This window comes from Rhodococcoides sp. S146-33 (genome assembly GCF_059489205.1).
The window spans coordinates 755,302-808,297 of the sequence record NZ_JCAJWY010000001.1 but is presented as its reverse complement, the minus strand read 5'-3'; the positions used below and the strand labels follow the sequence as shown (position 1 = coordinate 808,297).

The following is a 52,996-nucleotide window of genomic DNA, read 5'->3' as shown; positions in this document are numbered from 1 at the left end:
ATCGCGAGATCACCTGGTTGAGCTGGTTGGAGAAGCCCCTGGCCCGAATCGGTCGCCTCGATCAGCTCTCCGTCGTCGTCGCAGGCCTGCTGCTTGTCCTGAGCGCTGAATTCCTCGCCGAGGACGACAAGATCTCCACGGTCATGGTCTCCGGCGTGCTCGGCATGATCACGTACATCGCGGTGAACGGTCTCGGCGAGCTGTTCCACGTCGAAGAAGAAGGCGAAGAGTCGTCGGGCGGACCCAGCGAACTGGCGAAGGCCACAGGCAAGGCCGGTTTCTTCCTGTTCCTCTACCTCGAGGTGCTCGACGCGTCCTTCTCGTTCGACGGCGTCATCGGTGCCTTCGCGATCACCGCGGACCCCATCATCATCGCGCTCGGACTCGGCTTCATCGGTGCAATGTTCGTCCGCTCGATCACAGTGTTCCTGGTACGCAAGGGAACGTTGTCGGATTACGTCTACCTCGAGCACGGCGCGCACTGGGCGATCGGTGCCCTGGCGATCATTCTGTTGGTCTCGATCGGTGTTCACATCAACGAGCTGATCACCGGCTTCGTCGGCATCCTGTTCATCGGAGCGGCTCTGCTGAGCAGCATCCGACGCAACAAGCGCCTCGAAAAGGAAGGCGTGGACACCGCGGTCAGCGTCTGATCTGCGGGTCCGCGGTTCGACTACAGCGGATCACAGCTCCGCGATGTCCACCAGTCCGTCCTGGAGGGCCCGTGCCACCAGGCCGGCCTTGGTCGGGGCGGGCCTCCCTACCGAGGTGTACTTGGCCCGAATGCGGGTGAGGTGGGTGTTGACGGTGCCGAGCGACAGGAACAGCGCTTTCGCAACCTCGGTCTTCGAGTCGTGTCGAATCCAGCAGAGCAGCACCTCGATCTCGCGACCGGTGAGGTCGGGCCGCGGCGGGAACGGGCTCGCAGGCACTGGGCCGGGGTGTACCTGGAGAGCGGGCGGAACCAGGCTGATCGGCCCACGCGAAAGGCGTGCCGCCGGGATGGACGAATCGCTCGCAGAGGGCAAAGGTTCGAGCAGTGCAGACATCAAATCTCCCGGACGCCGTAGTGGGTTGAGACCAACTAAACCAACGAGAACGATTCTCACAGGTAAAGCGCAGGTTTTCTGCCCTGATTTCCAGGGGCATTGAACCGTCAACTGTTGCGTCAGCGTGTCACGTCGGTACGACAGATTCGCGCTCGTCGGCATCGAGCTCGATCCGGACGTTCTCGCTCGGTTCGCTGACCAGGACTAACGCGATCGTTCCGCGCCCGGGAGGCAAGGTTCGAGCGGTCACCACTACGCCCTGTGCGCCTCTAAGGCCGGCGAAAACCGCTGTGCTGACCTGCCCCGAGATTGTGGGATGAACCACAGCCGGGATCAGTCCCGTGGCGGTAGTTCGGGCATCGGCAACCAACCGTCCTCCACCGCACGCTTGTACAGATCGGTTTTGGTCGGCGCCGGTCGACCGGCCTCGGCGTATTTGTTCCGAATGCGCACGAGGTAATCGTTGACGGTCTGCTCGGACAGTCCGGCGAGACTGGCCACTCGTGCGGCCTTCTCGCCCGACGCGTAGAGGGCGAGCACCTCACGTTGACGCGGACTGAGGCCCACGTCGGGCAGTTGTGGATCGCCGTCGATCGCCGCAGCCCAGTCCGTGGTGACGACCTGGCCGCCACCTGCCGCGCGCCGGATGGCGGACACAATCGTGGACGCCGGTGCAGATTTCCGAACTACCCCCAGCACGCCTGCTCGGGCCGCGGAGCGCACCAGAAACGCGTTCTCTGCGCCTGTGTAGACCAGGACGCGCGCACCGGCGGCGTGCAATTGCTCCACGTTCGATCGTGGGGACGAGCCGTCACCCAGTCGCAGGTCGAGCACCACCAGATCGAGTGTCTGCCGTTGTTCGAGCAGTTCGCCCACGGTGGCCGCGATGGACACCAATTCGAGGTCGGGTTCGGCCGCGAGCATCGCCTGGAGTCCGAGAGCCACCGATTCGTGGTCCTCGACCAGACCGACGCGTCGTACGTCGGCCCCCTGCTCGCTCGCGTCCCCCTGAGAATTCGACACCTGTGTCACGTCCCCGCCCCGCCCTCGGTACTACTGCCCCGGTGATGTCGTCAGCGATATCGTTGCTGGTCGGGGCGATAATACAGACGATCGGTCGGTTTCGCCCGGGAAGGGGACGCGCAACCGAGCCCGGATGAACAGCACGAAGAACACCATCAGCAACAGCGCGCGTCCCCACACCCCGACGAGAACGAAGAACTCCTCGTTGTTGGCGTCGGCACCCGAGGCGAGCGCCGCGAAATACTTGAAGACGCCGATTCCCATCGACAGATCGACGAGCAAATATGCGCCGACGAGTCCCCACGGAACCCGAAGGAGCACCAGGAACGGCAGTAGCCACAGCGTGTACTGCGGCGAGTGCACCTTGTGCAGCAGCATGAATCCGCACAGCATCGATCCGCTGACCGCCACCCAGGGGTAGGTACCGGCCACCTTTGCGCGACGCCACCCCAGCCACAGGGCGAGAGCGAATGCGACGAACACCAGCAGCGGCGACGCGACGTCCACCACGTCCTGGAACGACGCCTCGGCCTCGTTGTACGCATCGGGAGTCATCTGGTCGCTGATGTAGAAGTGGCGTAATCCCCAGTACCACACGGAGTTGGTGGTCAGGTCCGCCTGGCGCAGCGACTGGAACGTGAACGAGGCGCGCCACCCCTCGTAACCCAGCACTGCGAACGGCAGGTTCACCGCAACCACGGTGCCGATCGCGGCACCGGCAACCATCAGGCCGCCGCGGAGGTCCCAGCGTCCCCGAGCGGTGTCCGCGTCCTCACGACCGTCGACTCCCCTGGTGACCACGTACGCGATCAACGGAAGCACGAATGCACCCGGATAGAGCTTGAGGCAGAAGCCGATCGCCAACATCACTGATGCAAGAACTGCTCGCCGTCGCAGTGGCATCGGCAACGTCATGACGAAGATCGCGCCGACGGCGGCGGCGACCACGGGCAATTCCCAGTTGTGGAAGGCGTACATCACCAACGGCGGGCCGATCGACCACAGCAGTGCCGACCAGCCGGCCATCCGGCCGAGCATCCACGCGGTGACCAGACCGAAGGGCGCGAGAATCAACGCCGAGGTCAGCAGAAACTGCGCGTCGGTATGGGCGGGAATGGCACCCAGCCACATCAGCAGGCCGCTGAGGACGGGGTACTCCACCGTTCCTCCGGTGAGGATTCCGTCGCTGGTGATGGCTCCGTGGATGTACGGGAAGATGTGGTTGTCGATATCGCGACCGAGCCAGAGAAACTGGATGTCGGAGTAGCAGACCGAGGAATCCTTGATCGCGTCGAACATCGTGCTTCGACCCGAGGCATCGAACGGCGCGACCGCGCAGCGGGCCTTGTTGAGATATCCGAGAATCAGTCCGAGTGCGGCCGTCGCGACGACCACGACGACCGTCATCGGATTGGCGCGGACCCCGGATCGCATGATGCAAGACTATGACGCTTGCACACCGGCCTGTACGCCCAGCAGGAATTAGCAGGTCAGCGCCCTGTCGTGTATCTTCGAGGGGTTGCTGACGCAACGACCCTCCTGCCACGGATAGTCCGTGGCCGTTTTCACTAGTCCACAGGAGGTGATGAGGTCTTATGCGTCATTACGAATTGATGGTCATTCTCGACCCCAATCTGGACGAGCGCACTGTCGCTCCGTCGCTCGATACGTTCCTCAACGTCGTTCGCAAGGATGGCGGCACCGTCGACAAGGTCGATGTGTGGGGCAAGCGTCGTCTGGCTTACGAGATCCTCAAGCATGCCGAGGGCATCTACGCCGTTGTGAACCTCAACGCCGAGCCTGCCACCGTCAGCGAGCTGGATCGTCAGCTCGGACTCAACGAGTCCGTGTTGCGCACGAAGGTCCTGCGACAGGGCAAGTAATTGTCGTTGCCCGCCTCTAGGCTGGCATCTACAACGCTTACTACTGAAAGAGGAACCATGGCAGGCGAGACCGTCATCACCGTCATCGGAAACTTGACGGCTGATCCAGAACTTCGATTCACCCCCGCCGGTGCGGCGGTTGCCAACTTCACGGTTGCATCGACCCCGCGCACATTCGATCGTCAGACGAACGAATGGAAAGACGGCGACGCGCTCTTCATGCGCTGCAACATCTGGCGCGAGGCAGCGGAGAACGTTGCCGAGAGCTTGACCCGAGGCTCACGAGTCATCGTGAGCGGACGGTTGCGGCAGCGTTCGTACGAAACGCGTGAGGGTGAGAAGCGGACAGTCGTCGAGCTCGAGGTCGACGAGATCGGACCTTCACTCCGCTACGCCACCGCAAAGGTCAACAAGGCCAACCGCGGTGGAGGTGGCGGCGGAGGCGGCTTCAATTCCGGCTCCGGCTCCGGTTCCTCCGGCGGATCGAGCGGCGGCCGCTCGAACTCCTCGTCCAACTCCGGTTCCGGTGGAGACGATCCCTGGGGCAGTGCCCCGGCGGCGTCGGGCTCCTTCGGCGGACGTGGCGGAGACGAAGAGCCACCGTTCTAGATCCTTCGATCGAGAACAACCAGATGTAACGGAGAAAGACCCATGCCCAAACCGCCATTGCGCGACAAGGTGCTCAAGAAGAAAGCGTGTTCCTTCTGCAAGGAAAAGAACGCGTCGATCGATTACAAGGACACGACGTTGCTGCGTAAGTACGTCAGCGATCGCGGAAAGATCCGCGCTCGCCGTGTCACCGGCAACTGCGTCCAGCATCAGCGTGACGTGGCCGTTGCCGTGAAGAACTCGCGTGAGGTAGCACTGCTGCCTTACGCCGCGACGGCTCGATAGAAAGGGGCGATTGGTATGAAACTGATCCTCACCGCTGATGTGGACAACCTCGGTGCGCCTGGCGACACCGTAGAGGTCAAGGACGGCTACGGCCGTAACTTCCTGCTGCCCCGCGGATTGGCCATCCAGGCCACCCGTGGAGCTCAGAAGCAGGTCGACGGCATTCGCCGAGCTCAGGAAGCTCGGGCCGTGCGCGGCCTCGAGCACGCCAACGAGCTCAAGCAGGCCATCGAGGGCCTCGAGTCCGTCACGCTGTCTGTCAAGACCGCGGGCGACTCGGGCAAGCTGTTCGGCTCGGTCACCGCGTCGGACGTCGCTTCTGCACTCAAGGCTGCCGGCGGACCGGTTGTCGACAAGCGCAGCATCGATCTGCCGAAGGCTCACGTCAAGACCACGGGCAAGCACGACATCGTCGTGAACCTGCACCCCGACGTGACCGCCAAGTTCAAGCTGGAGGTCGTCGGAAGCTGATTTCAGCTTTCGGCCCGTTTCGGTCGAGCAAAGCCCCACGAACTCCGGTTCGTGGGGCTTTTTCGTGTCTTCTCACAAAGATCAACTGTCCCAATGGGTTCCAATTTGTGAAGGATCTCTCTCGATGACATCTTTAGCGAAGGTTTGCGTAACCTTTACGTGGGGGCGACGTTCGACGCCGGAACATGATCGACCGACCTGACGCCTAGACGCCCGGAGGAACTGCCGTGACCACGACAGCAGAGCACGACTCGGAACCCAGCCCGAAGACCCGATCCGAGCCACAGTCTCGGATCGGGTCGATAATGAAGTACGATCTCCCGGCCTCTTTGGTCGTTTTCCTTGTGGCAGTGCCACTTTCGATCGGGATCGCCGTCGCCTCGGGTGCCCCGATCATGGCCGGCCTCATCGCCGCTGTGGTCGGCGGCATTCTCGCCGGCATCCTCGGCGGATCACCACTGCAGGTCAGTGGCCCCGCCGCGGGTCTGACGGTGGTGGTTGCCGAGTTGGTCAACCAGTTCGGATGGGGCATCACGTGTGCCATCACAGTTCTGGCCGGTGCCGTGCAGATCCTGTTGGGAATGAGCCGAATTGCGCGTAGCGCGCTGGCAATTTCGCCAGTGGTAGTGCATGCCATGCTTGCCGGAATCGGCATAACCATTGCGCTGCAACAGATTCACGTACTCCTGGGAGGCGAGTCCGAGAGCTCGGCCGTGCAGAACATCCTCGCAATTCCCACGTCCGTCGCGAACGGCCAATGGCCGTCGATCATCGTCGGCGGAATCGTGGTCGTGCTCATGTTTGCCTGGCCCCGGTTGGCCCAGCTGTCCGGCATGGTGGCGAAGGTGGCCAAGGTTCCCGCCGCACTCGTCGCAGTGGTGAGTGCGACCGGGGTGTCGATCTTGTTCTCCCTCGATGTCGAGCGAATCGAATTGCCGGGCAACCTGATCGACGCGTTGAGCTTCCCCGTCATGCCCGACGGGCAGTGGAGCGCCTTCGTGACCGGTGTCATCACCATCGCGTTGATTGCGAGTGTCGAGAGCCTGCTCTCCGCGGTGGCCGTCGACAAGATGCACAGTGGTGAACGCACCAACTTCGACCGAGAATTGATGGCACAGGGTGCGGGCAACATGGCTTCCGGTGCCATCGGTGGTCTGCCGATCACCGGCGTCATCGTGCGTAGTGCCACCAACGTCAAGGTCGGTGCCAAGTCTCGTGCGTCGGCGATTCTGCACGGCGTGTGGATTTTGATCTTCTCGGTGCTGTTCATCTCGATCGTCGAGCTGGTGCCGTTCGCTGCCCTTGCCGGATTGCTGGTGATGATCGGTGTGCAGCTGATCAAGTTGGCGGACATCAAGATTGCGAACAAGACCGGTGACATCGCGGTCTACGCGGTCACCGTCGTCGGTGTGGTGGCACTCAATCTGCTCGAGGGCGTCCTCATCGGATTGGCGCTGTCGATCATTCTCGTGCTGCGCCGTGTGGTGTGGGCGAAGGTCCGCGCAGAGGAAACGGTCGACGGCACCTGGCGCGTCACCACCGAGGGGTCGTTGAGCTTTCTGGCGCTTCCCCGATTGACGCATGTTCTGTCCACCGTCCCCGCCGGAACCGCCGTCACCGTGCATCTGGGAGTGGACTTCCTCGACCACGCGGTGCACGACGCCCTGAACGAGTGGATACGTCAGCACGAACTCGGTGGCGGCACAGTGAAAGTCGAGGAAGTGGGCACGGCGTCGATGGCCGCAGCGGCCGAGGGTCCGCCCAAGCGCGGGTCTGCGACGGTGCGCAGCTCGTTGGCTCCGTGGCGCGCGTGGCAGCTCAAGAGTGATGATGCGCAGGAGGATTCGCCGGTAGCGCTACGGGCGGTGATGAGCGGAGTGGCCGAATATCACCGCACCCATGCCCCCAATATTCGTCCGCACCTCGAGGGTTTGACCGACACCCAGGATCCGGACACGCTTTTTCTCTGCTGTGTCGATTCGCGTGTCATGCCCAATACGATCACCAGCAGCGGGCCGGGCGATCTGTTCACGGTCCGCAACATGGGCAATCTCGTTCCCGCCAAGGGGCAGGATTGCTCGGTGGAGGCTGCGCTGGCGTTCGGTGTCGATCAGTTGGGCACTTCGTCGGTTGTGGTGTGCGGACACTCGGGCTGCGGTGCCATGAAAGCGGTACTGAGTGGGCCGGAGAATGCCGCCGACGAGTCCGTGGCGGAGTGGCTGGGGCACGCGGTGGCGAGTGTGGACGCGTACCGCAGCGGGCACGTGGTGGGCCGTCAGGCCGCAGAGCTCGGCTTCGGTGAAGCGGATCAACTCGCCATGGTGAACGTGGCCGTACAGCTGCAGACGCTCACTCGTCACCGCGTGGTGGGTCGAGCCAATGCCGAGGGGCGCTTGCACATCACCGGATTGTTCTTCGACATTCCAACGGCTCGGGTGCTCCAGATCGGCACCAAGGAGGTCACCGTGCTGGATCCGGCCGACTGCCCGCAGAAGCGCGATGCATGACGTCTGACCGGCAGTAACGAGGGGTCCGATTCCCAGCCTGGAATCGGACCCCTTCTGGTGAAACGGGAGAGTGGTCTGTTTCTGTGAGCAATCCCAGTCCATGTGACCTGGTTCACCCTCGGGTTCACCCGCTATTTACTCAACACGCCCGAGCTGTCAATTCGGCCGACACGCCGATCCAGAATCAATGCACAGGAAGAAAACTTTATGTACACCCTTCGACCAGGCTGAACAGCCGAAACTGTGAAAGTTATACCCAGGTTATCCCCAGGTGGTCAACACCGTTGTTCAAGCTCATCCACATTTCGTCCACAGCTTCATGCACAGGCCGTGTTGTGACTCCTGCCGATAGCGCTTAACGTCCGTGCAGCGTCTCTCTCGATGCCCCGCAAAGGCGACGAGATGGTGTGAATCCGGTGTCGATCAGTACCTGTCGGTGCCCGGGGGTAGAACTTGCTCGAGCGCACGCTCGGGTGGTATTCGGGGTGCTGAAGACTATTGGGGAGAGGACGGCCGGTTCGCGTGGCAGTTGTGGACGATCGAGGACAGTCCGACTACTCCGGTTCCTCTTCCAGCGAGGGACCCGGTGAGGATTTCGGTCGCCAGCCCCCGCAGGACATGGCCGCCGAGCAGTCCGTCCTGGGCGGAATGTTGCTGAGCAAGGACGCCATTGCCGACGTGCTCGAAGTGCTTCGGCCGGGTGACTTCTATCGACCGGCCCACCAGAACGTGTACGACGCGATTCTCGACCTCTACAGCCGCGGCGAGCCCGCCGACCCGGTGACCGTCTCGGCCGAATTGGATCGACGCGGCGAGCTGAAGCGCATCGGCGGTCCGCCGTACCTGATCACGCTGACTCAGACGACGCCTACGGCGGCCAACGCCGGCTACTACGCCGAGATCGTCGCCGAGAAGTCGATTCTGCGCCGCCTCGTGCAGGCCGGTACCCGCATCGTGCAGTTCGGCTACGCCGGAGCCGATGGTCAGGACGTCGCCGAGGTCGTCGACCGAGCGCAGGCCGAGGTCTACGAGGTCACCGAGCGACGGACGTCCGAGGACTTCCTGCCCTTGGAAGAGCTGCTGCAGCCCACGATGGACGAGATCGACTCCATCGCCAGCCGTGGCGGTATCTCCCTCGGTGTGCCGACCGGATTCGCCGAACTCGACGAAATCACCAACGGTCTTCACCCTGGTCAGATGATCATCGTGGCGGCGAGACCTGGCGTAGGTAAGGCGCTTGCTCTCGACACGCGACTTCCGACGCCCGACGGCTGGACCACGATGGGCGAGGTGGCCGTGGGTGACCACCTCATCGATGCGCACGGGATGCCGACGCGCGTTGTGGCTGCCACGGACGTCATGCTCGATCGACCCTGCTACGAAGTCGAATTCTCCGACGGCACAGTCATCGTCGCCGACGCAGAGCATCAGTGGTTGACCGAGAGTGCCGGTCTCTCTGGCGTGTTCACGACCGAGCAGATCTGTGCCACCGGCGGTCATTCCGTCCGGAACGCAGTGGCCATTCAGCAACCCGCTGTCTCCTTTCCGGTGCCCCCCTACGTGGCGGGCGTTGCCCTCGGCGGCGGGCTGCCGGGAACGGACGCGGAAATTGCGGCGCGAGTGGAAGCGGAGTTCGACGCTGTTCCCGATCGCTACCTCCGCGCGTCGGAGAGCCAGCGACGTGAGCTCCTCGCCGGCATTCTGGACACCGCGGGTTCGGTTGCAGACGACGGATCCATTGAGGTCGCACCATTGAGCGGTCTGAGTGAATTGGTCGTCTCACTCGGCTATGTCTGGTCTGGTTCGTCGTTCGCGACGGACGATGTCGTGTTCGGTCTGCACCGGAAGCAGATACTGCACAAGGAACGTTGCGCTGCCGGGTCTACCGTGAGGTCGGGATCCCGATTCATCGTCGACGTTCGTCGCGTCGATTCGGTTCCGGTCCGCTGTGTGGAGGTGGACAACTCGGAGCACCTGTATCTCGCCAGCGAGTCTATGATTCCTACCCACAATTCAACGCTGTCAATGGATTTCATGCGTTCGTGCTCCATCAAGCACGGTATGCCCAGTGTCATTTTCTCCCTGGAAATGAGTCGCACCGAGATCGTCATGCGACTGTTGTCCGCCGAGGCGAAGATCAAGCTCGGTGACATGCGTTCGGGAAAGATGACCGACGACGACTGGACCAAGCTGGCCCGTCGCATGAGCGAGATCAGCGAAGCACCGCTCTTCGTCGACGATTCGCCGAACCTGACGATGATGGAGATCCGTGCGAAGGCTCGACGCCTGAAGCAGCGCAACGGACTCAAACTCATTGTGGTGGACTACCTTCAGCTGATGTCGTCGGGCAAGAAAGTCGAATCCCGTCAGCAGGAGGTCTCGGACTTCTCCCGTCAGCTCAAGCTGTTGGCCAAGGAACTCGAGTGCCCGGTGGTAGCGGTATGTCAGCTCAACCGTGGTCCCGAGCAGCGAACCGACAAGAAGCCGATGGTCTCCGACCTCCGTGAGTCGGGATCACTGGAGCAGGACGCCGACATGGTGATTCTGTTGCACCGCCCCGACGCGATCGAGCGCGACGACCCCCGCGGCGGTGAGGCCGACCTGATCCTCGGCAAGCACCGAAACGGTCCGACCGCGACAATCACTGTGGCACACCAGCTTCACCTGTCGAGATTCGTGGACATGGCGCGGGGCTAGTCGGATCGGTCGGGCGACCGCAGATCTTTGGTCAGTGCGGTCCACACGTCGATCGGGCCGGGGTGAGGACGGCGTAGCCAGGCGGCGGCCGCGTCGTCGATGTACAGGAAGAAGAGCGTGAACGTGTCCGACCCGTCGGGATTCCTTGTCCCGCCGCTACCGGCCAGCAGTTCGTTTCCTGCCGGCATGTCATGTTCGACTGTGTCGAGTACGTCCGCGCGAGTCCAGTTGGTGTGGAGTGGTCCAGGAATTCTCAGTGTGGGCGCGCCGGGAAACGGGGTTGCCTCGACGATCCTGATGTCGCGCAGATGAATTCCGTCCGCCCGGAAGGTTCCGCGAATGGCAACCAGGTTGCCGGCCGAGGAGGCATCGAGATCGGAGCCGATCAACGGTAGCCGCGCCATACTCGAGGATTCCGGCGCCCGACCGGGTGTATCGGGTTCGATGAACAGCGAACCATCGGAGTCCGCCACCAGTGTGCCGCGTCCGATGACGAGGTCGCCGACGGCGACGACGAGGTGCTCGAGATCCATGAACCCGAGTCTGCGCTCGTCCGGCGTCGACCGTCAACGGGCTTTATCCCAACTGTCCGGCGGAACAACGGGGAACACCGGCAGCGATCAGCCCTCGCTCGCGTGCGAACAGGGGTTGAACAAACCTATCGTTCGGTTTATGGTTACGCCACCAATCCGACGAGAGGCCGAACATGAAATCGAACCGCGTGCGCACCCTGGTCGTATCCAGCTTCGTTGCTGTGGCAATGCTGGGCGCAGCCCCCTCCGCATCCGCTGCTCCCAGCGACCCGGTGCCACCGACGTTCGGATCGTCGGGTCTGACTGTCGAGCAGGTCGACGACATCATCCGAATCTTCCTACCGGGTCACTGCACGATCATGGGCAGTGTCGGCTGCGCCTCCCCCGCAGCCCTTCTCGGCTGATCTGGGCTTCCATTGTCTGAGAATCACTTTTGCTCTGTGCGCCTGCGCGGACAGCATCTCCGAGGTCGCTAACCAACACCAACGGCGCTGGTCCAACGTTGGGTCGCGTATTCTCGCTGAGAATCGAACCGAGCACCCGACGCATCATTCAACGGAAGTGATCCATGCCCGAGGACCAGAACGCAGACGTTCCACCGAACCATCTCTCCATCGATCCGCGCAGCACCTTCTACAACGAAGAGGTCCTTCGCCGCGACGTGGGTATTCGCTTCAACGGCGTCGAGAAGACGAGTATTCGTGAATACAACGTGACGGAAGGCTGGGTACGAGTCGAAGTCCCGACCGCGAAGGACCGCTACGGAAATCCTATGCTCGTCAAGCTCAAGGGCACGGTCGAACCGTACTTCCGCGACGCAAAATAGCGCACTGCTGGCGTTCGAGGTCAAAAACTTACGGATATACGTAGACGCATGCCAGGCGAGTACGTCCACGCAATGGTGGATGTATGACGAACACCTACTTGCGCGACGCGGTCGACGGCGTTCGAACCGATTCTGTAATAAACGAACTCGATACGCTGCTCGCAGTCGAAGGGCACCCGATTCGGTCCCGCGCGACCGTAGTGGGTAGTGATCCACTCGTCCCGTCGCCACATCGACTCGCCGACGCGACCGCGGCCGCGATTGCGTCGTTCGGACTGCAGATCGCAGGGGTTGCGGAGGATGCCGGGCGCGAGCCGCAGACCGTAACGGTGAAGGTGGAAGACGCGATCGATCAACTCCGCGCCGCCTACCTCACCACTGTTGCGGGCGTTCCTGCGGCGCATCTGACCGAAGACCCTCGTGCGCTGGGCAACAACGACTTTTATCAGTGTCGTGACGGTCGATGGATCTTCCTGATCACCACCTACGCCGGTCTCCGTGACGCCGTGTGTCGGGTGCTGAACTGCCCTCCGTTTCCCGAGCGCATCGCCGAGGCAGCGGCTCATTGGGACGCCTACGCGCTGGAGGACGCGGTGAGTGCCAGTGGGGGCGTCGCTGCCGTCGTCCGCAGCACCGAGGAGTGGCGTGCGACGGACGTGGCCCGGTATCTGCTCGGACGAGGGGTGATCGAACTCGAGCAGATCGGTCCGGGGCCGCGCGAGGCACTGCCCGGCGGTTCGGATTGGCCACCGCTGAGTGCACTTCGGGTGGCAGATCTCACCCACGTGATCGCCGGGCCGGTCTCGACGCGTTTGCTGGCAGCGTTCGGTGCCGACGTGATGCATGTGTCCAGGCCAGACTTGCCCGATCCTATTGCCATGGTGGCAACGACGGGAGGAGGGAAGCGGAACGCATTCGCCGATCTGAGGAATGCAGAACAGAGTGCAGCGTTCCGGAGGCTCTGCGCTGGAGCCGATGTCGTGGTCGATTCCTATCGCGGCATGGATCGGCGTGGGTTCGGTGCCTACGACCTGGCTGCACTCCGTCCAGGTGTGGTGGTGTGCGAGTATCACTGCTGGGGCGCGGACGGCCCCTGGGGCGAACGCGGTGGATTCGATCAACTAGCCTGCTCTGCAACGGGTTTCGCGGACTCCGAGAACTTCGACGGTCGCCCGTCACTTCCGCCTACCCACCTACTCAACGACTACCTTGCCGCGTACCTGAGTGCGGCGGGAACAGTGGCGGCGCTGCGTCGTCGTGCGATCACGGGCGGTTCCTGGCGGGTACGCATCAATCTCGCTCGGGTGTGCATGTGGGTACAGGATCTCGGCCTGTTCGATCAAGACGATGTGGCCGCACTCCCCCGTCCGAGCCGGCCGAACATCGACCTGGTGACTGTCGACTCTCCGTTCGGGCCGATCACGGAACCGGTGCTTCCCTTGGCGTTCAGCGACGTACCCACGCCGGTGTGGGGAGCGCCGCGTCCGTTGGGGAGCTCACCGCTGCAGTGGTGATCAGATTCGATACCGGATCAAACGGGAACTGTTGCCCACCACCGCGACCGAGGACGCGTTGTGCAATATCGCGGCGAGCACCGGAGACAGTGCACCGCCCGCGCTGACCACGAGGCCGAGAGCGTTGACGGCGATCGACATTCCGTAGTTCTGCCGGATGACGGATACCGAATGTCGACCTAGATCACGGACGTCGAGCAACCGGGCCAGATCGTCGCTGGCCAGTGCAACGTCGGCGGTTTCGACAGCAACATCGGTGCCCGCCAACCCCATTGCGATTCCGATATCCGCAACCGCGAGGGCGGGGGCATCGTTGGTGCCGTCGCCGACCATCGCGACAACGTAGCCCTCTTCTTGCAGTGCGCGTACCGCTTCGAGCTTGTCGTCGGGCATCACCTCGGCCCGCCACTCGGCGATACCCAGTTCTGCAGCGACCGCCGCTGCCGTCTCGGGATGGTCACCGGTGAGCATGACGATGCGTTCGACTCCGTCGGCGCGGAGCGCATCGAGTACTTCGAGGGCATTGGGCCGAACCTCGTCGCGGAGGCTGATCAACCCCACCAGCACGCCGTCGACCGCTAGCAGTAGTGGTGTCTCGGCCTCACGCTGCAATCGCGAAACCCAGTCGGCCGCATGCTCGGAGACCAAGACATTCTCCCCACGCAGTAGGGAGGGGCTACCCAGCAGAAGGGTGCGTCCGTCTGCGACGGTACGCATGCCGAGTCCGACGAGCACTTCGCATTCCTCGTGCGGAGGAATGACGATATGACGTTCCTCGGTACTACGAATCACGGCTTCGGCCAGTGGATGCCGTGAGTGGATCTCAGAACTGGCCGCGTACGCGAGTACCTGCTCCGGCTCCCAGTCATCCTGGAAGGACACGACATTGGTGACGACGGGGCGACCGACGGTGAGGGTGCCGGTCTTATCGAACACGAAGGCGTCGACCCGGCCGGCCTGTTCCAGATGCGACCCACCCTTGATCAGAATCCCTCGGCGAGCACCGTTGCCGATGGCGGCGCTGATTGCCGTGGGCGTCGACAGTCCTACCGCGCACGGGCAGGCGACCAACAGCATGGTCATTGCGCGTCGAACGTCCCGGGTGACGACGAGTGTCAGGGCCGACAGGATGAACGATGCGGGTACGAAGCGTCGTGAGAAGTTTTCTCCCACAGTCTGAATCGGGGCTCGGTCTTCCTGCGCCTCCTCGACGCGGGAGATGATCCGACCGATCGTGGTGTCTCGGCCCACTGCGGACGCGCGGATCACTATGCGGCCACGAACAACGACGGATCCGGCGTGGATCCGGTCGCCGACGGCGATCGTCACCGGCAACGTCTCCCCGGTGATCGCCGACTGATCGACCACCGCATCACCGTCGACCACTGTGCCGTCCACTGGAACGCCGACGTGATCGTGCACCACAACCTCGTCGCCGACCTCGAGCCGATCGACGTCGACGGAGATCTCGGAACCGTCGGGCAGGCGGATCCATGCGGTGTCCTGAGTGCCGGTCAGCAGATCGGATATTGCGCGGCGAGTGCGCCTGAGCGTCAGGTCCTGCAGGTACTCACCGATGTTGAGCAGCCACAGCACCGTCAGTGCGACGACATTCTCGCGGAGGACGAGACTTGCCACGGTTGCTGCGCTGACGAGAGCATCGGTGCCTGCGGACCCGTTTCCGGCCAGCGAGCGCAGTGCTCCCTTCAGGAACGGGTAGCCGGTGAAGATGGTCGCTCCAGTGGCTACGACACGGCTGGTGGGGCCGAGGAGCGGTGGCCGTCTGAAGGCGTAGCGGCGAAAGCCGAGCAGGACAAGCGCAGCGCCACCGATGGCCATCCGCAGCACATCGCCGCTGGTGACGTCGGTGGAACGAGGGCTACGGACGGGCACGAGTCCCCAGTTCGTGGTGCGGCCTGCGGTGATCGCGTCGAACAGCTCGGCTCTGTCGATTCTCGACCGTGAGTACCAGACGACGACCGATGCCGTTCGCGGGTACGCGTGGACGGCTCGCACGCCGCGAATCTTGTCGACGTGGTCTTCGACGGCAACTGCGCGGCCCGGGCTCGATCGCAGCCAGTCGACTCGAAGCCGCATGCGGCCTGCAGCGTCGGAGAGTATTTCGATGCCGTCCGCCGGGACGGGAGCCGTATCGAGAGAGTGTTCGACAAGCGTCGTCATGAGTTGGCTTACCGCCGGGGTCAGTGTGAGTGCCCGTGGCCGACTTCGGTGGCCGACGGCGGCGGTACTTCCTCGCCGAGACGGTCGCGGGCCTCAGCGACTACATCGGAGACGGCCAATCGTGCGGACTCGGCGTGGATTTCGGCCTTCCGTGCGGCGCGCAGACCGAGCTCGGTCGCAGACACAGCAGCCTTGCGGACGGGAGCCTTGTCGTACAGCTTCTTGGCTCCGTTGTACGCGGCGACGCCGACTGCGCCTGTCACGACCGTCGATACTGCCTTCGCGACGATGATCGGAAACGCCATGTTCTAGCTCCTCGATTTCGAACCGACACCCACTTATTGGGAATCATATTCGTTTTGCTCGGCAGTGGCGACTCCGGGGTTCGCAGACACCTCGTCGAGCAGATAACGCAGCGTGAGCACGTCAGGCGACCCCGCCCGATTCGAGCTCGAGTTCGTAATAGAGAGCCTTCGGTCCCTCGCCGCGACCCTCGTGGCAGTCGAAGCCTCGCTTCTCGTACACATGGCGAGCTGCCTCGTCGTCTTCGGAGGTGTTGAGGTCGATGTAGGTAGCACCTCGGGTCCGGACATGGTCGATGACGTCGTCGAGAAAGGTTGTGCCATAGCCCTTACCGCGGTGGGCAGGCTGAATATAGAACTCGGCGAGATAGGCCTCGATGTCGGCGCTCCACGTTCCGATCCGAAATCGCAGAACCGCCACGCCGATGGCGGGAGTCCCGAATGTCAGCACGCTGGTGTCGCCGGATGTGACCAGACCGTTCAAATGGCGTGCAAGCCATTCGGGCTCCGGTGCTGGGTCGTCGTACTCGCGATTGAAATCGACCAACAGGTTCGCGGCCTCGAGGAACCCGCCGGAATCCTTCACGTCACGTGTGCCGGGCATAGGGACTCCTCGAGCAGTCAGTTCTCCGGTTGTACAAGTCTCTTGGCATCGAGCAAGCCGAGACCGGGATGCATCTCTCGTAGCGCTGTGATGGCGTAGACAGTCCGGCCGGATTCTGCGACAACCGCGTCGACGTCCTCGGCGGGTACAGCCTCGGGTCCGATCGTGTCGACGCTGGCTCCTTCGGGGCGCAGATGGCTGTACACCAGCAAAGGGATGGCTACACCCGCAACTGCCAGCTGGACCCAGTCCCAGGTCGAGGGTTCTGAGATCACGTCGGAAATCAGAATGAACGCAATCCAGGCCATCCATGCGACGTACAGGTACCGGACCCACGGACGTCGACTCATGTGTTCCATGCTGTCATCGCCGATGGATCAGGGCAATGGCTCAGCGACGCAATTCGAGATCGAGCTGTACCAGTAGTTTGCCGAACGTGGTGCGCCCTGCGACCGGTGTTGGGAACCGTCGAAGGACCGACCGGAATGTTGCATCGGCTCGTGAGTCGATCCATTCGATCTGCTCTGCAACAGCTTTGGGGTCGGTGAGCACGAGATGGACGGCAGATCCGAGTATGTGTTTGACCTGATGAGGGTTGTACAGCGGATGGAGAAAGGCGGCACCCGCGGCGTGCATGGCAGCAAGGGCGGCGTCGGTCGCCGTAGACTCCGCGATTTCGCGGGCGGCCTTGTGTGCCTCCCAGGCGAGCCGGCGTAACTCCGCCGTTCGATGGCCGGTCTTGACGAACGACCCGGCAGCGTCGATCGCCGAACGCGGCCGGAGATCGTTCGGGTGTGAGGCCTCGAAAATCGGCAGGGCATGACGAGCACACGCAGTTGCGAAGGCGGCCACGTGCCGAATGTCGTCGAGACTCAACTCCACTTCGGGGGGTTCATCCACCTCAGGCATCGCGGATCCAGTTGCGAGTCAACATGAATCCGAATCGTCCGAGAACGAATCCGGTCAATGCGCCCAGGGCTCCGGTCGCGACAGGGACCAGATATGGCCACGCAGAGCGAAGGATCAAGGGGTCGTAGTTGAGATCCCTTCCCAAATCGGTGGAATAGCCACGGCTCATCGTCACGCCCTCGAGGGGCTCGTATGAACCCTGATAGACGACGTCGTCCAGGTCCGTGGTCCAGTCGCCGATCAAGTACCAGCCCAGTGGAGCCAACCCGACGATGAATCCGAACAGAAGCGGGAGGATGACGAGATTGCGCACCGTCTCAGGCTATTGCGCACGTCAACCGTCGTACACCTCGGTGGTGATGCAGAAGGGGTGGCCGGCGGGGTCGAGGAGAACCCTCCACCGCGGGTCCGGTTGCTCCGCTGCTTCTGTTGCCCCACATTCGACTGCATAGGCGATGGATTCTGCGAGGCTCACTCCCGCATCGAGATCGAAGTGCACGATCGACGCCGATGGCCAAACGGGAGGGGTGTAGTTCGCAATCTTCTGCGCAACGAAATTCAGGCCCGTCTGCGTGCGAATTCCACAGCTCGATTGGTTCTCCCACAACAGCGTGCCGCCCAGAAGTGCGAGATAGAAGCGAGCGAGCTCACCCGGCTCGCTGCAGTCGATGGATATTCCTGCTATGTCTAGATGCGGGCGCGACATGTCATGAGAATACGGTGACCCCCAGCGCAAGGACCAGGATTGTGGACTTTGTCGTACGGGGTGACTTGGATTGCGCTCGGCTACAGCACCGCCACGTCAGAGGCGCACTGCCGAAGGGCTACGGCGCTCTTGACCTCGAGTGCACTCGAGGTTGCAAGGTGGAGTCATGCAGATGACTTTCGACGAGTTACCCCAACTCATGACGCTGATGACCGGCGACGAAAAACACGGCAGCAGTGCCACTTCCACACTCGATGTGCTGTGGGTGCTGTACTCCGACATTCTCCGTGTCGACGCGGCGAATCCCCACGATCCAGAGCGGGACCGGTTCTACCTCTCCAAGGGACACGGTCCGATGGTGTACTACGCAGTGCTCGCAGCACGGGGATTCTTGACGCCGGACGAGCTTGCATCGTTCGGCAGCTACGACTCATTGCTGGGCAATCATCCTGACCGGACGCTGATTCCCGGGGTCGACATCGGATCGGGATCGCTCGGTCATGGTCTGGCGCTGGCAGCCGGAACCGCTGTGGCGCTGCAGATTCAGCGAAGCCAGGCTCAGGTGTTCGTACTGATCGGTGACGCCGAGCTCGACGAGGGCAGCAACATGGAAGCCATTCAATTCGCCGGCCGATCCAAGTTGGGCAACCTGACAACAGTAGTGATCGACAACGATTCTGCAGGCTTGGGTTGGCCCGGCGGCATTGCCTCGCGTTTCGCCGTCGAAGGGTGGTCGACCGCCGATGTCGACGGGAGAGACCACAGTGCGCTCCGGCGGGCGTTTCGTATCGATCACGGCGACCGGCCGCACGTAGTGGTCGCCCACGTGGAGAAGAAGGAGAACTGAATGACGTCGACGATGAAGAGGACCGCGGATCAACGCGAGTCCTTCTACCGACTGCTGCCGGAGTTGTTGGTGCAGGACGAGCGAGTTGTGTTGGTGTTGGCCGAGATCGGCGTCGCCTATCTCGAGCCGCACCTTACCTCTGACATCCGATCGCGCGTGGTGAACGTGGGCATTCGAGAGCAGGCAATGATTGGTGTCGCGGGCGGAATGGCGCTCGCGGGTCTCCGCCCGATCGTGCATACCTTTTCGCCGTTCCTCATCGAAAGGCCCTTCGAGCAGGTGAAACTCGATCTGGGACATCAGGATGTCGGCGCGGTCCTGGTCAGCTCGGGCGGCTCCTACGGATGGCCACAGGGCGGTGAGACGCACTTCGGTCAACGCGATGTCGCACTATTGGACACCCTGGACGGGTGGACGGTGCACGTGCCCGGGCACGTCGACGAGGTCGAATGGATGTTGCGTAAGTCGGTTGCATCCGATAATCGCGTCTACATCAGGCTCGACGGCATCTCGAACGATCGTTCTCACGCTGACCCCGACGGTTCGATGACCGTTCTGCAACAGGGTAATTCGGGCACAGTGATCTCGGTCGGTCCGATGACGGACCGGGTCCTGGCCGCGGCCCGTGGACGTGACGTGACCGTGCTGCACGCGTCGACGATCAGGCCCTTCGACGGTACGACTCTCCGAGAAACGCTGACTGCGCCGGACGTCATGATCGTCGAGCCATATCTCGCGGGAACCTCTGTGTCCCAAATCGATCGGGCTCTCACGGATGTGCGGCATCGAGCGTTGGGGATCGGGGTGGAGCCCGGAGAGCGTAGGAAGTACGGAACGGTGGCCCAACACGACCGAGCCAACGGCCTCGACATCGAGGGGCTCTCCCGATCGATGGACGAGTTCTTCGACTGATCAGTGTTGGCGACGCTCGTACCTGGCCTTTGCGAGGCTGTAAGCAGACTCGAGGAGTTCTTCGATCAGGGTTTCGGTCTGCGAAGACGGGTTGACCACCGACAACCAGCCGGCAGTGCCGTACTGAGGGTGGGCGGCAAGGATGTCGTCGGTGTCGGCCTGGGGTGCGTGGGCTGCGTCGCGTGGGGGCACTCCCAAGAGTCGCTCGAATTCCTGCTTTCCCGCAACGACATTGACGCGGAACGCGCCGGCACGGTCCAGCCGCGACAACTCGTCACCGGGATAGTTCTTCGTCACGATGGTTGCGAACGGCTGGGTGGACGTCGGAACGGTCCCGTCCGGCGAGTAGTAGAAGAACACATCGCCCCAGGCGAGTTCCGGAGTTCCATCACCCTCTCGGGGCTGCTGCGCCAACGTGCCGTCGAAGCTGCCGACCAGATTCACGATGTCGTCGAGTGTCATGCATCGATGTTCACATGTTCGGTCGCTCTTGCCCAGAGTTACATCGTAGAAGTAGCAGTCGCGCGATGGATGATCTGTTCGATTCGATCGGCATCGTCGGAATCTCGCGGTGCGTACAGAAAGACATACGTCTCGGGTAGTCCGAAGACAGGGCGTCCGGCCAGCGGGTGCAGTTCGCCCCAGCCCGCGGATATGACGGTCTGTGCATCGTCCGGTTGCAGTACTACGTGCAACGAACCCTCGGTCTCGTGGACATGCACAATTTCGCCTTTGGTTCGGAAGATCCAGGGCGAAGCAGCACGTAGATCGGATAGATGGAGTGCCTCACCTCTACGCTCGAATCGACTGCGCTCCAGGTGAAATGGTCCATCCGACGACGCGTGGGCGGTGACGGCAGCACTCAGCCGCTCGATCAGGGCATCGCTACCCCGATCGGTGAGCTGGCGATGGGGAATCGGGTACGGCGCGATCGACGGCCGTGGTCCGGGGCGATGCTCGAGCTGCCAGTGCAGACCGTTACCGGATGTGCCGTCGACACGAAGTGGGTCGCGTCGCGCAAACGGCCGCAGGGCGGTGGTGATCAGCCAGCCTCCGACATTGGCCGGAAGTCCTCCCGGCCCCAGTTCCATCCACGCGATGTAGTCGTTCTTGACGTTGAGCACAGTCCCCCCGGATCACGTAAGTGCGCACCAACGTAACCCGGGGGGTAACGACGACTCAGGCCGGGCAGCCGACGGTGTAGGTCCACACGGTGCCGACCGGTCCGGTGACGCGGACCAGGACGGCTGTTGCGGTGCCGGCCGGAACTGCTACCACCACCGAGCCGACGCCGTTGCTGCCGCCGACATAGCCGGTGTTGTGGATCAATGCACCCTGGTAGAAGACCTCGATCTGATCGGGAACATCCACGGTGTCGTAACTGAGGACGAATGTGGTCGGTCCGGTTCGGCCCAACTCGTGGAGGGTCTCTGTCACGCCCTCCTCACCCGACAGCGTGGAGGCGTTGCACTGCTGAGTTGCGATACCTCCGTTTGCCGAACCCGTGTCGATGCCGAGGACTCCGCCGGCGATCGCGCTTCCGCTGCCGAGAATGCGGATACCGTTGTCGATGATGTTCCCACCGTCCAGAATCGCGCTGCCGCTGTCGAGAATCGCGCTCCCGCTGTCGACGATGGGACCGATTTCAGGCTGAGCCAAGGCCGACGCGGGTGAGGCCAATGCGAACGCTACGGCGGTCAGGACTACCGCCGCCGAACGACGCGTCAGGTTCTTACGAATTCCACTCTTGCTCGACACAATTCCTCCACCGAAAGTACGTGACGGGCTGTCCGTCTCAGCGATGGTGACATGGCAAATTCGGGTCGAGTATCCCTCAATCGAATGATCCTTCGGGGCCGAAAGCTCTGTGCCCCAAAGATTGTTGTCGTTCGTTCGACTCAACCGCGGCCCTTGCCTCACCGACCGGACGTACATCTGTGGATGTACAGCGAGATACCCGCGCAGACCGATGTGCAGACGAACACCGACTCGTAGCGTTGGACAGGTCAACGAAACATCGAACGCGAAGGGACCGTCATGCAGGTCGCAACTTTTCTTTCTCAGCAACCGTCGACCACCGAGCAGGTGCTCGGTGTGGGATTGGGAACCTTGGGCCTGGTGATCGCTCTGGTGCTGACGTTCGGTGCGGTGTTCTTGTTCATCGCTGCGCTGATCAGCATCATCCGTTCCCCGAACTACACCGTCGCCGGTCGGGCAGTGTGGATTTTCGTCGTACTGGCGTTCCCCTTCCTCGGTCCTCTGGTCTGGTTCGTGTGGGGTCGCAAGTCGACTTTCGCCGTGGATGTTTCCCACAGCCTCAGATGATGGAGCCGATCGTGCGCGCAGCGTCGGGGAACTCGCCGGGGTTGGGGCCGGCATAGTTGAGGCGCAGGTACTTGCCGGTGGGTTCGGCCGGAAAGTAATCGTTTCCGGCACCGACGATGACACCGGCAGATCTACATTGCTGCACAATCTGTTCCAGATCCACGTCGTCGCGCAGACGCATCCACAGATTGAGACCACCGCGCGGTACGGCATCGAGATGGCCACGAGGTGCGAACTCGATCAGGCTGTTCGCCAACAAGTCCCGGCGAGAGGCCAACTGTGTACGCAGATGCCGGAGATGGGTACGCCAGGCGGGTTGCGTCACCACGTCCAGTGCCACACCTTGCAGGATCCCACTGACGTACATCGACTCGGCACCGGTGTCGGCGAGGATTCGCTCGTGCGCGGGACCGCGAGCGATCAGGCCTGCCAATCGAACCGACGGGGACACCGTCTTGGTGAGTGACCGTAGGTAGACCACATGCCCGGCGTCGTCCCGTGCCGCCAATGGATTCGGCTCGGCGGTGATACCGAAATCGTGGGCGGAGTCGTCCTCTATCAAGAATGCGCCGTGCCGTTGAACAGTGTCGAGGATCTGCTCGCCGAGTGCCGGTGACCAGTGGGCTCCGGTCGGACTGGCAAACGTGGGTTGGGCATAGAACGCCCGGGAGCCGGTGCGCGCGAACGCTTGCGACAGCGCATCGGGGTCGGGGCCGTGCACTCCGCTGGGGACCGGTACGACGTGGACACCCGCCTGGGTGGCAGCGAGAATCGCGCCCCAATAGGTCGGCGATTCCATCAGTAGCGGACGGCCTGCACCGACGAGTGCGCGGAATGCAGTACTGAGGCCGGTCTGGCTGCCGGGAATGATGACCACATCACTGGCCGACGGCGGAGTGACGCCCACCGGTGTCGATGCCCCCAACTCCGCCGCGAACCACGCCCGCAATTCGGGCAGTCCGGCGGTCGGGGGCCGAGCTATCACCGCGTCGGTACGGGATGCGCGAGTGAAGGCAGCGTGAACGAGCCTCTCCGGCAACAATTCCCGGGCGGGATAGCCCGAATGCAGTGCGATCACATCGCTCGACGTGGACTGGAGCGCAGCCGGAAGTTGCAGTCGGTTTCCTGGTGCTCCCAGCGCCGCTGTCTGCCACCCGTAATCGTTGGGCCGCGCCGTGCGGACGGTCCTGACGAATGTGCCGACACCAGGGCGGCTTTCGATGACGCCTTGCGCAGTGAGGGTGCGCAGCGCCTTTTGCACGGTGACCGGGCTGGCCGAATGCTGGGCCACCAGGGAGCGGGTGGACGGCAGCTTCGCCTCTGGAGGCGCGGCAGCGATCCACTGCTTCAGTGCGTCCACTATCCGTGAACTGCTATCGTCGGACATGACACAGCATAGTAGCGCTACTCGTTCTGGTGCGAGCCCGCTATCGCGTGCCGGTTTGTTGTGGGGCTTGGCGGGCGTCACTGCATTCTCGTTCACCGTTCCGCTCACTCGCATCGCCGTGACGGGAGGCCTGTCACCACTCTTCGTCGGCACCGGAAGGGCTGTGGTCGCAGCCGCATTGGCGGCGGTCGCGCTGTCGGTAACGAGACAACGACTCCCCCAGGGTGGGCAGTGGGGTCGGCTGGCCGTCATCGCGGCCGGTGTCGTGATCGGCTTCCCGGTACTCACCTCCTACGCACTCACCACGGCATCTGCCGGTCACAGCGCCGTCGTCATCGCACTGCTCCCGGCGGCCACCGCCGTTGTCGCAGTGGTGCGAGAACGGCAACGAGTGAGGCCGATGTTCTGGCTCGTCGCAGGCATGGGCGCTGTCGTCGCGATCGGATTCGCGGCCGTTCAGGGCGGACGGCTGACCGGGCTCGGATGGTCGGATCTGTTGCTGCTCGGAGCCGTTGTCGCCGCGGCTGTCGGCTACGCCGAAGGAGGCTTGCTGGCCCGCGAACTCGGGGCCTGGCAAACGGTCTCGTGGGCTCTGGTGGTGAGCCTCCCGGTGACCGGTGCGTTGGCGGCCTTCTCCTGGTGGGAGCAACCGTCGGCAGCAGGTGCACGCGAGTGGGCATCGTTCGCCTACCTGGCGGTGGTGAGCATGTACCTCGGATTCTTTGCCTGGTATCGGGGCCTGGCCATCGGCCCCATGTCGAGCGTGAGCCAGATCCAGCTGATCCAACCGGTGCTCACCATCTGTTGGGCCGCGATCATCCTGCGCGAGGGGTTGACGTGGCCGGTGGTCGGGGGTGGAGCAGCGGTCATCGCATGTGCAACAGTGGCGGTCCGGACCCGGATGTCGCCGTCCGTTCGACAGGAGGAACTTTCGGCATGACCAAATCGATTGATCAGGCGCGCAAACTCGAGAATGTTCGCTACGACATTCGCGGACGCATTCTGGACAAGACCGAGGAACTCGAGGAGCAGGGACACACCATCCTGCGCCTCAACGTCGGCAATCCTGCCCCCTTCGGGTTCGAGGCACCGGACGAGATCATGATGGCCATGATCCGCAATCTGCCTACTGCACAGGGATATTCCGATTCGCGTGGTTTGTTCTCCGCGCGCACCGCGGTGGTGCAGTACTACCAGACCAAGGGCCTGACCGATCTCGACGTCGGCGACGTCTACCTGGGCAACGGGGTCTCCGAGCTGATCACCATGACGATGCAGGCGTTGTGCAACCCGGAGGACGAGATCCTGATTCCGTCACCCGATTATCCGCTGTGGACGGGATCGGTAGCGCTCGCCGGCGGCACACCCGTCCACTACCTGGCCGACGAGAGCCAGGATTGGGCCCCGGACTTCGAGGATCTCGAAGCCAAGATCACCCCTCGCACTCGCGCGATCGTGGTGATCAATCCCAACAACCCGACAGGGGCGGTGTATCCACGCGAGGCACTGCAGCGATTCGTCGATCTGGCACGTGAGCACGATCTGATACTGCTTGCCGACGAGATCTACGAGAAGATCGTCTACGACGGTGCCGAGATGACGAACCTGGCCACTCTCACGGGTAAAGACGTTCTGTGTCTGACCTATTCGGGTCTGTCGAAGGCGTACCGGGTGTGTGGATTTCGGGCCGGATGGTTGGCAATCACCGGGCCGCGTCGACGTGCGGCGAGTTTCATCGAGGGCATCACCCTGCTGTCCAACATGCGGATGTGCGCGAACGTGCCGGCGCAACACGCAATACAGACCGCGCTCGGCGGCAGGCAGTCGATCGAGGATCTGCTTCTTCCGGCGGGGAGGCTGACCGCGCAGCGTGACCTCGCGCATCGCATGCTCAACTCGATCGACGGAATCAGTTGTGTGCAGGCAGCGGGTGCGCTGTACATGTTCCCGAAGCTCGACACCGACCGCTTCGGGATCGTCGACGACGAGAAGTTCGTACTCGACCTCCTCGAGGCGGAGAAGATTCTCGTCAGTCACGGCCGTGCCTTCAATTGGGATGTGCCCGATCACTTCCGGCTCGTCACACTGCCCAACGTCGACGATCTCGCGACGGCGCTCGAACGTCTCGGCAACTTCATGAGCTCGTATTCGCAATGACGTTCAGCTCGGGTCTGGCTCGAAGAGCTCCTCGATAGTGCAGTCGAAGGCGGCGGCGAGGCGAAAGGCGACGGGCAGACTCGGGTCGAACCGCTCTTTCTCGATGGAGATGATCGTCAGGCGCGTGACGTCGATCCGCTCGGCCAGTTCGTTCTGAGACCAGCCGTTCTCGGTACGACGCCGTCGGACACTGTTCTTCACTACGACAAGGCTCGATAGCGAGCGAACGCATACCGCGCGGTGAACGAGGCGAACGCAGCCAGCAGCAGGCCCGTCAGCAGCAGAGTGGCCGGGGGGTCGACGTGGGTGATGGCGACTACCGCCAGAGTCAGGCCGAGGACGGTCACAAGATCGGTGGCGGTGCCACTCGATGCCTTTGTGGTCCAGTGTGATTCGATGCTCTCGCCCGACGCGTACGCCGAGTCGGCGGTGGATGGGGCGATGAACAGAACCCAACCCAGCATCGTCCCGAACGGAAGCGCGGTGAATCCGAAGACCACCGCCGAGATTCCCGGTGCGACGGGCGAGACCAGCCAGGCGAGCAATGCTGTCGCCAATGCCGTGGCAAGGCCGACAGCGGCGACCGATATCCATCTGAGTGTCATGCGCTTTCTCCGATCGTAGGTATAGCTCGCTATACGTATAGGAAACCATACATCGGGCCTCACATGTCAGTGAGCGAGACGGTGAGAAAACTGTCACCGACGTGCAGCATCGGTGTAGTCGGTCGAAACGTGTCAGGTGATGAGGTGGTGATACCGAAGGAAAGGACCACTGTCATGCCGGATCTCTTCAGCTCGTTCACGCTCAAGGGCGTGACGCTTCGAAACCGAATCGGCATGTCGCCGATGACGATGTATCGCTCCGTCGACGGGAAGATGAACGAATTTCACCTGATGTACCTCGGTGCACGCGCGGCGGGTGGCTTCGGGATGGTCTTTCCGGAGCAGGTAGCGATCACGCCGGACGGACGCACTACCCCGGGTTGCGCTGGGATCTACGACGACGATCAGATCGAGGGTCACGCTCGCGTGACGTCGATGATCAAGGAGATGGGTTCGGTTCCGGCCATTCAGCTGGGTCACACCGGACGCAAGGGCAGCGAAGTCCCACCCTGGCAGGGCGGACACCAACTTCCGGCAGACCATCCCGACGGCTGGGAGTGTGTTGCGCCGTCGGCGATTCCGTACGGCGGTGACCACTCGTTCCCCGTCCACGAACTCACCGTGCCGGAGATCAAGGCGATCCATCAGAGCTACGCCGACGCAGCTGTCCGTGCTGCGGAAGCCGGTTACGAATGGCTGGAAATGCACTACGCCCACGGTTATCTCGGGGCAAGCTTCTTCTCCCCACTGGCGAATCAGCGCACCGATCAGTACGGCGGAAGCCTGGAGAACCGGGCACGGTTCCACCTGGAGGCGCTCGACGCGGTGCGTGAGGTGTGGCCGGAGAAGTACCCCCTCACCATGCGCTTGGGCTCGGATGACCACCACCCCGACGGGGTTCAGTTCGACGAATCCATGATCGCCATCGGATGGATGAAGGAACACGGCCTGGATATGGCCGACGTCAGCCTGGGCTTCAATACCGACGACATGGTGGACCCGCCTTTCGGGGACATGGGGTTCATGGTCGAGCGGGCCGCGCGGGTCAAGCGCGAGCTGGATATCCCGGTGACGTGCAGCTGGAATCTGGGAGTTCCGGAGAATGCGGACGCCGTGATCCGCGACGGCAAGATCGACGTGGTGTTGCTCGGTCGTCCGGCACTTGCCAATCCGCACTGGCCGGTGTGGGCTGCACGCGAGCTCGGCCATGGTGACCCGTTCTCGCTGGTGCCCGAGGACTGGAGCTGGTGGCTGAAGAATTTCCGCGGACACGACCCGAGCATCGGATTGCCGCCGGCGAAAGTTCTCGACGAGGAGCAGGAGAGGAAGATCGCGTAGTCGAGGGAAGGACCGGACGGCGATCACAGACCACCTGCGGACGGTAGGGTTCCAAGGGCTCGCATCATGAGGAGCCCAGTGGTGTTCTCGTATCGACGCGGAGGTTTGTGATGGCCGGCGGACTCGTAGCCCTACTCGACGACGTGGCAGCGCTGGCTCGCCTGGCCGCGGCCTCCATCGACGACGTCGGTGCCGCGACCGGTAAGGCAACGGCCAAGGCAGCAGGCGTTGTCATCGACGATGCAGCGGTGACGCCACAGTACGTTCGCGGCCTCGCGGCCGAACGGGAGCTCCCCATCATCAAGCGCATCGCGGTCGGCTCGTTGCGCAACAAGCTCCTGATCATTCTTCCGATCGCCCTGTTGTTGAGTCAGTTCCTGCCGTGGCTGTTGACGCCGATTCTGATGCTCGGCGGGTGTTACCTCAGCTACGAGGCCGCGCACAAGATCTGGGGTGCGCTGTTCGGTCATGGCGACCATCACGAGGCTGCCGAGGACGAGCCGCGTGACGAGGACTCGGTGGTCTCCGGTGCCGTGCGCACCGATCTCATTCTGTCGGCCGAAATCATGGTGATCGCACTGGACACCATTGCCTCGGAGGGCTTCTGGAGTCGGTTGATCATCCTGGCGGTCGTTGCCGTGGTCATCACGATCGTTGTCTACGGCGTCGTTGCGCTGATCGTGAAAATGGACGACATCGGTCTGAAATTGGCCGACGGTTCCACGGGATTCGTCGAAAAGTTCGGCCGAGGACTGGTCAAGGGCATGCCCAAGGTCATGTCGGTGCTGTCGGTCGTCGGCACGGCCGCAATGCTGTGGGTCGGTGGACACATCCTGCTCGTCGGTATCGACGAGCTCGGATTCCATCCGATCTACGAACTTGTGCACCACGGCGAAGAAGCGGTGCGCGGCGTGGCAGGTATCGGCGGAGTACTGGCGTGGATCGTCAATACTCTGGCGTCGGCGATCATCGGTGCGATCGTCGGCTGCATCATCGTGGTTGCGCAGCTGGGGATCTCGAAGGTACTTGCCAAGCGGTCCGCTGCGAAGTAGTGGCGGTATAGGCGACGACCTCGTCGGAGAGTCGGGTGTGTTCGTTGTCGCGTATCTCGGCTCGGACCTGGTCGCCTGCGGGGGTGCACGTTTCGTGTCCGACGACATTGCCGAGCTCACGCGGGTCTTCGTCGACGTCCGTTCCCGCGGGAACGGGGTGGGAGCGTCGATGGTCGAGTTCGTCGAAGAATGCATCCGCGAATCGCATCGCACGACAGTCAGATTGGATACCCGAGCGGACCTGATCGAGGCGCGGGGCCTGTACTTCAAGCTCGGCTATCAGGAGGTCCCGGCGTTCAACGCAGACCCCTACGCCGAAGTGTGGCTCGAAAAGCAGCTCTTCTGAACGGCTTTCGTCACCGACGAGCCAGCTCGAGAACCCGTCGTTCGGACATGGAAACATCGGCGAGCGATGCCGTCAACTCGTCCCACGCCCGCTGAACGCGGAGTTCGTCGCGGCGGAGTCGCTTCTGCGCAGCAGCAAGTCTGCGGCGTTCGACGAGAAGCATGTGGCGTTCGCGATCCAGCTGGGCCAGGACGAGATACGTGTGCGCATCGAACGGATACATTCCAACTCCTATGGTGTGGTGGGGAATCCGTGCATCAGGACCATGACGTGTTCGCGTTCCTGCGGGGTCGCGTTCTCGCCGTGTCGACGCCATTTGTCCACGACCGCGCGTAACTCCGTGTCCAGCTCGGCGGTTTCGCTTGCAGTCAGACGTAAGACATTGTCGGTACTGAACGCCGCCGATACCCACTCCGGTCCCCACGATTCGGACGTCCGGTCGAAGTCACGCAGCCGAGACCACTGGTGAGCCAGCCAGGAATCCTTGGACGCTTTTGCAACCGACAGTGACTCGGGGGAGTCGGAGAAGTCGTTCTCGGACCAGCTGAAGCCCTCCTCGTTGGCCTCCGACCACCACCGCTGACGCTTGTCCGATCCGTTCTCGACCTCCTTGACGAACCCGTGCTCGGCGAGCTTTCGAAGGTGGTAGCTCACCGAGGCCGGCGACTCGTCCACCAGATCGCCGAGCTGGGTCGCCGTCATCGACTTGTTGGCACGCAACGCATAGAGCAGGCGCAGCCGGATGGGATGCGTCAGTGCCTTCAGCTCGGACATGTCCGTCAGCTTCCGTGGCGTCCGCGGCGGTGGTGGTGGGCTCATGCACCAACCATAACCCGAAAGAAATATTCCGCAATAGTTCTTTCGGAACTAGCTGCTGTGCACGGTGACGGCGTAGCCGTCCGGGTCTTGCAGGACGAAGGTCTTGCCGAAGGGTCCGTCGAAGGGGTCGGTCAAGATGGTGACTTCGGCCGCGACCAGCGTTTCGTGTAGCGCCACGGCGTTGTTGCATTCGAGCCACAGTGCAACTCCGAGTCCTGGCTGCCCACTGTCGAGATCGGTTCCCGGAGCGGGGTTTCGGACGGCGAAAGGGATGGGCGAGGTGGTGAACACCACTGCTCCGGGTGGAGACTGGGGTGCGCGGACGAGGCCGAGCTGGGATTCGTAGAAGTCTGCGCTGACGGCGAGATCACGTACCTGGAGGGAGAGGAAGCTCGGTCCGGAAACGGTTGCAACGGTCATGTTGTGTCCTTTCGATGGTTCGTCAAGTCCTTGACGACAACGAATGTATGTCAAGATATTGACATGAGTCAAGTGGATGTCGACACCTCGATCGGGTACGCCCTCAAGCGGGCAACCTCCGCCTTGCGTTCGGCGATGGACGATTGCCTACGCGATCTCGACATCACCGTCTCCCAGTACTCGAGCCTCGAACTGCTCGCGCAGAAGCCGGGTCTGTCCAACGCCGAACTCGCGCGTGCGGTGTTCGTCAGCAGGCAGGCAACCCATCAACTGTTGGCCGGTCTCACGCGCGACGGCTTGGTGGAAATCGAGGGGGCAGGTCGAGACCAGCGCCTGCACGTGACAACTCGGGGCATGGAGCGCTTAGGGCAAGCGTCGGCCGCTGTGGCCTCCGTCGAACAGGTCATGATTGCCTCGCTGTCCACACAGGAGCGAGAAGTGTTGCACCGCAACCTTGTCGCGTGTGCCGAGGCTCTCGACGGGAATCAGCAGTCGTAACCTCACGCGACCGAGTCGAGGAACTCCAGCATCGCCGTGTTGAACTCCTTCGGCCGGTCCATGTTCGCGGCGTGACCGCACTTCTCCAGAACGACCGATCGACCGAGTGGATTGAGTTCCACCGACTCGGAAGCGTGTGCAGCAGGCCAGAACTGACTGTCGCGCCCGGCGACCATCAGGAACGGCCTGTCGTTGCCAGCAATGGTTGCGCGCCAATCCTGTGCTGCATGATCGGCGAGCAGAGCCTTCATCGGAGCCGCGTCGGGTGACGCCATCTTCGGCATCGACCGCATCGCGAATGCCAGTTTCAGCAGCGAAGGCACTGACTTCCACTGAGGCCTGCCGTGGCCCGTGCTAGGTATTCCGCTGTCGAAGAATGTCGTTCGATTTGCATCGGTAAGTCCGTAGAAGCCGTTCGACCAGTCCGCGCTGTTCACCATCTTCGGTGTCTGATCCACCGAGACAATGGCGCGCACGCGGTCGGTGCCGAACTGTGAGACGTACGACCAGACGGTGCTCGCTCCCATCGAACCGCCGATCAAGACGGCTTCGTCGACGCCCAACGCTGTCAAGAAGTTGGCGACATCGCGCCCGTGCCGCTCCATGGATGCGCCGTGGGTCGGTGCTTCCGATGCTCCATGGCCACGTCTATCGAGAGCCAGCACGCGATACCCGGCCGCTACCAACGCCTTCTGCTGTAGCGCCCAGGTGGTGGCAGGAGCACAGAAGCCGGCGATGAGAACTACTGCCGGACCGGTGCCCTCGTCGATGTAGCTCAGAGTGACGGAGTCGTCGGTGACCACTGTCGGCATGGCGCATCTTTCTGTCAGGCGAACTCGGCGTGCATTTCCCAGATCAGGATCTCGCTCGCAGTCGATGCTGTCACACGGTGTCCGCCTGTACCCGTGAGTCGGACTGCGTCACCTTGGGCGAGGTCGCCGACGTCCTCGAATACCGCGGAACCGTCGGCCATGAAGACATGACCGAACGGCGCGTCGGGAACGGTGATCGATTGTCCCGGCGCGAGGCGCGCAACATGAAGTGCCGCAAACCGATTGCCGATGTGCACGCCGCTCCTACCCGCGATGCCCGATGCCACACAGACGAGCTCACCGGATACCAACTCGTCTCGAACGTCCAGCTCTTCGTAGGAGGGACTCGTTCCGTCGGTGTCCGGTGGAATCCACATCTGTACAACGCGTAGCTTTTCCCGGCTGGTCAGACTCGACGCATTGCGTTCGGTGTGGCGAATGCCGGTGCCGGCACTCATTCGCTGAATCAATCCGGGACGAATCTGCCCGGTACTGCCTTCGGAGTCAGCATGTTCGAGAGTGCCTTCGAGTACCCACGTCAGAATCTCCATGTTCTCGTGCTGATGGGAATCGAACCCTTCGCCCGGAAACACTGTGTCCTCGTTGTGCACCATGAGCAGTCCGTGCGCATTGGCCGCCAGGTCGTAGTTGCCGGTGGCGGGAAACGACTGCTTGGAATCGAGCCATTCGTTCCACCAGTGATGGCGTTGTTCACCGGGTATGTGGGTGACCGTCACGACGCGTGGTTCCGCATTGCCGTGAAAGTGCGCGTGAGAGCGGCGAGGTCATTGGGATCCACCAGATCGAACATGTTCTCCCGCACCGACGCAACGTGTCCGGGGCTCGCCGAGGCGAGCGTCTGCATACCGGCCTCGGTGAGCTCGGCGGACATCCCACGCTTGTCGTCGTCGCATTTGACGCGAATGACCCAACCGTTGTCGACGAGTCGGCTGATAGCCCTGGTGACGCCGCTGCGAGTGGTGGTGACGGCATCCGCAAGTTCGCTCATACGTCGGCGACGGTCGGGCGCTTCCGAGAGCACGACCAGCAGCTCGAAGTCGGTGAAGGAGATTCCGGAGTCGCGTGTGAGTTGATTGTCGAGGTCGCGAAGCAGTAGCCGCGTTGCATCGAGGTACGCGCGCCACGCCTGCTGTTCGCCGGCATCGAGCCACCGTGGTGTTGCCATACCTCAATGCTAGTTGACATCGCAACTAACGGGTGTACTGTTCTCGGTAGTTGACGAAGCAACTACTTGACCGAAGGGTAGAGCGATGACCGAGACGGATCTACACACCACAGAGCGCGACCGCATTCGGAAGCAGTACATGATGCCGGCAGACGAGCGGCCTGCATCGTCGGCCCGAGGACTCCATCACACCGCTCTCGTCAGCAGTGACGTCGAGGCAACCGTGCGGTTCTATCAGGATCTGCTCGAGTTTCCGCTCACCGAGCTCATCGAGAACCGGGACTACCCAGGGTCGTCGCACTTCTTCTTCGACATCGGCAACAGCAACCTGTTGGCCTTCTTCGACTTCCCAGGCCTCGATGTCGGTCCCTACGCGGAGGTGTTGGGCGGCCTCCATCACGTGGCGATCAGTGTCGAGCCCACCCGCTGGGAGCACCTGCGTACCAAGTTGATCGACGCCGGAATCGAGTTGATCGAGCACAGTGATGTCTCGCTGTACTTCCGCGACCCCGACGGAGCGCGGCTGGAACTCATCGCCGATCCGCTCGGCGAGATGTACGGCTCGCACGTTCTCTGAGAACCCACCACTTCGAGATTCGAGGCAATGACATGACCTCTGCAGCAACCACACTCGACATCCGCCGAGCCGACGACCGATTCAAGACGAAGATCGGCTGGCTGGACTCCAAGCATTCCTTCTCGTTCGGTAATCACTTCGATCGCGGCAACACCCACCACGGCGTCCTCATGGTGAACAACGACGACATCGTCACCCCGGGAATGGGATTCGATACCCACCCGCATCGTGACATGGAGATCGTCACCTGGGTCCTGCAGGGATCGCTCGTGCACCAGGACTCGATGGGCCACTCCGGCGTGATCTACCCCGGTCTCGCACAGCGCATGAGCGCAGGCACCGGAATTCTCCACTCGGAGAAGAACGATTCGTGGCGACTGGGCGATACCGCGGGCTCGTATTCGAGCGAGCACGGAGATCCCGTTCGATTCGTCCAGATGTGGGTCGTACCCGACGAGCAGGGCATCACCCCGGGCTACGAACAGCTCGAGATCGACAACGAATTGCTCAGCGGCGGTTTGGTTCCCGTCGCATCCGGCATGCCCGACCATGCCGATCACGCCGCCATTCGCATCAAGAACAAGTACGCCGCCATGCACGTGGCGCGCCTACAGCCCGGGCAGGCACCGGTAGAAATTCCCGACGCGCCGTTCGTGCACATCTTCGTGGCGGAGGGTGAGGCGATGCTCGAGGGCGTGGGACTGTTGGCCGAGGGCGACGCCGTACGCGTCAGCGGAGGCGGCGGCCAAAAACTCAGCAGCGCAGGCGGTGCCGAAGTGATCGTTTGGGAGATGCACGCCGCAATCGCCGGCTAATCGGTCTCTCGGTGTGGTCGGAACGAATGCTCCTCGTGGTCGAGTTCGTGCTCGAGACTGCGCATGCTGTTGTCCGGTAGCCGGCCGGCATCTCGCCAACACAGCAACTCTTCGCGCTCGACCGCCAGGATGCGTCGTCGGGTACTCATCGCGGCGATCTGCTCCGGCGAGATGACCGAGTCGCCTACCTCGGACTCGTCCAGATGATCGAGTCGGCGGTGGTACCGGCTGATCCGATGCTCCAATTCGTTGCGCAGTATCTCCCGCCCCTCGTCGTCGAGCTTCTCCTCGTCGGCGATGCGATCGAGCTGTGACAGTGCAGCTTTGGTCGACCCCTCCCGCGCTTCGTTTCGCAGACGCGCTTCCGCTGCCGGATCGGCGACGACGTTCAGCTTTCGCACGAGCGGAGCGAACGTCAGGCCCTGTCCGACGACCGTCACCAGCACGACGAGAAACGCACAGAACAGCAACAGGTCTCGGCTCTCGAACGACTCACCCGAGTCGATCGTCAGGGGCAACGTGAACACGGCCGCGACGGTGATGACCCCACGAGTGCCGGCCCAGCTCATCACCACCGCCTCGCGTGCGGACAGCCCCGTGGTAAGCAACCACAGTGGCCGCAGTAGTAGGACGCCGGCGAGCGTGACGGTGACTGCGAGAGCGATTGTCGTCCCTGAGTAGGCCGACAGGCCGCGCACCACGGTCGGCAACTGTTCGCCGATCAACAAAAACACGAAGCCCTCGAGCAGTAGGTCGATGAGCCGCCACACCGCAGTGGTCTGTAGGCGGCTGGCTCCGGAGATGGCGTGGCGAGTGTGATGGCCGATCATCAATGCCGCGACGACGACGGCCAGTACTCCCGACGCATGGACCTCTTCCGCCGCCAGATAGGCAACGAACGGTGTCGCCAGCGACACGATGTTGAGCAGTAAAGAATCGTGAATGTATCGCTGCACCAATCGGATCAGCAGGGCGACGATCAGTCCGACGACGATGCCGCCGACTGCCGCCACTACGAACAACCCGCCGGCGTCGACGAACGTCATGTCCTGGCTCGAGATCGCGGCGATAGCGACGGTCAGCATCGTCAGCGCGGTCGCGTCGTTCAGCAACCCCTCCCCTTCGATGAGAGTGACCAGCCTCGGTGGAATGCCGGCGCGTCGACCGACCGCAAGGGCGGCCACCGGGTCCGGCGGTGCCACGGCGGCACCGAGCGCCATACCAGCGGCCAGCGTGATACCCGGAACGAGCAACCACAGGCCGACGCCCACGAGGGTCGCGGTCGCCACCACGAGGGCGACCGACAAACTCAAGATCGTCCACACGTTGCGGCGAATGGCGATCAGCGATGAGTTCAGGGCAGCGCTGTAGAGCAGCGGCGGGATCACCAGGGTCAGAACGACCTCGGGATCGAGAACGATGTCGGGCAACGCCGAGGCCGAGACGGCCAGGCCGGCCAAGGTCAACAATGCCGCCGCGGGCAGCGTCGTCTTCTTCGAGATCACCTGTGCGGCGACGATCACACCCGTAGCAGCCAGGACCAGGCCGAGAGTTTCTATCACCTGGATGTGTTCCACCAGGTCAGAGGTTCAAACTATCTCTTCAGCCCGAACATCTTCGCGATCGTCTTCTCCATGAACGTCGCCGGCAGCAATCGTCGCGCCAGAAATACGACCGGTGCGTTACTTCCTCTGGCGTACAGGGGTTTCGGCTTGTCGGCCTCGATGGCCTTCAGTACTACCTCGGCGACGTCCTCGGCCGAGATGCCGGTTCCCTCCTTGCGATCCAGTGACGATATCGCTGTGTGGAAATCGTCGCGGTGGACCGAATCGGCGGCGATGTACTTGGTGCGGCGTTCGCTGATTCCGGTGTTGATCGATCCCGGCTCGACAGTGGTCATCCACACGCCGAAAGGCGAAAGTTCCAGACGCGCCGCGTCGGAGAAGCCCTTGATCGCTGCCTTCGTCGACGCGTAGGACGAGCGATAGGCGAGGGGGAAGCTGGCCAGCATCGAGCCGACCATCACGATGCGGCCGTAACCCCGCTCGCGCATACCCGGAATGACGTTCTGCGACAGCGTCACTGCGCCGAAGACGTTCAATTGGAAGAGTCGTTCGATGGCGTCGGTCGGCAGTTCTTCGAACGGTCCGGACTGGCTCTCGCCCGCGTTGTTGATGAGGACGTCGACGGCTCCCAGGTCGGCCACGAATGCAGTGATCGACGCGGAATCGGTGAGATCGAGAGCGCGATACTCGACGCCTGCTGCCCGTTGATCATCGCTCATCGAATCCGGGTTTCGCGAGGTGCCGATAACTCGGTAACCGCGGGCGACCAGCGCCGACGCGACAGCCTTTCCGATTCCCGACGAAGCTCCGGTGACCACTGCGGTGCGATTCATGCCCGAATGGTACCGGTGCGGTCGACCGACACCGCATGACGAAACAACCCATACCGGTTAGTCTGTTACCCGTGGAAACGAACTCCGCCGCCCTGCTGCTCGAGCACCTGTGCATGGCCTTCGGCCCAAAGCCTGCGGTCGACGACATGTCGCTGATGGTTCCGCCCGGTTCGATGTTCGGGTTGGTCGGACCCAACGGTGCAGGTAAGACGACATCGTTGTCCATGGCCGTGGGGCTGCTGAGACCGCAGTACGGGCGGAGTCTGGTCTTCGGCCGAGATGTCTGGGCCGATCCGATCGCTGCGAAAAAACTGCTCGGCGTGCTGCCCGACGGACTGACCTTGCCCTCCCAGTTCACCGGCCACGAGCTTCTCACCTACATCGGTCGACTGCGCGCGATGCCGGAGGATGTCATCGCGCAGCGTCGAGACGAGCTGTTGGACGCCTTGGATCTCACCGACGCCGGAGGAACCGTCATCGCCGACTACTCCGCGGGAATGACCAAGAAGATCGGGCTGGCCTCCGCGCTGCTGCACGGGCCCCGATTACTGGTGCTGGACGAGCCGTTCGAGGCCGTCGACCCCATCTCCTCCAGCACGATCCGCACCATCCTCGTCCAGTTCGTCCGATCCGGCGGGTCGGTGATTCTGTCGAGCCACGTCATGGCGCTCGTCGAGCAACTGTGCACGCACGTCGGCGTCATCACCGGCGGCCGAGTGGTGGCGGCCGGAACCGTCGACGAGGTCCGCGGCGGCGGGACCCTGGACGATGCCTTCGTTCGCCTCGTCGGCACCCGCGAGCAGAACCCGGACGGCCTGTCCTGGATGCGCTCGTGATGTCGGTAGACCGCACCGTCCTGCAGATGCGAATGACGCTCTACCGCAGGCAGTTCAAGGGCGGGCAAGCGGTGATCAGGACCGTGTTCGGATTGCTGGGGTTGGCCTTCGCAGTTCTCGCATGTGTGATGGCGGCGCGAACCGACGCGTCGCAGGTTCTCGTGGGCGGCACCGCAAGCCTCGGACTGACTTTGGTGGGCCTGAGTTGGGTGCTGTTCCCGGTACTGTCGGGCATCTCCGACGACAACATCCAGCCTCGCCACTTCCAGCTGTTGTCCGTCGACCCCGCGCGACTGGCCCGTGCGTTGCTGACGACGTCGGTGGTCGGCATGGTGGTTCCGCTCACGATCGTTGCCGCGGCGTCCATTCCGATTTACGCCGCGTCGCGCTGGGTCGCGGCACTGCCTCTGGCTCTGGTGGCCTGGCCCGCCTCGGTGGTGTTCTTCGTGACGCTGTCGAGGGTGGTGACGCTGGCGATGTCGCAACTGCTGAAGAGTCGACGCAGTCGCGAGTTCGCGTTGCTGGCGTTCGGAGCCATCTTCGGCGGCTTGTACTTCCTACAGTTCCCCATCACTCAGAATCTCGATCGAGTGCTGTCGGGCGAGGTGTCGTGGCCGCTCACGCTGGCCCATTCGATCCCGTTCAGCTGGGGAATCACCGGTGTCGACGCTGTGCTGCAGGGCAACTGGTTGCTGGGGATCGGCGCAGTGGCGGGATTGCTACTGCTGGACGTCGCACTGGTGTGGGCATGGCATCGATTGGTTCTACGCCACTTCGAGGGACGGGTCTTGACGTCGTCGGGATCGACCCGTAAGCAGACGGCAGCGAAGGGCCGTGACGGCGCAGCAGGGTGGCGGGCCACGCGGGTCGGTGCCGTGGTGACCCGGGAGCTGTCCCTGTGGCGCGGTGACATGCGTCGCCGAAGTCAGTTGCTGTCGGTCCTGATCTTTGCTGTGTTGGCTGGTATCGGCCCGTTGGTGACCGACTCGATTCCGTTCAGTGCAGCGTGGGGCGCGTGGATCGTGATCATCATGGCGGTCGGTGCGGGATCGAATTCGTACGGTCTCGACGGCAGTTCGATGTGGCACCTCGTGATGATTCCGCAGGCCCTCCCCGACGACATCCGTGGTCGACAGATTGCCTGGTTGCTGGTCGCCGCCCCCTTCGCGATCGTTCCGGTGCTCGTGGTTCGAGTGTTCGGCGACCTCGGGCTCGACCGAATGGAGATCCCTGTCGCATTGACGATCTCGATGCTCGGAGTCGGAGCCGGTCTGACAGCAGTGAACTCCGTGCGCGGTGCCTACCCGGTGCCCGAAGCGACGAAGTCGTTCTCGATGAACACACGGGGATCCTTCACCGGCAATGCCTTCGGATTCCTCGTACTCGGGATAGTGGTCCTGGCCGTGTCGGTCGTGCCCGTGCTGCTGCTCGCGTTTCTTCCCGGCGCGTGGGCCTATCTGTCGATTCCGGTGGCCGTGGCGATCGGTTGGCTGGGGATGTGGTGGGGCGCGCGGATGGCAGTCACCGCGCTGGTTCGTGACTCCGACCGAATCTTGAATTCAGTGCTGTCACGGTAACTCTCGAATTGTCCGGCAAGGATTTCCCGCAGCGAAGGTGTGCGGCGGTACGTCGCGGGTGACGACACTTCCGGCTCCGATCACCGAGTTGTCGCCGATGGTGACTCCTGGGCACACGATGACTCCGGCACCCAGCCAGATATTGTTTCCGATGGTGATCGGAAGGGCGCTCTCCCAACGGTTTCGGCGAGCTTCGTGATCTTCCATGGGATGCAACGGTGTCAGTAGTTGCGCGCGCGGACCGATCGAGACGTCGTCGCCGATGGTGATACGTGCGCAGTCCAGCATGATGGCGTCGTAGTTGACGAAGGTGTTCGAGCCGATGGAAATGTATGTGCCGTAGTCGCATTGGAATCGCGGCATGATCGTCGAGTCCGCGCCGATGGATCCGAGCAGCTCGCCGAGTAGTTCGCCCCGTTCCTCGGTCCGGTCCGCCTCGGTCGCGTTGAATCTGTCGAGCAGCTTGCCGCACGACACCCGAGACGCCACCAGTTCGGGATCACTTTCTCGGTAGAGTTCGCCGCGCAGCATCAGGTCTCGATTTCCGCTCATGGGTGTCACGCTACAAGCCGGTGGAGATCTCGAACAGTGCGACGCTGAACCACGAACTCCCATCGCCGAAATCGCGCCGACCGACGTGGCGGAACCCCTGCCGCAGGTAGTAGCTGCACAGGTCGGGGTTGGTTTCGGCGCAATCCAGACGAAGCAGGGTTCGCCCTTCCTGCCGGGTCCGCTGCACCGCCCACTCGAGCAACGACGCGCCGAGTCCCGTTCCTGATTCGTTTCTGTCGATCACCAGTCCGTGCACATAGCCTGCGGGTTCGCCCTGTTGCGGCCAGATGGCTGGATCGGCCCAGATCAAGCGCAGTGCTCCGACAATCGGCCCACCCGGGTGCCGTCGAGCGACATAGAACTCCCCTGCCTCAATCTGAGCAGCAACGGTAGACAGCGGTAGCTCGCGCGGTGTCCACTGATCGATTCTCCGGGCGGCCAACCAATCCTCGGCAGCGTGCCGGAGGCCGAGTATCGTTGCTGCGTCGTCGACGGAGGCGAGATCTACGATGAGCACGGTGCCATCGTACGGAGGTGATCAGTCCTGTGGTGAACGTACTTGTGGTCGAGAGTGATTCGGACCGAAAGGCCTTTCCGTCGATCGATGGAGTCCACTTCCGAAGCTGCGCGATCACTGGCCTGGTCGATGCCGTGGCGTGGGCAGAAGTGCTGTTGTTTCGCACGTTCGAGGCCGTCGATCTTCGCGCCGTCTGGCCGAACGCTGCCAACCTGAGGTGGGTCCACGCGTCCAGCGCGGGGGTCGATCGACTCCTTGATCCCGGGCTGCGCGAGGGTCCGTGGCTGCTGACCAACTCGGGAGGCGTACTCGATAGGGCGATAGCCGAATACGTCGCAGCCGGAATCCTGGCGTCCGTGAAGAATCTGCCCCAGGCTCTTCGCCGTCAGCGTGAGCGAGTGTGGGAACACCGAGTCAGCACGGGAGTTCACGGTAAACGTGCTCTGGTCGTCGGACCGGGCTCGATCGGAAGAGAAATCGGCAGGCTACTCGGCGCACTCGGTATGCGCGTCGATGCGTCGGGGACATCCGAACGCCCGGGCGATGCGGAGTTCGCGCGCATTCGTCATGTCGAAAAATTACGTTCGTATGCGGGCGAGTACGACGTCATCGTGCTCGCGACACCGTTGACCGAGCGAACCCGTGGTCTCGTCGGTCCCGAGGTACTCGCGGCCATGAGTCCGGATGCGGGTCTGGTCAACATTTCTCGCGGTCCGGTGGTCGACGAACAGGCGCTGTGCGTGGCCTTGGCCTCCGGCGCGATCGGGTGGGCAGTGCTCGACGTTTTCGAGGTCGAGCCGCTGCCGGCATCGAGCCCGCTGTGGGACATGGACAACGTGATCCTGACCGCCCACCTCGCCGGCGATACCGACGACTTCGCCGAGCGGTTGTGGCAGCTGTTCGAGGACAACTTGAAGCGCTACCTGCACGGTTCGCCGCTGGTCAACGTGGTGGACAAGCAGACGGGGTATGTCCAGCGGTAGTTCGGATCGGCAAAGTGTGTGTAACAGCGCGTAGCGTGTACTAGGGTGCACGAGTGCGTGTAATCAATCATTCGGCCATCGCGTCGACCAGTCGGGAGTCGGCTTTCGCTTACCTCGACGATTTTCGTAACGTGCCGCAGTGGATGTTCGGGATCACGCGGTTCGAGCCGACAAGCGAGATCACATCCGGTCTCGGGGCCACGTACGACGCGACGATGCAAATCGGTCCCAAAGCGCTCAAATCCGTTGTGCATGTGACCGAATGGGTCCACAACGAGCGACTCACGCTCGAGTCGGTCGAGGGGCTGTCGAACTCGTCGACGTGGTCGTTCGAGGACGCCGGTGACGGTCGAACCCGGCTGGTGGTCGTCTTCCGCTACAGCCTGCCTGGTGGTATCGCCGGGAAGGTGCTCGGAGCGGTAGTGGAACCGGTTGTGGGTCAAGCGATCCGGCATACCGAGTCGACCCTGCGGAGCAGGCTGGAAGCAATCGGGGCGTAGGTCGGTACTCTGGCTAACATGTCAGAGTATGTGCAACCGGAACGTGGACTGACCTTCGGCCGAGTTGCGGAGAATTACGACCGCGCCCGACCCGGCTACCCCGCCGAGCTGTACGCGGACATCGTGACCGGAGGCAGGCTGCGAGTACTCGAGGCCGGATCCGGTACCGGTAAAGCCACCGTTGCGTTGGGCGAGCTGGGTGCATCCGTCGTTGCGGTGGAACCGGATTCGGAGATGGCGGAGGTCGTTCGGCGTCGTACCGAGAATCTCGACGTCGAGGTGCAGGTGTCGCGATTCGAGGAGTGCGTAGTCGAGCCGGCGTCGTTCGATGTCGTCGCCGCCGCGCAGTCCTGGCATTGGGTGAACCACGAACAAGGAGCGGCAGTCGCGGCGCGCGCGTTGGTCCCGGGGGGAGCACTCCGGCTGTGGTGGAACATGCCGGGCGACCTCGACGGGCCGACGTGGGATGCGGTCAGAGCGGCCTACGACGCAACCGAACCCGACGCAGCACCGCTGCTTGCCCGATCTCTCGGTGCGCAATCGGAATCGACCGTTCCTCGGGCCGACGGCTTCGGTCCCTGGTCGTCCTCGACATACAGCTGGGTTCAGCGCTACACCGCGGACGAATTCTGTGCGATGGCTGCAACCTATTCGAGCCATCTGATTCTCGACGACGCGCGGCGCGACGAAGTGTTGAACGCAGTGCACGCGGCGATCACCGAGCACGGGCACGTGGACTATCACTACGTGACCCAGATGATGACAGCGAGGCGGGACGGAAAGGGCTAGGAGATCGTTGTGGTGCACACGACGAATTGCCGTGCGTCGTAAGCGAATCCGCCCTCAGGGCAGTCGTTGGGGTCAGCGGTACCGGTCTTGATCTCGGTGACCTGTTCGACGTCGGTCGCGCTGGGGTCGCTGCAGTCGACACGTGCGGGCTCGTCGATGCCGCCGGTGGGAACACTCATGCATCCGTCGACGACCCAATCGACGTCGAGGCACAGCGCGCCCTGCTCCACGCCGTCGAGAGTCTCGTAATACGTTTGATTCACGTCGGTGGGGCACTGCTCGTTCTGCTCGGCCTTGGCGATGACCTTGTAGTTCGATTCCATGCTGCCGCATTCGGCGTTCTCGATGGTGGCGGCCGTCATCGTCCCGCCGAGTCGGACGCATTGACCGATCTCGACGTCGATGTCGGTGGAGCCGCCGGCGTCGATGCCCTCCTGGCCCGAGACGTCGTCGGTGGTGGTGGCAGCGGCCGACGTCGAGGATGCGGTGGTGGTGTCTGCGGCAACGGCGTTGCCCGAGTCGGTCGACGAGCAGGCTGCTGCGAAGAACAGCGTGAACAGTGCACCCGCGGTAAGGAACCCTCTGGACAGTGCGTGCATCGTGGTGTGACCTTCTGGACTCATCCAGGCGAAGAAGTACTCCTTCGTCGGCAACCCCGCGGGCTACCGAAAAAAGATTCTTTACCATTCACCGAGATTTGGAAAGTTGTCGAAGTCACGAACGGAACACGATCGACGAGACCCACTTGGTGTTGTGCACGCCGGGCAGCGCAGGCACGATCACCCTCGCTGGGAAACCGTGATCGAGCGAGAGATCCACGCCGTTCACTTTCAACGCCAACAACGAATCGGGGTGTACTGCTTGATTTCCCTGAAGAACTGCGCGAGTGAAAGCGCCGTTCTGCTCGAGCGAGATCACCTCGGCCGATCGTGGTTCGGGTACACCCGCAAGGGCGGCGAGTTCCGCCAACGGGATGCCGGTCCACGTCTGAGTCGTCGACCACCCTTCGACGCAGGCGATGGGAAGTTCGGCAGTGCGTTGCGGCATCGACAGCAGCCTGCCGCGGGAGAGCACCACTGGAACGGAGTTCTCGGCTGCGCCGGCGACAGTCAGTTGCCAGTCGGCTCCGGTCTGTGCCTCGGTGATTCCTGCCGCTTCCGCGGTCCGATTGATCTGGAAGTCGTTGGGGCCATCGCCGTAGGAGCGACCGCGCGGCAGCAGAATCGCGGCCTTGCGTAGTACACCTCCGACCGTCTGGCCGACCGTCAGCACAGCCACGAAACCCATCCCAGCAGCTACCAATCCTATTGCGCCGCGGCGGTTCATCGTTGTCGTGGGACCCTGGTCGGGGGACTCGTTGCGGGCACGCAGCACGTCCATCAACGACTCGGACCGCAAGGTGCGCCACATCAACGGAACCTTGAGACCGAGGTGGACGAGGAATCCGGCGATGAACACCCAGGCACCGAAGTAGTGCGCCGCGTAGAAGTCGAAGCCGAACACGTAGTCGTACTGGATGTTGAGAACACCGGTGACGATCTCGAACAGCAGACCGCCGACGAGCGCCAACAGAGACAGTCGCTCGAGTGCGTGCGCAGGCGAACGAACCGGCGGCAACTCGACGAGCTTGGGCATCACAGACCACAGTTTTGCGATCACGAGCGGCACGATGATCAGACCCAAGCCGACATGTAGGCCCTGGGTGAGTTGATACAGCCAGGCGGGATCGGTCGGCCAGTCGAAGAACGGCAACCGCAGCCACCCGACGGCTCCCGGCATGGCCTGGCCGAACTGGGGACCGTACGCGATGTAGGAGAGCAGGCCGGTCACGATGACGATCGGTAGAGCTACAAGCAGCACCGCGCCGAACAGCGACGTCAACCACGTCCCGCGCAGCGGACTGCGAAAGCGCACGGGTGAGTTGCGGGCGTCGGCCATGTAGAGCATTCGCTGCCCCTCCGATGTCGGATGTCTCGTGGCCGGCTCCCCTGCCGGGCCCGCCGGTCGGCAACCAAGCTCGAAGACGTCCCCGCGGGGACGTTTTTCCTGTCTGTTTCGAGTTCTTGTCGGCGCCTTGCCATACCTTTGTCGAACATGCATTCGATGAATGGGGGCGTTCATGATCGACATGTCCGAGACGGGATCCGAGGCCGGGCGGATCGCACTGGATGACATCGCGACCGAGATCTGCGCGCTGGCCGGGCAGATAGCGGCAGCGTCGGCGCAGTACTTGATCCTGGTGGGCGAGTTCGATGCTCGACGCGGATGGGCGGGGTGGGAGGTTCGGTCGTGTGCGCACTGGTTGTCCTGGCGTGCGGGAGTCGATCTGCATACGGCCCGTGAGCAGGTGCGAGTCGCCAAGGCCATGCGAGAGTTGCCGTTGATCACCTCTGCTTACCTGAGCGGCACGGTGTCGTATTCGAAGGTGCGGGCAATGACGCGGGTGGCCACACCCGAGAACGAGGCGTCATTGCTGCAGAAGGCACTCGATGCACCGGCGGCGCATATCGAGCGCCTGTGCCGTGGCCTGAAGAGGGCGATGCGGCCCACCAGGGGTAACGGCGTCGACCTCGATCCATGCGTCGGGCGGTGGCGCTGGGACGAGGACGACGGCTCGCTCGTGCTGACGGCACGCTTTCGGCCCGAGGAAGGCAAGCGGCTTCTCGCGGCATTGACCAAGGCTGAGTACGAGCGCAAGCGAACCGAGGGCGAATCCGAGGGTGACCGGGCGGCCCCAGCGCCGCCCAACCCGGTGCCGGCGTTGGTCGCCATGGCCGAGATGGTCTGCGCTGCGCTGGATTCACCGGTCGTTTCACCGGCTGCGGAAGTGTTGGTGCACATCGGTGGCGTCGACGAAGCGGGTCACGATCATGCCCATTTCGACGACGGGCCAGGCCTCGACGACGAGACGCTTGCGCAGGTGCTGTGTTCTGCGGTCATGCGAACCGTCGGCCACGGCCGGCTGGGAAAAACTGTGCGCTGGAGTTCGACTGCCAAGGACCCGAGCCGAACGCAGTTGCGTCAGTTGATCATTCGAGATCGATGCTGCACGGTTCCCGGCTGCGGGCGCACCCGATTTCTGCATGCTCATCACGTCACGTACCGCTCACGGGGAGGTCCGACCTCACTCGACAATCTGGTCCTGCTGTGCGGCGAACATCATCGAGCGCTGCACGACGGATATTTCATCATCGAAGCCCTTGGAGATCAACGCTTCTCGTTTCACCACCCGTCAGGAATCGCGATGATTCACGCGCCGGCGATGTCCGGTGACGCGGACGAATTTCGGCGACGATACGACGGGATCGCACCCGACGCCATAGTCCCCAACTGGGGCGGAGAAGGCCTCGATCTGAGCTACGCGACCGATGTTCTGATCACCAACTGGCAGCAGGCTGCATGAAATGCGGCGATACAGGGCAAGTTAGTGTGACGAAGAGACTCGGACAAGAAGCGGTGGGATATGAGCGTCGACAGATCGATGGAGGACGAACAGTCCTGGCCGGTGGAACGATGGCCGAGCCGCGACGACGCGACCAGGCCCGAGGACGATCCGTTCTACGCCGCACCCGAGGGCTACGAAGCGGCCCTGCCGGGGACGATCCTCAAGGTGCGACCGGTAGAGGTCGCGATGTTCGGACGCGTGCGCCAGCGAGTCGATGCGTGGCAGCTGCTGTACCGCACCGCCGAACTGGCCGGTCTACCGCAGGCCAGCGTCACCACTGTGTTGCGGCCGCACGATGCCGAACCGGTGTTGCTGTCGTACCAGTGCGCCATCGACGGCGTCGCGTCCTCGTGTTTTCCGTCCTACGCGCTGCGGCGCGGCTCGAAGGCTGTCGGTGCAGTTCCGCAGTTCGAGTTCCTGGTGGTCCTGCATGCCCTGCGCCGCGGGTGGACCATCTCGATTCCCGATCATGAGGGCCCGGACGGTCACTGGGGCTCGCCGCAGGAACCCGGGTTCTGCACGCTCGACGCCATCCGCGCGGCGCTGTCGTTCGAGCCGCTCGAATTGAACAGCAGCACGCCGGTTGCGCTGTGGGGTTACTCGGGCGGCGGGCTCGCGACGTCCTGGGCAGCGGAGATGGCACCGGAGTACGCGCCGGAGATCGAGTTGGTCGGTGCCGCGCTCGGTTCGCCCGTCGGAGATCCGGGTTCGGCGTTCACCCGGCTCAATGCAACGCTGCATGCAGCGTTGCCGACGCTGGTGGTGGCTGGTTTGCGGCGCACCTACCCCGAACTGGATCGGGTCGTTCGCGAGTACGTCAACGAGGACGGAATGCGCATTCTGGATTCCGTCGAGTCGATGACGACGGTCCGAGCCGTCGCCGCACTGGCTCGTCACGATCTGGACAACTACATCGACATCCCGCTGGCCGATCTGTTGGCGTTGCCCGAGATCGTGCAGGTGTTCCTCGACATCCAGCCCGGTCGCATCGCCCCGACGGCTCCGCTGCTGGTGATCCAGGCGGTGCACGATCAGATCATCGCCGTCGACGACGTCGACGGACAGGTCGAGCGGTACAACGAAGCCGGTGCCCACGTGACGTACCTGCGAGATCGGCTGAGCGAGCACCTGTCGCTCCATCCGCTCAGCGCGCCGCTGACGTTGGATTGGCTGGCGGATCGGTTCGCCGGTGTGCCGCTGCCCGGTCCCTCGACGCAGACGGTGTGGTCCACGGCGTTCTCGTTCGCGGCGGTTCGTGGTCTCGTGTCGCTGACCTGGACGACGTTCAGAGCACTCACCATCGGCGTCCGGGCGTAGCTACCCTCGAGCCCTATGCAGCGAACTTGGGTACGGATACTCACCGGCACGATCGCGACCCTGGGCATCCTGACCGGGCTGGTGGCGTTGGGCGTCTACTACTCCGACACTCGCGTCAACGTGCTGATCGCGCTGGCGTCGTTCGTCCCGTTGATGTTCATCGCTGTTGTGCTCGGTGCCCTGGTGGCGCTGATAGGCAGGCGCTGGATTCTCGCGGGAGTCTCGACGCTCGTGCTGGCGGCGGGCGCATTCTCCTACGCACCGCTCTACGTCGCCGACGCCGAACCGACCTCCGACGGTGTGCGGCTGCGCGTGATGCAGGCAAATTTGATGGTGGGCCGCGCTGATCCGACCGCCGTGGTCGGTCAGGCCCGCGACAATTCGGTCGACGTGGTCACGATTCAGGAATTGACCGACGAGTCGGTGATCGGTCTGCGTGACGCCGGCATGGACGAGCTCTTTCCCTACAGCTATCTTCGGCCGTACGTGACGGGCGGCGGTGGGGCCGGAATTTACAGTCGGCTGCCGTTATCGGACAGCCGTGAGCTCGACGGGTACGGTCCGATGAATTTGGCGACCCGAATCGAGGTCCCCGACTCGGAGCCGATCTCGTTGCTGGCCGTGCATCCGGGCCCTGCCTACATCACTCCGGCAGACATCTGGACCGCTGAATTGGACACTCTCCGAGACGATCTGGTGGCCGTGTCCGGCACCGGGCCGGTGATCGTCAGTGGGGACTTCAATACGACCTATTCGCACAAGAAGTTCCGCAACCTTCTCGATGCTGGATACTCCGACGCTGCAGCGCAAGTGGGGAAGGGCTTGGTGCCCACGTATCCCACGGACAAGGGCACGCCCGCTGTCGTCGGCATCGATCACATCCTGTCCAACACCGGACACGCTCGATCACTGCAAAGAATCGATCTCCCCGGATCGGACCATCACGGCCTGATCGGGGAGATCGAGTTCTAGCTCACGCGAGCGGACTGCTTCCGAGACTTGCCGCACTGCAACAGGATTCGCACTGCAGCGGGGGTGCCGTCGAGTGACGTCACGATGTCGTTACGCGTCTGCGCTGCCGCTGCCGAGACCGTATCGAGCGACGCCACCGTGGGATCGAGGGTGGCGGTGATCTCGACGACCCGCTCGCCGCGGTCGGACACCGAGCGACCGGACGCGGTGACGACACCTTCGTGGGCGGCCAACGATTTCGCCGCACTCTTGGCGGCGGTGGTCAGATCGACGCTGAGCCTGCCGTCCACGTCGGAATCCGGTGTGGAGGCGAACGCGACGGTGCCGACCGAACGGCGCGGCAGGTGCGCGAGCAGCCACCAGAGGCCGAGGAGAACGAGGACGATCGCGGCTGCTCCGAGTGCCCAGGGCCACCACCCAGCGTCGACTGTGGTGTCGACGAACGCGGCATCGATTCGTTCGCGGCCGGGGAACTTGCCGCGTTCCCAGGCGATGGCTCCGCCGCCGAGGGCGATCAGTGCGAGCCCGACGACCGCTGTACTGGTTCTATCGAGGGACGCGGTAGCGCGCTTCATGAGGCTTGTCCTGTCGTTCGCACTCGGGTGCGGACTTTCGGTGCCGACGCGAGTGGGCGGAGGGCATCGTCCACGGAGGTGACGATCGAGGATTTCAAGGCCGAGGTGTCGGTGCCGGTGACGGTGGACGCGGCGACGGTGACCTTCTTGTTGCCTGCCTTGGCCGTCGCGGAATCGACTCCCGCGTTGTCGAGTGCGGCGGCGCGAGCCACTGCGGCGACGTCACCCTTGCGGAGCCAGACATCCTGCTCGGTCAGCGCGCGATGGGTACGTCGGCGCGGACGAATGGCGACGAATACGAGGATGAAACCGACGACGACGGCGGCGATGCCGCCGGGCAGCATCCAACTCTGCGCGGTGAGTCCGTCCAACTGTGCAGCCGCGGGGCCGACCCATTCGGAGCCGTCGAGCGCGCCGAGCTTCAGCAACGCCTCGCGTCCGAGGACCACCCCGGCAGCGATGAGGACGAGTGCGAACAGAACAGCAGGGATGGCGGCGGTAGGGCTGGCTACCGGCTTCTTGCTCGGCTTGTCGCTCATTGCACTCTCCCTTCTTCGACAGTGTCTTCGGCAGGCACGCATTGGACGGTCACGTCGACTCGGTCGACGGTGTAGATGCCCAGCTCGGACAGATCTCTGGCCACGGCCGCGCGGACGTTCGCGGCGACCTTCGCCAGCGGTGACGGCCACGTGACGGCTACCGCAACCTGCGCACGGACACGCGTTCCGGTGATCGTCACGTCGGCCTTCGGCAGGTCACGTCCACCGAGGACGCGCAGCCCGGGGTTGCGGTCGGTGACCGATTCGGTGCCGCGAGCTGCAAGAACCGCAAGGCGCTCGACGGCTTTGTGCTTGATTTCCAGTGAGCCTCGCTCACCGGGGTCGTTCAGTGTTTCGGCCACCGCTGTCTCAGTCACGACCGCGACCACGCATGATCGAGTTCAGGTCCAGTTCGCCGTCGATGTAGCGTCCGACGAAGAAACCGAGGCCGCCGAGGACGACGGCGATGAGAAAGCCGGTGAAACCGCCGGCCGCTGCGGCGACGGCCAGCAGAAGTCCCACGAACAAACCGATGGTTGCAGTGGTCATGGTCTTGATCTCCAGTCAGAGGTATCAGATTCAGCGGTGTCAGATGTCGAAGTAGTTGCGCCGGGTGACGCGCTTGCGGATGCGAGCGATCCGCTTGGGCAGGGTTCGCAGTGGGGACGGGATCGGCGAGGCGCGGAACACGGTCGGCGCGCTGGCGGAATTGATCGGTGCCGACGGTAGAACAGCGAACCTGCGGTCGACCTCGGCGAGTTCGGCCATGTAGCGAGCCGGATCCCCGCCGATGTCGGGGTGATGTTCGCGTGCCACAGCGCGCCGAGCCGCCTTGTACTCGGCGGCTCGGTGGTGCGCTGCGGGCTCGTTCACCTGGTCAGACTCGCACAATGTCCTCGACGGTGACGTGCACGGGGCCGTCGACCATCGCTGCCACTGTGCGACGCACGGCGTCGGCGGTCTCGCGGACCGCGACACCGAACTCCAAGGTCACGTGAACCTCGGTTCCGTCTTCGTTGCTTCGGACACCGGCGATCCGGCGCCCGGGCAGGTACGTCGCGGCCTCACCGAACATGCCGCCGTGCAGCCCGACGACACCGTCGATAGCCAGTACGGCGTCGGCGATGTCCTCGGACTTGTCACGATCCGTCATGTGCGGCTCGGTCACTGCACTCGGGTGGTGGCGGGCTCGGTGGTGTCGTCGTCGTCCGAGCCGTCGTCGAGGTAGATGTCGTGGACCACGATGTTGACCTCGGTGACCTCGAGGCCGGTCATGCGCTCGACGGCGTTGATGACGTTGCGGCGGATGCCCGCTGCGAGGTCTGCGATGGACACGCCGTAATCGGCGACGATGTCGATGTCGACTGCTGCCTGACGCTCGCCGACCTCGACCGAGACACCCTGCGACTGGTTGACTCGGGCACCGGGGATGCGCTCACGGAGAGCGCCGATCGCACGGCTGGCTCCGCCGCCGACGGCGTGCACTCCCTGGACCTCACGGGTGGCGATGCCGGCAATCTTGGAGACGACGGTATCGGCAATGGTGGTGCGGCCCTGCGAGCTGACGAGTACCGAATCCGACTTGGTGGTGATGTCGGTCTTTCCTTCGCCTGCTGCGGATACGGTTGCCTTGGTGTCCGTCGTGGAGCTCATGAATGCCTCTCTTCGTTTCGGTGTCTGGTGGTTCAGTGTGTGACAGGAGTTGGTCGTAGCTCGGTGGTCGAAACACACGTCCACATAAAGTGACCTACGTCATAGATTACGTCTACTGGTAGAACCGGTACCGAAAGACTTGCGTGATCGACGACCACGATGAAGTGAACGGGGGCCCGATGGAGTGGGTAGACGCGTCGGACCGCGTTCTCGTCGGCGCAGCTGCGCTCGGCGAGACCGATGCGTTCGAGGAGATTGTCAGACGTTACGGCCCGGAGATGTTTCGGTACGCGCGCAATATGCTGTCCGATCAAGGTGCCGCCGAAGAGGTGGTGCAGGACGCCTTCGTGGCAGCGTGGAAGGGCCTCGACAATTTCCGTGGGGACTCGGCCCTACGAACCTGGCTGTTTTCATTGGTGTCGCACAAGGTGATCGATCATCGACGACGTCGTAGCGTTCCACCCGCGGAAGATTGGGTATTCGAGCGCAAGAGCACCGGCGTGGGCAGCGATCCCGGGGCCGATGTCGAGGCCGACAGCTTCATGGCCGAGCTGGGCACCGCGCTCGCCGAGCTGCCCTACCGTCAGCGGGCCTGCTGGTTGCTCCGCGAGGTGGAAGGCCTGACGCACCCCGAGATCGGCGCCATCATGACCCTCTCCGCCGGAGCAGTACGTGGTCAGTTGACCAGAGCACGAGCAACATTGAGCGAAAGGTTGGCAACATGGCGAACCCAGTAGAGCCGGATTCGGTTCTCGCGCGTGCTGCCACCGAACTTCGGGACGCACCACAGGAACCGAATTGGGTGGATATCAGCGCGTCCATCCTGACGAAGGTACGCAACACGACCAGACGCACGTGGCCCATCGACAGCGCGTTCCCCTCGAATTCTGCTGCCGGACCGGCGGACTCACTGCGGGTCAGCGACCACATCGTCAAGACGACAATTCGTCGTGCATTGGCGGACGTGCACGGTGCACAGCCCACCGAGATCGACCTCGACGTGGACGACCATGCGTGCATCGGTCTGTTCGTCGCAGTGATCGGGGTCTACGGCGACGACCTGCAGGCCGCGGGAGACGAGTTGGCGACCATCGCGATCGATACCGTGTCGGACCTGCTGGGCGTCACCCTCGGGCGCGATGTGGTCGAGATACGCGTCGACGACATCGAGGAGCGCTAGCTGCACCGGCCGGTTGAGGAGACAGACGTTGGCGGACCGAGGTGAGCTGCGGATCTACCTGGGCGCAGCACCAGGCGTCGGGAAGACCTTCGCCATGCTCGGGGAGGCCCGTCGGCTGAGCAGCCAGGGCTGCGACGTCGTGGCAGCAGTGGTCGAGACGCACGGGCGTGCTCGGACGATCGAGGCTCTCGACGGTATCGAGGTGCTGCCGATGGCGACCGTCGAATATCGGGGGTCGTCCGCGCAGGAACTCGATCTCGACGCCGTCCTGGCGCGGAAGCCTCAGGTGGTGCTCGTCGATGAACTCGCGCACACCAATACCCCCGGCAGCGCACACGGTAAGCGGTGGCAGGACGTCGACGTGATGCTCGACGCCGGCATCGACGTCATCTCGACACTCAATGTCCAGCATCTCGAATCGCTCAACGACGTGGTGCAGCAGATCACCGGGGTACCGCAGCGAGAGACAGTGCCCGACAGCATCGTTCGTGCGGCCGACGAGGTGGAACTGGTCGACATCACTCCCGAAGCGCTACGCAGTCGACTCCGGCACGGCAACGTGTACGCCCCCGAGAAGGTCGACTCGGCGCTGAGCAATTACTTCCGAGGCGGCAACCTGACGGCGCTGCGCGAACTCGCACTGCTGTGGATCGCCGACCAGGTGGACGCGGCATTGGTGAAGTACCGCAAGGACAATCGCATCACCGAGACGTGGGAAGCCCGTGAGCGCGTGGTGGTGGCCGTGACCGGCGGACCGGAATCGGAGACGCTGCTTCGCCGCGCCAGTCGTATCGCCTCGAAGTCCAGCGCGGAGCTGATGGTGTTGCACATCGTCCGCGGCGACGGACTGATGGGTGTGTCGGCACCGCAGATGGGCTCGGTTCGAAAACTCGCCGCCGGACTCGGGGCCAGCGTACACAGCGTCGTCGGCGTCGACGTACCGACGACTCTGCTCGACTTCGCCCGAG

At 63.2% G+C, this 52,996-nt stretch carries 68 protein-coding genes (2 of these 68 running past the window's edge); 32 read left to right on the top strand and 36 right to left on the bottom strand.

Going from position 1 to position 52,996, the window contains the following annotated elements; all coding sequences use genetic code 11:
- Positions 1-653, top strand: partial view of a DUF475 domain-containing protein gene (locus AC5WEY_RS03925; RefSeq protein WP_495644771.1) — the 3' portion only. 445 nt of this gene lie to the left of the window's left edge; 653 of the gene's 1,098 nt are visible here — the last part of the coding sequence; the start codon falls outside the window, past its left edge; its stop codon occupies positions 651-653.
- A gap of 30 nt (positions 654-683) precedes the next feature.
- Here AC5WEY_RS03925 and AC5WEY_RS03920 read toward each other — a convergent pair whose 3' ends face one another.
- The 3 genes from AC5WEY_RS03920 to AC5WEY_RS03910 form a co-directional block, all read right to left on the bottom strand.
- Complete coding sequence (locus tag AC5WEY_RS03920; RefSeq protein WP_495644770.1) at positions 684-1,049, bottom strand: helix-turn-helix transcriptional regulator; 366 nt, start codon at positions 1,047-1,049, stop codon at positions 684-686.
- A gap of 333 nt (positions 1,050-1,382) precedes the next feature.
- Positions 1,383-2,081, bottom strand: a complete 699-nt coding sequence (locus AC5WEY_RS03915; RefSeq protein WP_495644769.1) for a response regulator transcription factor — start codon at positions 2,079-2,081, stop codon at positions 1,383-1,385.
- 21 nt (positions 2,082-2,102) lie between these two features.
- Entirely contained in the window at positions 2,103-3,506 is a 1,404-nt protein-coding gene (locus tag AC5WEY_RS03910) for a glycosyltransferase family 87 protein (protein WP_495644768.1), read from the bottom strand.
- A 161-nt stretch (positions 3,507-3,667) separates the two neighbouring features.
- Here AC5WEY_RS03910 and rpsF point away from each other — a divergent pair, with 161 nt between their 5' ends.
- From rpsF to dnaB, 6 genes are all read left to right on the top strand, one after another.
- Positions 3,668-3,955 (top strand): 30S ribosomal protein S6, encoded by a 288-nt coding sequence (gene rpsF / locus AC5WEY_RS03905; protein WP_008711385.1) that lies wholly within the window; start codon positions 3,668-3,670, stop codon positions 3,953-3,955.
- 57 nt (positions 3,956-4,012) lie between these two features.
- A complete protein-coding gene (locus AC5WEY_RS03900) occupies positions 4,013-4,564 on the top strand; it encodes a single-stranded DNA-binding protein (RefSeq protein ID WP_032378699.1) in 552 nt (183 codons plus the stop codon).
- Between the two features lie 42 nt (positions 4,565-4,606).
- Positions 4,607-4,849, top strand: coding sequence for a 30S ribosomal protein S18 (rpsR, locus tag AC5WEY_RS03895; RefSeq protein WP_008711381.1), 243 nt, complete (start codon positions 4,607-4,609; stop codon positions 4,847-4,849).
- Between the two features lie 15 nt (positions 4,850-4,864).
- Positions 4,865-5,320 (top strand): 50S ribosomal protein L9, encoded by a 456-nt coding sequence (rplI, locus tag AC5WEY_RS03890; protein ID WP_057478316.1) that lies wholly within the window; start codon positions 4,865-4,867, stop codon positions 5,318-5,320.
- Positions 5,321-5,547: 227 nt separating this feature from the next.
- The gene (locus AC5WEY_RS03885) at positions 5,548-7,827 is read left to right on the top strand and encodes a SulP family inorganic anion transporter (protein WP_495644767.1); all 2,280 of its coding nucleotides are present in this window, start codon (positions 5,548-5,550) and stop codon (positions 7,825-7,827) included.
- Positions 7,828-8,349: 522 nt separating this feature from the next.
- On the top strand, positions 8,350-10,524 hold the full coding sequence (dnaB, locus tag AC5WEY_RS03880; RefSeq protein WP_495644766.1) for a replicative DNA helicase: 2,175 nt from the start codon (positions 8,350-8,352) through the stop codon (positions 10,522-10,524).
- Here the strand turns inward: dnaB and AC5WEY_RS03875 are convergent.
- Positions 10,521-11,057, bottom strand: coding sequence for a hypothetical protein (locus AC5WEY_RS03875; protein ID WP_495644765.1), 537 nt, complete (start codon positions 11,055-11,057; stop codon positions 10,521-10,523). The two genes, dnaB and AC5WEY_RS03875, sit on opposite strands and share 4 nt — an antisense overlap.
- Before the next feature lie 173 nt (positions 11,058-11,230).
- Between AC5WEY_RS03875 and AC5WEY_RS03870 the strand changes: the two genes are divergently transcribed.
- The 3 genes from AC5WEY_RS03870 (at position 11,231) to AC5WEY_RS03860 (ending at position 13,397) form a co-directional block, all read left to right on the top strand.
- The gene (locus tag AC5WEY_RS03870; protein ID WP_057478312.1) at positions 11,231-11,461 is read left to right on the top strand and encodes a hypothetical protein; all 231 of its coding nucleotides are present in this window, start codon (positions 11,231-11,233) and stop codon (positions 11,459-11,461) included.
- A 164-nt stretch (positions 11,462-11,625) separates the two neighbouring features.
- Positions 11,626-11,883, top strand: coding sequence for a DUF3297 family protein (locus AC5WEY_RS03865; RefSeq protein ID WP_495644764.1), 258 nt, complete (start codon positions 11,626-11,628; stop codon positions 11,881-11,883).
- A gap of 83 nt (positions 11,884-11,966) precedes the next feature.
- Positions 11,967-13,397 (top strand): CoA transferase, encoded by a 1,431-nt coding sequence (locus AC5WEY_RS03860; protein WP_495644763.1) that lies wholly within the window; start codon positions 11,967-11,969, stop codon positions 13,395-13,397.
- Here AC5WEY_RS03860 and AC5WEY_RS03855 read toward each other — a convergent pair whose 3' ends face one another.
- The 7 genes from AC5WEY_RS03855 to AC5WEY_RS03825 all read right to left on the bottom strand — a co-directional run bounded on the left by AC5WEY_RS03855 (position 13,398) and on the right by AC5WEY_RS03825 (position 18,099).
- Positions 13,398-15,578, bottom strand: coding sequence for a heavy metal translocating P-type ATPase (locus tag AC5WEY_RS03855; RefSeq protein WP_495644762.1), 2,181 nt, complete (start codon positions 15,576-15,578; stop codon positions 13,398-13,400). It abuts the gene before it with no gap.
- A gap of 20 nt (positions 15,579-15,598) precedes the next feature.
- A complete protein-coding gene (locus tag AC5WEY_RS03850; RefSeq protein WP_068049254.1) occupies positions 15,599-15,883 on the bottom strand; it encodes a DUF1490 family protein in 285 nt (94 codons plus the stop codon).
- 121 nt (positions 15,884-16,004) lie between these two features.
- Positions 16,005-16,484 (bottom strand): GNAT family N-acetyltransferase, encoded by a 480-nt coding sequence (locus AC5WEY_RS03845; protein ID WP_495644761.1) that lies wholly within the window; start codon positions 16,482-16,484, stop codon positions 16,005-16,007.
- 17 nt (positions 16,485-16,501) lie between these two features.
- Positions 16,502-16,834 carry a hypothetical protein gene (locus tag AC5WEY_RS03840; protein ID WP_495644760.1) on the bottom strand — a complete coding sequence of 111 codons (333 nt, stop codon included), beginning with the start codon at positions 16,832-16,834 and terminating at the stop codon, positions 16,502-16,504.
- Between the two features lie 40 nt (positions 16,835-16,874).
- Entirely contained in the window at positions 16,875-17,393 is a 519-nt protein-coding gene (locus AC5WEY_RS03835; protein ID WP_495644759.1) for a putative immunity protein, read from the bottom strand.
- Positions 17,386-17,706: a hypothetical protein gene (locus AC5WEY_RS03830; RefSeq protein ID WP_495644758.1), complete on the bottom strand. Its 321-nt coding sequence runs from the start codon at positions 17,704-17,706 to the stop codon at positions 17,386-17,388. The genes AC5WEY_RS03835 and AC5WEY_RS03830 overlap by 8 nt, the downstream gene beginning before the upstream one ends.
- A 21-nt stretch (positions 17,707-17,727) precedes the next feature.
- Positions 17,728-18,099 (bottom strand): VOC family protein, encoded by a 372-nt coding sequence (locus AC5WEY_RS03825; RefSeq protein ID WP_495644757.1) that lies wholly within the window; start codon positions 18,097-18,099, stop codon positions 17,728-17,730.
- A gap of 166 nt (positions 18,100-18,265) precedes the next feature.
- On the opposite strand from AC5WEY_RS03825, the gene AC5WEY_RS03820 reads away from it, so the two are divergent.
- Positions 18,266-18,946, top strand: coding sequence for a thiamine pyrophosphate-binding protein (locus AC5WEY_RS03820; protein WP_495644756.1), 681 nt, complete (start codon positions 18,266-18,268; stop codon positions 18,944-18,946).
- Positions 18,947-19,858 carry a transketolase family protein gene (locus AC5WEY_RS03815; protein ID WP_495644755.1) on the top strand — a complete coding sequence of 304 codons (912 nt, stop codon included), beginning with the start codon at positions 18,947-18,949 and terminating at the stop codon, positions 19,856-19,858.
- Here the strand turns inward: AC5WEY_RS03815 and AC5WEY_RS03810 are convergent, their stop codons facing one another.
- From AC5WEY_RS03810 to AC5WEY_RS03800, 3 genes are read right to left on the bottom strand one after another with little or no spacing between them, the layout of a single operon-like run.
- Positions 19,859-20,320 carry a DUF6194 family protein gene (locus AC5WEY_RS03810; protein WP_495644754.1) on the bottom strand — a complete coding sequence of 154 codons (462 nt, stop codon included), beginning with the start codon at positions 20,318-20,320 and terminating at the stop codon, positions 19,859-19,861.
- A 38-nt stretch (positions 20,321-20,358) separates the two neighbouring features.
- Positions 20,359-20,982, bottom strand: coding sequence for a luciferase domain-containing protein (locus AC5WEY_RS03805; RefSeq protein ID WP_495644753.1), 624 nt, complete (start codon positions 20,980-20,982; stop codon positions 20,359-20,361).
- Positions 20,983-21,037: 55 nt separating this feature from the next.
- Positions 21,038-21,616 (bottom strand): hypothetical protein, encoded by a 579-nt coding sequence (locus AC5WEY_RS03800; protein WP_495644752.1) that lies wholly within the window; start codon positions 21,614-21,616, stop codon positions 21,038-21,040.
- A 279-nt stretch (positions 21,617-21,895) separates the two neighbouring features.
- Here AC5WEY_RS03800 and AC5WEY_RS03795 point away from each other — a divergent pair, with 279 nt between their 5' ends.
- A complete protein-coding gene (locus AC5WEY_RS03795; RefSeq protein ID WP_495644751.1) occupies positions 21,896-22,183 on the top strand; it encodes a PLD nuclease N-terminal domain-containing protein in 288 nt (95 codons plus the stop codon).
- On the opposite strand, the gene AC5WEY_RS03790 is transcribed toward AC5WEY_RS03795, so the two are convergent.
- Complete coding sequence (locus AC5WEY_RS03790) at positions 22,176-23,570, bottom strand: aminotransferase-like domain-containing protein (protein ID WP_495644750.1); 1,395 nt, start codon at positions 23,568-23,570, stop codon at positions 22,176-22,178. The two genes, AC5WEY_RS03795 and AC5WEY_RS03790, sit on opposite strands and share 8 nt — an antisense overlap.
- Between AC5WEY_RS03790 and AC5WEY_RS03785 the strand changes: the two genes are divergently transcribed.
- Complete coding sequence (locus AC5WEY_RS03785; RefSeq protein WP_495644749.1) at positions 23,569-24,510, top strand: DMT family transporter; 942 nt, start codon at positions 23,569-23,571, stop codon at positions 24,508-24,510. The genes AC5WEY_RS03790 and AC5WEY_RS03785 overlap by 2 nt on opposite strands.
- On the top strand, positions 24,507-25,727 hold the full coding sequence (locus AC5WEY_RS03780; protein ID WP_495644748.1) for a pyridoxal phosphate-dependent aminotransferase: 1,221 nt from the start codon (positions 24,507-24,509) through the stop codon (positions 25,725-25,727). Before AC5WEY_RS03785 ends, AC5WEY_RS03780 begins: the two co-directional genes overlap by 4 nt.
- A gap of 3 nt (positions 25,728-25,730) precedes the next feature.
- Here AC5WEY_RS03780 and AC5WEY_RS03775 read toward each other — a convergent pair whose 3' ends face one another.
- Both AC5WEY_RS03775 and AC5WEY_RS03770 read right to left on the bottom strand, forming a co-directional pair.
- Positions 25,731-25,928 (bottom strand): helix-turn-helix transcriptional regulator, encoded by a 198-nt coding sequence (locus AC5WEY_RS03775; RefSeq protein WP_495644747.1) that lies wholly within the window; start codon positions 25,926-25,928, stop codon positions 25,731-25,733.
- Positions 25,928-26,332 (bottom strand): hypothetical protein, encoded by a 405-nt coding sequence (locus tag AC5WEY_RS03770; protein WP_057478293.1) that lies wholly within the window; start codon positions 26,330-26,332, stop codon positions 25,928-25,930. Before AC5WEY_RS03770 ends, AC5WEY_RS03775 begins: the two co-directional genes overlap by 1 nt.
- 174 nt (positions 26,333-26,506) lie before the next feature.
- Here AC5WEY_RS03770 and AC5WEY_RS03765 point away from each other — a divergent pair, with 174 nt between their 5' ends.
- From AC5WEY_RS03765 to AC5WEY_RS03755, 3 genes are all read left to right on the top strand, one after another.
- Entirely contained in the window at positions 26,507-27,670 is a 1,164-nt protein-coding gene (locus AC5WEY_RS03765) for an NADH:flavin oxidoreductase/NADH oxidase (protein ID WP_495644746.1), read from the top strand.
- A gap of 110 nt (positions 27,671-27,780) precedes the next feature.
- Complete coding sequence (locus AC5WEY_RS03760) at positions 27,781-28,722, top strand: DUF808 domain-containing protein (RefSeq protein ID WP_495644745.1); 942 nt, start codon at positions 27,781-27,783, stop codon at positions 28,720-28,722.
- Complete coding sequence (locus tag AC5WEY_RS03755) at positions 28,643-29,068, top strand: GNAT family N-acetyltransferase (protein ID WP_495644744.1); 426 nt, start codon at positions 28,643-28,645, stop codon at positions 29,066-29,068. The genes AC5WEY_RS03760 and AC5WEY_RS03755 overlap by 80 nt, the downstream gene beginning before the upstream one ends.
- Before the next feature lie 10 nt (positions 29,069-29,078).
- On the opposite strand, the gene AC5WEY_RS03750 is transcribed toward AC5WEY_RS03755, so the two are convergent.
- Genes AC5WEY_RS03750 through AC5WEY_RS03740 form a run of 3 tightly spaced genes read right to left on the bottom strand, consistent with a single transcriptional unit; the run spans position 29,079 to position 30,307 of the window.
- Positions 29,079-29,291, bottom strand: coding sequence for a hypothetical protein (locus tag AC5WEY_RS03750; RefSeq protein WP_495644743.1), 213 nt, complete (start codon positions 29,289-29,291; stop codon positions 29,079-29,081).
- Positions 29,292-29,299: 8 nt separating this feature from the next.
- A complete protein-coding gene (locus tag AC5WEY_RS03745; protein WP_495644742.1) occupies positions 29,300-29,887 on the bottom strand; it encodes a helix-turn-helix domain-containing protein in 588 nt (195 codons plus the stop codon).
- A gap of 48 nt (positions 29,888-29,935) precedes the next feature.
- A complete protein-coding gene (locus tag AC5WEY_RS03740) occupies positions 29,936-30,307 on the bottom strand; it encodes a VOC family protein (protein WP_495644741.1) in 372 nt (123 codons plus the stop codon).
- A 63-nt stretch (positions 30,308-30,370) separates the two neighbouring features.
- Between AC5WEY_RS03740 and AC5WEY_RS03735 the strand changes: the two genes are divergently transcribed.
- On the top strand, positions 30,371-30,805 hold the full coding sequence (locus AC5WEY_RS03735) for a MarR family winged helix-turn-helix transcriptional regulator (protein ID WP_057478286.1): 435 nt from the start codon (positions 30,371-30,373) through the stop codon (positions 30,803-30,805).
- 2 nt (positions 30,806-30,807) lie between these two features.
- Here the strand turns inward: AC5WEY_RS03735 and AC5WEY_RS03730 are convergent, their stop codons facing one another.
- The 3 genes from AC5WEY_RS03730 to AC5WEY_RS03720 are packed head-to-tail and all read right to left on the bottom strand — an operon-like array spanning position 30,808 to position 32,803.
- Positions 30,808-31,617: an alpha/beta fold hydrolase gene (locus tag AC5WEY_RS03730; RefSeq protein ID WP_495644740.1), complete on the bottom strand. Its 810-nt coding sequence runs from the start codon at positions 31,615-31,617 to the stop codon at positions 30,808-30,810.
- 14 nt (positions 31,618-31,631) lie between these two features.
- Positions 31,632-32,354, bottom strand: coding sequence for a pirin family protein (locus AC5WEY_RS03725; protein ID WP_495644739.1), 723 nt, complete (start codon positions 32,352-32,354; stop codon positions 31,632-31,634).
- Positions 32,351-32,803 (bottom strand): MarR family winged helix-turn-helix transcriptional regulator, encoded by a 453-nt coding sequence (locus tag AC5WEY_RS03720; protein ID WP_495644738.1) that lies wholly within the window; start codon positions 32,801-32,803, stop codon positions 32,351-32,353. Before AC5WEY_RS03720 ends, AC5WEY_RS03725 begins: the two co-directional genes overlap by 4 nt.
- Positions 32,804-32,888: 85 nt before the next feature.
- Between AC5WEY_RS03720 and AC5WEY_RS03715 the strand changes: the two genes are divergently transcribed.
- Positions 32,889-33,380, top strand: coding sequence for a VOC family protein (locus tag AC5WEY_RS03715; RefSeq protein ID WP_495644737.1), 492 nt, complete (start codon positions 32,889-32,891; stop codon positions 33,378-33,380).
- A 32-nt stretch (positions 33,381-33,412) separates the two neighbouring features.
- Entirely contained in the window at positions 33,413-34,195 is a 783-nt protein-coding gene (locus tag AC5WEY_RS03710; protein ID WP_495644736.1) for a pirin family protein, read from the top strand.
- On the opposite strand, the gene AC5WEY_RS03705 is transcribed toward AC5WEY_RS03710, so the two are convergent.
- Complete coding sequence (locus AC5WEY_RS03705) at positions 34,192-35,772, bottom strand: Na+/H+ antiporter (RefSeq protein WP_495644735.1); 1,581 nt, start codon at positions 35,770-35,772, stop codon at positions 34,192-34,194. The two genes, AC5WEY_RS03710 and AC5WEY_RS03705, sit on opposite strands and share 4 nt — an antisense overlap.
- Positions 35,773-35,789: 17 nt before the next feature.
- Positions 35,790-36,593: an SDR family oxidoreductase gene (locus AC5WEY_RS03700; protein ID WP_495644734.1), complete on the bottom strand. Its 804-nt coding sequence runs from the start codon at positions 36,591-36,593 to the stop codon at positions 35,790-35,792.
- A 35-nt stretch (positions 36,594-36,628) separates the two neighbouring features.
- On the opposite strand from AC5WEY_RS03700, the gene AC5WEY_RS03695 reads away from it, so the two are divergent.
- Positions 36,629-37,429, top strand: a complete 801-nt coding sequence (locus tag AC5WEY_RS03695) for an ABC transporter ATP-binding protein (protein ID WP_495644733.1) — start codon at positions 36,629-36,631, stop codon at positions 37,427-37,429.
- Positions 37,429-39,006, top strand: coding sequence for an ABC transporter permease (locus tag AC5WEY_RS03690; RefSeq protein WP_495645519.1), 1,578 nt, complete (start codon positions 37,429-37,431; stop codon positions 39,004-39,006). Before AC5WEY_RS03695 ends, AC5WEY_RS03690 begins: the two co-directional genes overlap by 1 nt.
- Here the strand turns inward: AC5WEY_RS03690 and AC5WEY_RS03685 are convergent.
- Positions 38,998-39,558: a sugar O-acetyltransferase gene (locus AC5WEY_RS03685; RefSeq protein WP_495644732.1), complete on the bottom strand. Its 561-nt coding sequence runs from the start codon at positions 39,556-39,558 to the stop codon at positions 38,998-39,000. The genes AC5WEY_RS03690 and AC5WEY_RS03685 overlap by 9 nt on opposite strands.
- Before the next feature lie 10 nt (positions 39,559-39,568).
- Positions 39,569-40,075 carry a GNAT family N-acetyltransferase gene (locus AC5WEY_RS03680; protein WP_495644731.1) on the bottom strand — a complete coding sequence of 169 codons (507 nt, stop codon included), beginning with the start codon at positions 40,073-40,075 and terminating at the stop codon, positions 39,569-39,571.
- 17 nt (positions 40,076-40,092) lie between these two features.
- On the opposite strand from AC5WEY_RS03680, the gene AC5WEY_RS03675 reads away from it, so the two are divergent.
- Genes AC5WEY_RS03675 through AC5WEY_RS03665 form a run of 3 tightly spaced genes read left to right on the top strand, consistent with a single transcriptional unit; the run spans position 40,093 to position 42,347 of the window.
- Positions 40,093-41,058 (top strand): D-2-hydroxyacid dehydrogenase, encoded by a 966-nt coding sequence (locus tag AC5WEY_RS03675; RefSeq protein ID WP_495644730.1) that lies wholly within the window; start codon positions 40,093-40,095, stop codon positions 41,056-41,058.
- A 53-nt stretch (positions 41,059-41,111) separates the two neighbouring features.
- Positions 41,112-41,558, top strand: coding sequence for an SRPBCC family protein (locus AC5WEY_RS03670; protein ID WP_495644729.1), 447 nt, complete (start codon positions 41,112-41,114; stop codon positions 41,556-41,558).
- An 18-nt stretch (positions 41,559-41,576) separates the two neighbouring features.
- Positions 41,577-42,347 (top strand): class I SAM-dependent methyltransferase, encoded by a 771-nt coding sequence (locus AC5WEY_RS03665; protein WP_495644728.1) that lies wholly within the window; start codon positions 41,577-41,579, stop codon positions 42,345-42,347.
- On the opposite strand, the gene lppU is transcribed toward AC5WEY_RS03665, so the two are convergent.
- Together lppU and AC5WEY_RS03655 are read right to left on the bottom strand one after the other, a co-directional pair.
- Positions 42,344-42,946 carry an LppU family putative lipoprotein gene (gene lppU / locus AC5WEY_RS03660; RefSeq protein ID WP_495645518.1) on the bottom strand — a complete coding sequence of 201 codons (603 nt, stop codon included), beginning with the start codon at positions 42,944-42,946 and terminating at the stop codon, positions 42,344-42,346. The two genes, AC5WEY_RS03665 and lppU, sit on opposite strands and share 4 nt — an antisense overlap.
- A 115-nt stretch (positions 42,947-43,061) precedes the next feature.
- Complete coding sequence (locus AC5WEY_RS03655; RefSeq protein ID WP_495645517.1) at positions 43,062-44,285, bottom strand: molybdopterin-dependent oxidoreductase; 1,224 nt, start codon at positions 44,283-44,285, stop codon at positions 43,062-43,064.
- 181 nt (positions 44,286-44,466) lie between these two features.
- On the opposite strand from AC5WEY_RS03655, the gene AC5WEY_RS03650 reads away from it, so the two are divergent.
- The 3 genes from AC5WEY_RS03650 to AC5WEY_RS03640 are packed head-to-tail and all read left to right on the top strand — an operon-like array spanning position 44,467 to position 48,081.
- A complete protein-coding gene (locus AC5WEY_RS03650; protein WP_495644727.1) occupies positions 44,467-45,750 on the top strand; it encodes an HNH endonuclease signature motif containing protein in 1,284 nt (427 codons plus the stop codon).
- A gap of 60 nt (positions 45,751-45,810) precedes the next feature.
- On the top strand, positions 45,811-47,109 hold the full coding sequence (locus AC5WEY_RS03645) for a lipase family protein (protein WP_495644726.1): 1,299 nt from the start codon (positions 45,811-45,813) through the stop codon (positions 47,107-47,109).
- 15 nt (positions 47,110-47,124) lie between these two features.
- Positions 47,125-48,081, top strand: coding sequence for an endonuclease/exonuclease/phosphatase family protein (locus AC5WEY_RS03640; RefSeq protein WP_495644725.1), 957 nt, complete (start codon positions 47,125-47,127; stop codon positions 48,079-48,081).
- Here the strand turns inward: AC5WEY_RS03640 and AC5WEY_RS03635 are convergent.
- Genes AC5WEY_RS03635 through AC5WEY_RS03605 form a run of 7 tightly spaced genes read right to left on the bottom strand, consistent with a single transcriptional unit; the run spans position 48,078 to position 50,848 of the window.
- Positions 48,078-48,656, bottom strand: coding sequence for a hypothetical protein (locus AC5WEY_RS03635; protein ID WP_495644724.1), 579 nt, complete (start codon positions 48,654-48,656; stop codon positions 48,078-48,080). The genes AC5WEY_RS03640 and AC5WEY_RS03635 overlap by 4 nt on opposite strands.
- Entirely contained in the window at positions 48,653-49,195 is a 543-nt protein-coding gene (locus AC5WEY_RS03630; RefSeq protein WP_495644723.1) for a DUF6286 domain-containing protein, read from the bottom strand. The genes AC5WEY_RS03635 and AC5WEY_RS03630 overlap by 4 nt, the downstream gene beginning before the upstream one ends.
- Entirely contained in the window at positions 49,192-49,572 is a 381-nt protein-coding gene (locus AC5WEY_RS03625; RefSeq protein ID WP_495644722.1) for an Asp23/Gls24 family envelope stress response protein, read from the bottom strand. Before AC5WEY_RS03625 ends, AC5WEY_RS03630 begins: the two co-directional genes overlap by 4 nt.
- Positions 49,565-49,744 carry a hypothetical protein gene (locus tag AC5WEY_RS03620; RefSeq protein ID WP_495644721.1) on the bottom strand — a complete coding sequence of 60 codons (180 nt, stop codon included), beginning with the start codon at positions 49,742-49,744 and terminating at the stop codon, positions 49,565-49,567. Before AC5WEY_RS03620 ends, AC5WEY_RS03625 begins: the two co-directional genes overlap by 8 nt.
- A gap of 39 nt (positions 49,745-49,783) precedes the next feature.
- Positions 49,784-50,068 carry a hypothetical protein gene (locus AC5WEY_RS03615; RefSeq protein ID WP_057478260.1) on the bottom strand — a complete coding sequence of 95 codons (285 nt, stop codon included), beginning with the start codon at positions 50,066-50,068 and terminating at the stop codon, positions 49,784-49,786.
- 4 nt (positions 50,069-50,072) lie between these two features.
- Positions 50,073-50,348: an Asp23/Gls24 family envelope stress response protein gene (locus AC5WEY_RS03610; RefSeq protein WP_057478469.1), complete on the bottom strand. Its 276-nt coding sequence runs from the start codon at positions 50,346-50,348 to the stop codon at positions 50,073-50,075.
- Positions 50,349-50,359: 11 nt separating this feature from the next.
- Entirely contained in the window at positions 50,360-50,848 is a 489-nt protein-coding gene (locus tag AC5WEY_RS03605) for an Asp23/Gls24 family envelope stress response protein (RefSeq protein WP_032378652.1), read from the bottom strand.
- Between the two features lie 179 nt (positions 50,849-51,027).
- On the opposite strand from AC5WEY_RS03605, the gene AC5WEY_RS03600 reads away from it, so the two are divergent.
- The 3 genes in view from AC5WEY_RS03600 to AC5WEY_RS03590 are tightly spaced (each overlapping or abutting the next) and all read left to right on the top strand, a layout consistent with a single transcriptional unit that may run on beyond the window.
- Positions 51,028-51,585 carry an RNA polymerase sigma factor gene (locus AC5WEY_RS03600; RefSeq protein ID WP_495644720.1) on the top strand — a complete coding sequence of 186 codons (558 nt, stop codon included), beginning with the start codon at positions 51,028-51,030 and terminating at the stop codon, positions 51,583-51,585.
- A complete protein-coding gene (locus AC5WEY_RS03595; protein WP_495644719.1) occupies positions 51,570-52,028 on the top strand; it encodes a hypothetical protein in 459 nt (152 codons plus the stop codon). The genes AC5WEY_RS03600 and AC5WEY_RS03595 overlap by 16 nt, the downstream gene beginning before the upstream one ends.
- Positions 51,988-52,996, top strand: partial view of a DUF4118 domain-containing protein gene (locus AC5WEY_RS03590; RefSeq protein WP_495644718.1) — the 5' portion only. Its footprint extends 1,529 nt past the window's final position; 1,009 of the gene's 2,538 nt are visible here — the first part of the coding sequence; it begins with the start codon at positions 51,988-51,990; its stop codon lies beyond the right edge, outside the window. The genes AC5WEY_RS03595 and AC5WEY_RS03590 overlap by 41 nt, the downstream gene beginning before the upstream one ends.

What these genes read in the sequence shown, in the direction of transcription:
- AC5WEY_RS03760 (WP_495644745.1), top strand. Translation starts at nt 27,781, where the DNA reads ATGGCCGGCGGACTCGTAGCCCTACTCGACGACGTGGCAGCGCTGGCT.
- AC5WEY_RS03610 (WP_057478469.1), bottom strand. Translation starts at nt 50,348, where the DNA reads ATGACGGATCGTGACAAGTCCGAGGACATCGCCGACGCCGTACTGGCT.
- AC5WEY_RS03865 (WP_495644764.1), top strand. Translation starts at nt 11,626, where the DNA reads ATGCCCGAGGACCAGAACGCAGACGTTCCACCGAACCATCTCTCCATC.
- AC5WEY_RS03605 (WP_032378652.1), bottom strand. Translation starts at nt 50,848, where the DNA reads ATGAGCTCCACGACGGACACCAAGGCAACCGTATCCGCAGCAGGCGAA.
- AC5WEY_RS03645 (WP_495644726.1), top strand. Translation starts at nt 45,811, where the DNA reads ATGAGCGTCGACAGATCGATGGAGGACGAACAGTCCTGGCCGGTGGAA.
- rpsR (WP_008711381.1), top strand. Translation starts at nt 4,607, where the DNA reads ATGCCCAAACCGCCATTGCGCGACAAGGTGCTCAAGAAGAAAGCGTGT.
- AC5WEY_RS03870 (WP_057478312.1), top strand. Translation starts at nt 11,231, where the DNA reads ATGAAATCGAACCGCGTGCGCACCCTGGTCGTATCCAGCTTCGTTGCT.
- AC5WEY_RS03860 (WP_495644763.1), top strand. Translation starts at nt 11,967, where the DNA reads ATGACGAACACCTACTTGCGCGACGCGGTCGACGGCGTTCGAACCGAT.
- AC5WEY_RS03820 (WP_495644756.1), top strand. Translation starts at nt 18,266, where the DNA reads ATGCAGATGACTTTCGACGAGTTACCCCAACTCATGACGCTGATGACC.
- AC5WEY_RS03815 (WP_495644755.1), top strand. Translation starts at nt 18,947, where the DNA reads ATGACGTCGACGATGAAGAGGACCGCGGATCAACGCGAGTCCTTCTAC.
- AC5WEY_RS03850 (WP_068049254.1), bottom strand. Translation starts at nt 15,883, where the DNA reads ATGGCGTTTCCGATCATCGTCGCGAAGGCAGTATCGACGGTCGTGACA.
- AC5WEY_RS03745 (WP_495644742.1), bottom strand. Translation starts at nt 29,887, where the DNA reads ATGAGCCCACCACCACCGCCGCGGACGCCACGGAAGCTGACGGACATG.
- AC5WEY_RS03730 (WP_495644740.1), bottom strand. Translation starts at nt 31,617, where the DNA reads ATGCCGACAGTGGTCACCGACGACTCCGTCACTCTGAGCTACATCGAC.
- AC5WEY_RS03780 (WP_495644748.1), top strand. Translation starts at nt 24,507, where the DNA reads ATGACCAAATCGATTGATCAGGCGCGCAAACTCGAGAATGTTCGCTAC.
- AC5WEY_RS03825 (WP_495644757.1), bottom strand. Translation starts at nt 18,099, where the DNA reads ATGTCGCGCCCGCATCTAGACATAGCAGGAATATCCATCGACTGCAGC.
- AC5WEY_RS03855 (WP_495644762.1), bottom strand. Translation starts at nt 15,578, where the DNA reads ATGACGACGCTTGTCGAACACTCTCTCGATACGGCTCCCGTCCCGGCG.
- AC5WEY_RS03695 (WP_495644733.1), top strand. Translation starts at nt 36,629, where the DNA reads ATGACGAAACAACCCATACCGGTTAGTCTGTTACCCGTGGAAACGAAC.
- AC5WEY_RS03795 (WP_495644751.1), top strand. Translation starts at nt 21,896, where the DNA reads ATGCAGGTCGCAACTTTTCTTTCTCAGCAACCGTCGACCACCGAGCAG.
- AC5WEY_RS03715 (WP_495644737.1), top strand. Translation starts at nt 32,889, where the DNA reads ATGACCGAGACGGATCTACACACCACAGAGCGCGACCGCATTCGGAAG.
- AC5WEY_RS03900 (WP_032378699.1), top strand. Translation starts at nt 4,013, where the DNA reads ATGGCAGGCGAGACCGTCATCACCGTCATCGGAAACTTGACGGCTGAT.
- AC5WEY_RS03685 (WP_495644732.1), bottom strand. Translation starts at nt 39,558, where the DNA reads ATGAGCGGAAATCGAGACCTGATGCTGCGCGGCGAACTCTACCGAGAA.
- AC5WEY_RS03640 (WP_495644725.1), top strand. Translation starts at nt 47,125, where the DNA reads ATGCAGCGAACTTGGGTACGGATACTCACCGGCACGATCGCGACCCTG.
- AC5WEY_RS03740 (WP_495644741.1), bottom strand. Translation starts at nt 30,307, where the DNA reads ATGACCGTTGCAACCGTTTCCGGACCGAGCTTCCTCTCCCTCCAGGTA.
- rpsF (WP_008711385.1), top strand. Translation starts at nt 3,668, where the DNA reads ATGCGTCATTACGAATTGATGGTCATTCTCGACCCCAATCTGGACGAG.
- AC5WEY_RS03630 (WP_495644723.1), bottom strand. Translation starts at nt 49,195, where the DNA reads ATGAGCGACAAGCCGAGCAAGAAGCCGGTAGCCAGCCCTACCGCCGCC.
- AC5WEY_RS03875 (WP_495644765.1), bottom strand. Translation starts at nt 11,057, where the DNA reads ATGGATCTCGAGCACCTCGTCGTCGCCGTCGGCGACCTCGTCATCGGA.
- AC5WEY_RS03790 (WP_495644750.1), bottom strand. Translation starts at nt 23,570, where the DNA reads ATGTCCGACGATAGCAGTTCACGGATAGTGGACGCACTGAAGCAGTGG.
- AC5WEY_RS03635 (WP_495644724.1), bottom strand. Translation starts at nt 48,656, where the DNA reads ATGAAGCGCGCTACCGCGTCCCTCGATAGAACCAGTACAGCGGTCGTC.
- AC5WEY_RS03920 (WP_495644770.1), bottom strand. Translation starts at nt 1,049, where the DNA reads ATGTCTGCACTGCTCGAACCTTTGCCCTCTGCGAGCGATTCGTCCATC.
- AC5WEY_RS03785 (WP_495644749.1), top strand. Translation starts at nt 23,569, where the DNA reads ATGACACAGCATAGTAGCGCTACTCGTTCTGGTGCGAGCCCGCTATCG.
- AC5WEY_RS03665 (WP_495644728.1), top strand. Translation starts at nt 41,577, where the DNA reads ATGTCAGAGTATGTGCAACCGGAACGTGGACTGACCTTCGGCCGAGTT.
- AC5WEY_RS03840 (WP_495644760.1), bottom strand. Translation starts at nt 16,834, where the DNA reads ATGAGTCGACGTCCGTGGGTCCGGTACCTGTACGTCGCATGGATGGCC.
- AC5WEY_RS03765 (WP_495644746.1), top strand. Translation starts at nt 26,507, where the DNA reads ATGCCGGATCTCTTCAGCTCGTTCACGCTCAAGGGCGTGACGCTTCGA.
- AC5WEY_RS03700 (WP_495644734.1), bottom strand. Translation starts at nt 36,593, where the DNA reads ATGAATCGCACCGCAGTGGTCACCGGAGCTTCGTCGGGAATCGGAAAG.
- AC5WEY_RS03600 (WP_495644720.1), top strand. Translation starts at nt 51,028, where the DNA reads ATGGAGTGGGTAGACGCGTCGGACCGCGTTCTCGTCGGCGCAGCTGCG.
- AC5WEY_RS03810 (WP_495644754.1), bottom strand. Translation starts at nt 20,320, where the DNA reads ATGACACTCGACGACATCGTGAATCTGGTCGGCAGCTTCGACGGCACG.
- AC5WEY_RS03770 (WP_057478293.1), bottom strand. Translation starts at nt 26,332, where the DNA reads ATGACACTCAGATGGATATCGGTCGCCGCTGTCGGCCTTGCCACGGCA.
- AC5WEY_RS03720 (WP_495644738.1), bottom strand. Translation starts at nt 32,803, where the DNA reads ATGGCAACACCACGGTGGCTCGATGCCGGCGAACAGCAGGCGTGGCGC.
- AC5WEY_RS03620 (WP_495644721.1), bottom strand. Translation starts at nt 49,744, where the DNA reads ATGACCACTGCAACCATCGGTTTGTTCGTGGGACTTCTGCTGGCCGTC.
- AC5WEY_RS03655 (WP_495645517.1), bottom strand. Translation starts at nt 44,285, where the DNA reads ATGGCCGACGCCCGCAACTCACCCGTGCGCTTTCGCAGTCCGCTGCGC.
- lppU (WP_495645518.1), bottom strand. Translation starts at nt 42,946, where the DNA reads ATGCACGCACTGTCCAGAGGGTTCCTTACCGCGGGTGCACTGTTCACG.
- AC5WEY_RS03835 (WP_495644759.1), bottom strand. Translation starts at nt 17,393, where the DNA reads ATGCCTGAGGTGGATGAACCCCCCGAAGTGGAGTTGAGTCTCGACGAC.
- AC5WEY_RS03710 (WP_495644736.1), top strand. Translation starts at nt 33,413, where the DNA reads ATGACCTCTGCAGCAACCACACTCGACATCCGCCGAGCCGACGACCGA.
- AC5WEY_RS03750 (WP_495644743.1), bottom strand. Translation starts at nt 29,291, where the DNA reads ATGTATCCGTTCGATGCGCACACGTATCTCGTCCTGGCCCAGCTGGAT.
- AC5WEY_RS03595 (WP_495644719.1), top strand. Translation starts at nt 51,570, where the DNA reads ATGGCGAACCCAGTAGAGCCGGATTCGGTTCTCGCGCGTGCTGCCACC.
- AC5WEY_RS03735 (WP_057478286.1), top strand. Translation starts at nt 30,371, where the DNA reads ATGAGTCAAGTGGATGTCGACACCTCGATCGGGTACGCCCTCAAGCGG.
- AC5WEY_RS03690 (WP_495645519.1), top strand. Translation starts at nt 37,429, where the DNA reads ATGTCGGTAGACCGCACCGTCCTGCAGATGCGAATGACGCTCTACCGC.
- AC5WEY_RS03910 (WP_495644768.1), bottom strand. Translation starts at nt 3,506, where the DNA reads ATGCGATCCGGGGTCCGCGCCAATCCGATGACGGTCGTCGTGGTCGTC.
- AC5WEY_RS03845 (WP_495644761.1), bottom strand. Translation starts at nt 16,484, where the DNA reads ATGCCCGGCACACGTGACGTGAAGGATTCCGGCGGGTTCCTCGAGGCC.
- AC5WEY_RS03650 (WP_495644727.1), top strand. Translation starts at nt 44,467, where the DNA reads ATGATCGACATGTCCGAGACGGGATCCGAGGCCGGGCGGATCGCACTG.
- rplI (WP_057478316.1), top strand. Translation starts at nt 4,865, where the DNA reads ATGAAACTGATCCTCACCGCTGATGTGGACAACCTCGGTGCGCCTGGC.